The organism is Silvimonas soli, from assembly GCF_030035605.1.
GTDB lineage: Bacteria > Pseudomonadota > Gammaproteobacteria > Burkholderiales > Chitinibacteraceae > Silvimonas > Silvimonas soli.
Window position 1 is genome coordinate 2,996,812 of the sequence record NZ_CP106736.1, and the last position, 55,526, is coordinate 3,052,337.

Sequence of the window (55,526 nt, forward strand, 5' to 3'; positions counted from 1 at the left end):
ATTTGCTGCGGGCTAACGAGCAGGAAAAGGTGCTGCTGTTCCACCTTGCGTGCGAGGTCCATGAGTCGCTAGATGACATCTATGCGCGGGTCGATGATCTGGAGACACGGCAAAGTATTTCGTTATTGATGGATGTGCTGATTCAGCGAGCCAGGGAACTGGCACGACATCATTAGTCAGTCCCAAGCCGGGAGGGGAAGTGACCTGGCCAATGCGCCCAGCAGTTCCCGGCCTCAATTTCATCAACTGCAGTAAGGGCATGATGCAGCCCCCGCAACTTGCCCGACATATCCAACTGTTCAGCGGTGCAGAGTGGATAATCGACAACGCGCAAAGCTGGATCAATCCCCATAAATAAAGCGTGGCACGGTGTTCCCAGCCCGGCGGCGAGATGGATGGCCGCGCTGTCGACGCTAATCATCTGCCTGGCTCCTGCAATGACCGCCAGCAGTCGCGGGAGCGAGTCAGACCAGTCGCTCAGGTCGTGCCACCCGGGTAAATCCAGTGCCGCAAAGCCAGCCAGCGGAGCATATCCGCGCTCGATCAGTTCTTGCGCATATCGGCGCAGGACATCCGCGGGCATGGTGCGCAAAGCGGAGCTGGCGCGGTGGCAAAGTAGTGTATAGCCAAGCGGAAGCCATGCCGGCAGAGCGGGGCGGTCAATATCTTGCAGCCAATTGTTGCACCGCGTTTGGGCGGAGAGCGTTGCTGGGTCAAGGCCGAGGCTCATTGCAAAGAAGGCATGCATTGGCTGTGCATTAAAGGCCGGTCGATACATGAAATCTGCCAGATCAACCCATGTCGCCGCCCGGTCGTTTAGCGCTGATAGCGGTAGCGGCAGCGTTTGTGCGTTCACAAAGGCGCTGGCTAATGTGTAAATCTCGTCCACGTATCGGGGCGCATTCGGGCTGCGATGCAAGGTGATTTGCAAATGTGGATAGCTTTGCTTGAGGCCGTGCAATACGGCCAGTCCGATGACCGAGTCCCCCAAGGCAACACCCATGCCATTGAGAATGTGCAAGGACTGGGTGTTGGCATAGTTGATATGAACCGGTGCAATGTTGGCATTGTGTACTTGCAGCAAGTCAGCGAGCGGCGTGAATGCGCTGCGCGGGGAGGATAGATAGGGCAGGTCATACGGCAGCCAGACCAAGCCATCGCGATCAACGATGGCCTGGGCGCTTAATCTCTCGGGCGCATCAGCCATGTTTCTTGGAGACGGCCGGGCTGTAAGTGGTCGGCGTAATGTCCAGATACCCGACAAAGTCGCCGTTATCCCGCTGCAGCGCGATCATGCACGCGTCAAATGAGCCATGTAGAGGGAAAAAAGCCAGCTTTTGCTGTGTGGTCTGGTGGGCCTGCAGAAAGTCATCAAGCTTTTTCTGTTGTCCTTCTGGAAGCTTGGCGGGCAGGGCGAGGGCCGCTTGCACGATCTGTGGCCAATGCTGGTTGACCGGTTCCAGCCGGGTCATGAGTTCCGCCGGAAAGGCCTGATTGGTCATTTCGGCGACAAACATTGCTACACTTTCCTGGGTGTTTTGGGCAGGCCGCACTGCCATCAATGCCGGGCGTTGTGTGGCAGCATCACGCTGCTTTTCCAGCGCACCCCAGGTTTTACGATCTTTCGGGAGGTCCGCGACCCGCACTGTCTCAAAACCTCGATCAACAAAGATGGTGGCATAAGGGCGTTGGGTATAAAGCGTGATTACCCCGTAAATCAAGGCACCAATCTGTACCGCGGCAATGACGCCAACGTCCATACGCAGTTCACGCATGCTTTTGGTTTTGGAGAAAACAACCAGCGTCAGTAAAGGCCCCAGTATCAGATCTACCGAAGCGGTAATCCGCAGGCCTTGCCATAGGCCATTGATCTTGTAATACGGCCACGGGTAGCAAAAGTAGACCAAGGCACTAATGATGACCGTGAATACAACCACGCTGATGAGCAAATGAATTCCGGCTGCTTTTAAACGTCTGACCATGACTCTGGCCTCTCCTCTATAGAAATTGCGCAGCAGGAGATTACCGCAAGCGGGGCCAGGATTGAATGTATCTCAGGTGGAGTGCGTGTTAGCCGCGACATCTGGTGCCAAATCGGGCCGGATCAGGCATTTTGGCTTTTGGGTTGGTGCTAGAGAAGGCATAAAAAACGGCGCCAAATCGGCGCCGTTTTTCATCCTTGCGGAACTTGCTGCCTGGATTACTGATCCAGTACCAGCGTTTCGCCTGAAGCCCGCACGCGGTCGCCGGCAACAAATGCTGGTTTCTCTTTGTAGGTGTAGGTACGCGAGTTGCCGTCATCAAACTGCACATGAACTTGGTAATCGGTCTCGGTGCGGACATGCTTTTCAACGGTATTGCCCGCCAACGCGCCACCCACGGCACCCACTACAGTTGCCACGGTACGGCCACGACCATTACCTACCTGGTTACCTAGCAAACCACCTACCACACCACCCGCGACTGCACCACCACCCGAAGACTTCCCTTCCTGCGTCACCGTTTGCACGCTGGCTACGCGACCGCATACGGCACAAACCTGCTTGGCTGGCTGGGCCTGGTTGGATGCGTATTCCTGGCCCTGGTTATTGGAGGTGGCGCGTTGATTGGTGCTGTGCTTGGGTTTGGGGTGTGGGGTCGCTTCAGCAACCGGGGCGACCGCTGGCACTTGTGTTGCAACCAGTTGGGCCGGGATCGAGGCCTCAGGTGCGGATGCGACAGCAACCACCGCTGGCACGCTTGCCGCGAGTTGTTCGGCATCGGTTTTGGGTGCGCCAATCCAGCCAGCCATATGGGCAACGGCAACGCCGCATGCAATAACCACTGCGCCGGCAGCGGTCAGAATCAATGGGTGAAGTTTCTGTTGTTCAGACATGAGGTTGCTCCTTGAAACGTCCCTGCAGACGCGATGTCTTTGTTTTAATGTGGGCGGATTCTAGCTTTGAGTTGCGGGACGCACAGTGAGCGCGTCCACACCAGACCTGTTCTGGTTGCCACTCGATTGCAGCCGCAGCAAGCTTGTCATTGCAATATGACAGGATTGCTCCGGCAAAGTGCCTGTTGTGGGCGTTACGAAGTTTCTCCGGCTGTATCGCTATAGTCCATGTAATCTGCTTTGTCGGCCCGAATGCGTAATTTCAGTCCATACTTACATTCGCTTGCAGCAGGTTCTGGCGGCATCTATCGCCAGAGTTCCTACAATGACACCGTTGATCTCACTACTGCCTGGAATATGACCGACACCGCCGACAAAAAAGAGTCTAAACATACCTGGATCGAACCCGCGGTCGCGACTTGCGCAGTGGTTGGGCTCATGTTGATGTCCTATCAGATATTGGCGCCCTTTGTGGCCGCGCTGATCTGGGCGGGCATTTTAGTCTATGCCACATGGCAGCCCTACATGCTGCTGGTGCGACTGTGTCGCGGTAACCGCCTGTTGCCAGCGGTGGTGATGCTGCTGGTGTTCACTTTTGTGATCGTCGCCCCGATGTTGATGGCCGGGCTGGAACTCTCGGCCAATGTCGACCAGATATCCGGTTGGTTGGAAGGGCATATTCAGGCCGGTTTGCCCACGCTGCCGGACTGGGTGGTCCGCGTGCCGTGGGCTGGTTCGCACATTGATACATTCTGGCAGGGCATTGCCAGCGGTGATCCAGAAGTCATCAACCGCATCAAAGAATGGAGCAAGCCGCTTGGGGGATTTCTGCTCAAGATGGGCGCGGCGGTGGGCAGTGGTGTGCTGGTGCTGTTTTTGAGTCTGGCGTTTTCGTTTTTCTTTTATATCAGCGGCCATGAGTTGATTCACTGGCTGATGATCATCCTGCGCCGGATTGGCGGTCAGCGTGGCCAGGAATTGATGCTGATTGCCGGTGGCACGGTACGCGGCGTGGTGTACGGTTTTATCGGTACCGCCCTGGTACAAGGTGCGCTGGCCTGGTTTGGTTACTGGATTAGCGGTGTTCCCAACGCCGCGGCGTTTGGCTTGGTGTCATGCTTTTTGTCGCTTATGCCGGGCGGCCCCAGCTTGTTGGGTCTGCCAGTGGCACTGTGGCTGTATCACGAGGGCAGTACTACCTGGGCGATCTTCCTGGCGGTCTGGATGGTTGGCGTCGTCGGCATGGCGGATAACGTGGTCAAGCCCTTGCTGATCGGTAAAGAAAGCAACCTGCCATTTGTGCTGATCTTGATCGGCGTGATCGGTGGCGCGATGGCTTGGGGCGTGATGGGGGTGTTTCTGGGGCCGACTTTATTGGCGGTCAGCTACACTTTGCTGCACAACTGGGCGCGCTTCGATGTGGCCGATACCGTGCTTTCGCCGAAGGAAGTCAGCACCCCGGTGGTGGTCGCGCAAGAGGCTGCCGCCGATGCCGCAATTGAGTCAGTACCCGCTCAAGTACCGCTGGTTACGCCAGACCAGGACGCAACCACTGCCCGCTAGTTGCAGGCCTCCATCAACCGGCGCTGGCTTTCTGTTTCAGCCATGCCACAAAAGTAGCGACGGCTGGCCGCCATGGCGGGGCCTCTGGCGCCACAATCCAGTAGGCACCCGGCATGGGTACGGTCAAATCAAACAGCTTTACCAGTTTGCCCGATGCCAGTTCTGGTTGAATCAATGATGCCCGAGCCAGACCAATGCCCTGACCTTCAGCTGCAGCTTGCACCAGCAGGGCCGAATCGTTGAACACCATGCTGCCTTGGGGCTCAGAACCCGCAATGCCGGCGGCCTCAAACCAGCGCGCCCACGGCTCGGTGTCCGAACGCAGCAGCAAATAACGGGAGAGGTCCGCCGGACGGGCGGGTAAACCTCCCGCCAGATGCGGGCTGGCAACCACCACAAACTCGTCATCCATCAAATGCTCCAGGTACAAGCCTGGCCATTTGCCTTCACCGACCCGAATTCCCAGATCGATATCTTCTGCCGCCAGGTTTTCCCGGGTTTTGGTTGAACGTATCCACAACTCGATATGCGGATGCTGGCCAATAAATTCACCCAGCCGCGGCGTGAGCCACTTGGCCGCAAACGAAGGCAAGCAGGTAATGACCAGGCGCGGACGCTGCTGCTCTTGCGCAATCGCAGAAATCTCACTGGCAATAGCGCCAAACGCGCCATTCAACGTGCTCGCCAAGCGTTGCCCTTGTGGTGTCAGCACCACGCCACGTCCGTGGCGGGCAAAGAGCTTGAACCCCAGTTGCGATTCAAGTGCCTTGATCTGATGACTGATCGCCCCGTGAGTCACAAACAATTCGTCGGCTGCGCGTGCCAGATTGCCCAGCCTGGCGGCAGCCTCAAAGGCCCGTAACGCCGACAACGAGGGCAAGCGGCCGGGTGATTTTAATGGTGAATCCATTTCATCTATCCGTGCAAAAACAATCGATTGTCATATACCACTGCAAGCATAAAAATCCTTACATAGCAGCAACTAAAGGCTGCTCTGCCCTGAGTCAGGAGGATTGTGATGGTGAATCAATCTATCAGTATTTTGCTGGATTTGCACAACGCAGAAGTGATCGCAACCAGTGATCGCAGCGTGCGGATCATTAGCGGAAACGCGTGGTTGACCGATGCTTCTGGTCAGGACGTGCTGCTGGCGCAGGGCACTCATTATCAAGGTTGTGGGCTGACAGTGATCGAAGCGCTGGATGACGCCCGTATTGAATTCGGACCGGTGCGAACCAGTGCCACGACGTTAAGAAAATTTTTTCATGGAGTGTGACCGATGGACGACCAGTTTCAGTATTACTCGCGCAAGCTGCAATACGAGATCGATGCCGCTGACCTGATGCATATTCTTAAGACCAGTAAAAAAGTCGTGATTGTCGATGCTCGCTCTCCAGAGGCCTTTTTGAATGAGCACATCCCCGGCGCAATCAGTTTTCCTCATCGGCAAATGTACGAGCACACCACCGACGTGCTGGCGCGGGATGTCTTGTATGTGACGTATTGCGACGGAATCGGCTGCAACGCATCGACTAAGGGCGCACTACAACTGGCACGGCTGGGCTTTGAGGTGCGGGAGTTGATTGGTGGTCTGGACTGGTTTAAACGCGACGGCTATGCCACTGAAGGATTGCTGGCACCAACACAGCCCGTCGCTGAAGTGGTTTGCGCTTGCTAGATAGATGTCGCTCAGGGGCAGAAGCGGAACGGTTGATGAGGGTGGGGGACTGCAGGCGCAGTTCCCCACACTTATGTTTGTGGCTCGGGTTTATGAGTACCCCTCGCTACTTGGTAGCATCGGCACCTGCGCATGCCGTCCCGTGTATGGTTTATTGAAAGCTGCAAGATTCAGATGCTTTTCCGGTGATTGCTCCCTGCTGCATACTCCAATTCTGACGGCGGATTCAGTGCCTCGCTGATGGCCGCATCCTTGGCGCCGTAGCATGCTGTCTATTCGCTACTTCATAGCGTAGCCGCACAGGGCCGGGGTAAATTGCGGTTGTGCCAGAGCGGGTAACGAGCACTAACAACATCTACAAAAGGAAATCGCCATGACCAAACACTTCCTGATTGCAGCTATGGCTGCTGCGGCGCTCACGCTGGGTTCTGCCGCTAGTTACGCCGACGATGACCACAATGATCATCATCAGTCGCATGAGCAAGACCAACATCATGGCCACGATGACGATCACCACGATCAAGGTCATCACGATCAAGGCCACGCGCATCACGCACCGCCGCCCCAGCAAGACCGCCACTGGGCTTCCCGCGACGATTGGCGCCGCGCCCATGCCAAGCACCTGAAGGGCAAGTACTTCGATGACTGGCGCACGGGTTATCGCTATCAGCCTGGCCAGTATGTCTGGTACAACGGTCGCGCCTATGAGCCAGCGCGTCCGCTGAGCGAAGCCGAAGTGCGCATGACGCCAAATCTGGGCTCCGGAATCTGGCTGGATGTAACGGCGAGTATCCCGCTGAACTAAAACAGTTCAGCAGCAGTTGGCATTCATGAAAAATGGCAGCGCCAGTCCGGGCTGCCGTTTTCTATTGCTGGCGCGGGTTTCCACGATGTTTTATTGATTTTTAGTCTCGAAATGGCGAACGATAACCTGCGGTGCGGCTTTCGGATCTCGTAACAATGAGTACGAATTGTTAACTGCCTAACAGTGAGTCTGTCCGAACCCGGGCACGATGATTCCCATGGCAACACAGAACAAGGAGAACATCATGAAGACAGCACGCAAGCAACATTGGGCAACCCTGCTGGTCGCACTGGTTATGACCGGCAGTATGACTGCCGCTTTTGCTGACCACGACCACGGTGATGATCACTGGCACGATGACCATCATGACCAACGGCACGACGATCGCGACTGGCATCATGACAACGGGCACGGCCATGGTTATGGCCACGGGCACTGGGATCACGATGACAGCCGCTGGCATGAGCGGTGGCGTTGGGATGGCTGGCAGCAAGCGCATTACCATCATTTCAGCGACTGGCGCCCAGGCTACGTCTATCAGCCGGGTCAATGGGTCTGGTATCAGGGCCACGCCTATGAAGCCCGGGTTCCGGTCACTGCAACTGTGAATGTGGTGCCGATCCGTTCGCCGAATGCCTGGCTGGATATTTCGGCGTCCATCCCACTGAATTGAGTGTGATGTGTCGGAGATAAGTACGCAGGATGGATTAGATGTCGCCCGACAAAACATTCGCTCAATGAGCGTGAATGTACGGAGCGCCAGCTTCTGCTGTTGAGCATGCGTCCCCGTACTCCGCCCGGTACGCAAATGAAATACAAAAGGCCCGCCTGATCACTCAGACGGGCCTTTTGCTTGCGGGTGAAACACGGAGTTACTGGTTCAAGACCAGCTCCTCTGCATTAGTACACCACACTTACGCGCCTAACTTGGCCAGTTGTGCCGCCAGTTGCACCAGCTTGCCTTCCAGTTCAGCGACCTGCGCGCGGTCTTTTTCTACGAGATGCGCTGGCGCTTTGTCGACGTAGCCGGGCTTTTCCAGCTTGGCTTTCAACTTGCCCAAACCGTCTTCCGTCTTGGTGATTTCCTTGGTCAGGCGCGCGGTTTCTGCGGCCTTGTCCACTTCTACCTTCAGCATCAGACGGGTTGTACCTGCCACGGCAATCGGAGCGTCATCGACCGGCAAAGTGGCAACGATATGCACTTCGGACAACTTGCATAGCGGCACCAGATACGGCGCGAACTTCTGCAACGCAGCGCCACCTTCGAGGAACAACGGCGCTTTCTGTGCCGGTGACAGACCCATTTCGCCACGCAGGTTGCGGGCAGCAAAGGCGAGCGCCTTGAGTTCCTCAACATCGGCGTTGGCGGCAGCGTCAATCTTGCTTTCATCGGCAATCGGCCATGCGGCCACCATGATTGACTCAGTGGTTTTGCGACCGGCCAGCGGCGCAACGGTTTGCCACAACTCTTCGGTAATGAACGGCATGATCGGGTGGACCAGACGCAAGATCACTTCCAGCACGCGAATCAAGGTGCGGCGGGTAGCGCGTTGCTGGGCTTCGGTACCGTGTTGGGCCGAAACCTTGGCCAACTCGATATACCAGTCGCAGTATTCGTTCCAGACGAACTCGTAAATGGCTTGTGCGGCCAGATCGAAACGGAAGGTATCCAGCGCCAGGGTGACGTTTTTCTCGGCCTCTTGCAGCTTGCCGATAATCCAGCGATCGGCAAAACCGTAATCCAGTTCTGGCTCTTTGCCATCGACCAGGTCAAAGCCGCAATCCTTGCCTTCAACATTCATAAGCACGAAGCGGGTGGCATTCCACAACTTGTTGCAGAAGTTGCGATAACCTTCGCAGCGCTTCTGGTCAAAGTTGATGGAGCGACCCAGGCTGGCCAGACTGGCAAAGGTGAAGCGCAGCGCATCAACGCCATACGCCGGAATGCCATCCGGGAATTCTTTCTGGGTTTTGGCCGCCACTTGCGGGGCTTTTTCTGGCCGACGCAAACCGGTGGTACGTTTTTCCAGCAACGGTTCCAGCGCGATGCCGTCGATCAAATCCACCGGGTCCAGCACGTTGCCCTCGGACTTGGACATCTTCTTGCCTTCACCATCGCGCACCAGTCCGTGCACATACACATGCGTGAACGGCACCTTGCCGGTGAAATGCGTGGTCATCATGATCATCCGGGCAACCCAGAAGAAAATAATGTCGTAGCCGGTAACCAGCACGGAGGAGGGCAGGAACGCCTTCAGTTCATCCGTGTTGTTGGGCCAGCCCAGCGACGAAAACGGCACCTGGGCCGAACTGAACCAGGTATCCAGCACATCGTTATCGCGGGTTAACGGCTTGCCACCCGATTGCGCCAGTGCTTCGGCTTCGGTACGGGCCACATAGACCTTGCCATCGGCATCGTACCAGGCGGGGATCTGATGCCCCCACCACAGCTGGCGGCTGATACACCAGTCTTCAATGTTCTTCAGCCACGCCTGGTAAGTGTTGACCCAATCGCCCGGTACAAACTGCACCTGGCCATCGTCGACCACATCCAGCGCTTTTTGCGTGATGCTTTTGCCTGTGGCGTCCGGCTTGGTCATGGCGACAAACCATTGGTCCGTCAGCATCGGCTCAATGATCGTGCCGGTACGATCACCGCGCGGCACCATCAATTTGTGTTTCTTCACTTCAACCAGGAAGCCTTGGGCTTCCAGATCGGCAACGATTTGCTTGCGTGCGGCAAAGCGATCCATGCCCTGGTAAACGGCTGGCGCTTCTTCGTTGATTTTGGCATCCAGCGTCAGGATGGAAATCTGCGGCAGATTGTGGCGTTGACCCACGGCGTAATCGTTGAAGTCGTGCGCCGGGGTCACTTTGACCACGCCAGTGCCGAACTCTTTATCGACGTAATCATCAGCAATGATCGGCAGTTCGCGATCACACAGCGGCAGCTTCACCGTCTTGCCGATCAGATGCACGTAGCGCTCGTCTTCCGGGTGCACCATCACCGCCACGTCGCCCAGCATGGTTTCCGGGCGGGTGGTGGCGACGGTCAGGTGGGTCAGGCCGGTTTTGCTATCGGCTTCGACCAGCGGATAGCGGATGTGCCACAGATGGCCGTCTTCTTCTTCGCTCACGACTTCCAGGTTCGACACCGCCGTGCCCAGGACCGGGTCCCAGTTCACCAGACGTTTGCCCCGATAAATGAGGCCTTGTTCGTACAGCCGCACGAAGACTTCGGTCACCGTGCCGGACATTTTGTCGTCCATTGTGAAATATTCACGGCCCCAGTCTACGGACGCGCCCATGCGGCGCATCTGGCCCGTGATGGTGTCGCCCGATTGCTGCTTCCATTCCCACACTTTCTCAATAAACGCAGGGCGGCCAAGGTCATGGCGCGAGATACCTTGAGCATCCAGTTGGCGCTCTACCACGATCTGGGTAGCGATGCCGGCGTGGTCGGTGCCAGGCAGCCACAGGGTGTTATCGCCTTTCATGCGGTGATAGCGTGTCAAACCGTCCATAATGGTTTGATTGAAGGCGTGACCCATATGCAAAGTGCCGGTCACATTGGGCGGCGGCAACTGGATGCAGAACGAAGGCGCGTTCAGATCCATGCTCGGGCTGAAATAGTTGGCTGATTCCCAGCGCGGGTACCAACTGGCTTCAATGGCTGCCGGTTCAAAGCTCTTGGCGAGTTGTTCGAGTGCTGTGCTCATGTATGGGACCGGGTTGCGATGCAAAACCGGGAATTATACTGTTTTGGCAGCTATCCGGCTGAAACTGCAAGCAATTTGCCCGGGGCAAGCAGCAAACTTGCGGCAGTGCGGTGATGTCTGACGCAGTTTTAGGCCATATCGAGCTTGGATAAAGCAGGAAATGTCCCACAATGAAGTCTTGTTGCAACGCACTTTGGAGAAACCACCATGTCTGTGAATTCAAACGAAGAACAATTGATTGATGATCTGCAAACCGTGTTGACCGATACCGAAGAGCTGCTGCGCGATGCGGTAGGCGAGACCGGTGAAAAGGCGCGTCTGTTGCGCAGCAAGATCGCGGCCAACTTGCAAACCGCCAAGGCCAAACTGGGAGAGACCGAGCGACTGGTCTCCGAAAAAGCCAAAGAAGCCGCCAAGGTGACCGATGAATATGTTCACGATCATCCGTGGCAATCGATTGGTATCGCGGCAGGCGTGGGCTTTTTGCTCGGCATGCTGGTTTGCCGTCGTTAACCGGGCGGGAGCCGCATGAGTGAAGAACGTGACGCCCACGATGCACATCATCGTGGGTTGGCGCAGCGCCTGGCCTCCAGTCTGGTGGGCCTGGCGCATAACCACCTTTCCCTGCTGGGGCTGGAACTGGAAGAAGAGCGCGAGCGTCTTGTTCTGGTTGCCGCTCTGGTTCTGGTTGGCGCTGGCGTGGTCTGGCTGGGACTCGGGGTACTGTCGGTTGCTGTGGTGTGGTGGGTCAGCGAGCAATGGCGCTGGCTGGCCTTGCTGATCGTGGCCGCAGTTTATCTGTTGGGTGGGCTGGTTTGTCTGCGTTATGCCTGGCAAACCGTAACCAGTGCGCCCAAGCCTTTTGCCGCTACGCTGGAGCAATTGCGTAAAGACCGGGAGCAATTTTTGCCATGAGTACACTGACACGGCGCGAATTGCGGGAGCTACGCAAGACGACTTTGCAACTGCAGGCGGATGCTCACCGCATGCAACTGGCCCAGGATTGGGAAACCCTGAGGTCGCCCTTCAAAAAAGGCAAAGCCGCACGCGGGATACTGAGTGCTTTTACTGGCCCGGCTGGCTTCGTTGATGTAGCCACGGTGCTGCTGGCCCGTGGCCGTTTGTCGTGGATCGCCAAAGGCTTGCCGCTGGCTCTGACTGGCTGGCGCATAGCACGCGCGATACGTAAATGGCTGCACAAAGCCTGAATCACATGCCCTGAATGAATTGCGGCGGTGAGGTTGAGCTCACCGCCGACAATTGCTATGTCGTTAGCAAAATCAGCTTTGATCCGTGGCTGGATTAGCATTGCCATTGGTTAGCCCGCGCGTCTGCAGTTCTTCGCGTACCAACGCATCAATCCGTGGCGCTAGCCGTGCTTCCAGTTCCATGCCGACTTGATCAATCATGCGCGTGAGTGCTTCGCCGTACAGGGTCTGCATCATTTGCGCGAAGTGACGGCGGGTGAGTTGCTCGACCTCTGTCGAGATATCCACCGCCAGATGCGCCGCCACACTGGCCGTCATTTCGCTGATGGCTGCTTCGTTCATCCATGAAAGCGCTGCCACCGGCGGGGGTTCGGCCACTATGGCTGGTGTGGCTTCTTCCTGTTGAGCCTCAGCCAGCTCATTCAATAGTTCAGGCTCTGCAGAGTCCTCTTCGCGGAAAGCGTCCAGATCAAGTTCCAGCGGCGTTTCGGTATCGGCTTGCCAATCGACCGAAACGGCTGAGTTGTCGACTACTGGTGGCTCGTCCATTACATAGCCAACGCTGACCGACGCTGCCAGTGTTTCGGCGTCGTCTACAGGCGTTTCGTCGGTCCACCACGGCGCTACCGGCGACCAGTCTGGCGCATCGTTGTTGGCTGAGGCAGCGACTGGCAGTTCTGCTGCTGGCAACGCCTCTGCCACGGCTGCAAACGGATGGGCGAACTCGTTAACTTCATCGGCCTCTTCCCAATGCAAGGTGCTGCCTTGCGGTGAATCGAGCGGCGCTTGATCTTGATGGAACTCATCGACAAAGGTATCAACCGACGAGGCTTCGGTTGCCCAGTCAGGTTGGGTCTGGCTCGTTGCCGCAGCGGGGTTCGACTCGTCATTGGTCACATCGGCATCGGCATCGACCGGTGCCGCGTTCAGTTCCGCTTCAGGCTCTTCTGTCAGCGGCTCGATCTGCGGCGTGCTGCCCGGCCCGAAAGGTGCCCGCTCGCGTAACAGTGATTCCAGGTCCAGCAGGGGCAAGTCGAGAAATTCGGGGTCTTTCTTTGGTGTCTGGATTTCGACGTGAACGACTGGCACCGGTTCTATTTCAACTGGCTGTGGCGACAGGAAATCAGTCGGGTCGAACATCAGGCTGCTAGCCGGGGTCATGGCGACTTCAGTCAGCACCGGGATCGGGCCCTGATCTTCGGCGACGTCGGTCAGCACCGGCAGGATGTCTTCTTCTTTACCGCGGATATTGCCGCGGTGGCGCGCCAGCAACGCATCCATCTTGTTAAACAGCGGGTTTACGCTTTCTTCATTTTCTTGATCTATCGTCACGCTTGCGCTCCGCCTGCACGCTTGCGCGCCAGTTCCAGCATGTCTACGGCAACGGGGGTCATGCCCAATCCTTGCCAGGTACGCCAGCGCTCCCGAGCGGCAAGGCGCTCGTTTTCATCTTGCGAGACTATTTCAATAATACGTTCGTGTTCGGCGAAACCGTCTGGCACTTGGCCGGTCCAGTTGAACAACACGTTGCGCGAGGGCAGCAATGCCGGGCGAAAATCAACGACGACAGGCGTTTGCGCTGCGATGTCTTCGTTCGCCCGGCAATGCGGCACAAAGCTGGTATGCGGTGTATCCCACAATACCCGGTCCAGCCGCAGAGCCTCGGCCTCGCTGGCGGCGAGTACCGAGATGCTGAGGTTTTGCGCCACGGCCTTGCCCACGAGCTGGGCTAGCGCCTGCTCGCGGTTTTTCACGTTGAAATAAAAAGTGATCTGGGCCATGGCTACTTTGGGCTGGGTAACAAGCGGGCTATCTTACCGCATCGGGCCTTATTTCTTTTTCGCGGTTTTAGCGGCGCGCTGGTTGAGGAATTCCACCAGCATTGGCACCGGACGACCCGTGGCACCCTTGGCCGCACCAGACTTCCATGCAGTACCGGCGATATCGAGGTGAGCCCAGTTCACGTCTTTGACGAAACGTGACAAGAACACCGCTGCGGTAATCGAGCCACCCGGACGGCCGCCGATATTGGCCATATCCGCAAAGTTGGACTTCAGTTGTTCTTGATAGTCGTCCCACAACGGCATACGCCATGCTTTGTCGCCGGAAGTGCCAGCTGCTGCCAACAGTTGCTCTGCCAGTTTTTCGTCATTGGCGTACAAGCCTGTCGCGATATGGCCCAGGGCGATCACGCAAGCACCAGTCAGCGTGGCGATATCGATGATGGTTTCCGGTTCGTACTTCGCGGCGTATGTCAGCGCGTCGCACAGTACCAGACGGCCTTCAGCATCGGTGTTCAGCACTTCAATGGTCTGGCCGGACATGCTGGTGAGAATGTCACCTGGCTTGTACGCATTGCCAGCTGGCATGTTTTCGCAAGTAGCGATCACACCCACCAGGTTGATAGGCAGCTTCAGTTCAGTCACGGCCTTGAATACGCCCAGCACGGTGGCAGCACCGCACATGTCGTATTTCATTTCGTCCATGCTGTCGCCCGGCTTGAGCGAGATACCGCCCGAGTCAAACGTAATGCCTTTACCAACCAGCACCACTGGCTTGCCCTTGCCGCCTTTGTATTCCAGGGTAATCAGCTTGGGCGGTTCGATTGAACCCTTGGCCACGGCCAGGAATGAACCCATGCCGAGCTTTTCCATGTCGGCAGCTTCGAGCACGTCCACTTTGATTTTGGCTGCTTTGCCCAGCGCTTGCGCCTGGGTTGCCAGATAGGTCGGAGTGCAAACGTTGCCCGGGGCATTGCCCAGATCACGGGTGAAGTTCACGCCATGACCAATGGCCAGACCTTGTTGCAGGCCAGCTTGGGCCGCATCCTGGTCGGCTTTTTTGCTCACGGTAATGTTTACATTGGTGAGCGTCGCCACAGGTTCTTTTTTGGATTTGAACTGATCAAACCGGTAGCCTTCGAAAACAAACGCTTGCGCGACGATGGCGGCAGCGGTTTCGATACCCAGGGTTTTGCCTGCAACCAGCAACAGGTGAACACCGGTGCTGGTCGCCTTGCCCGCGATCACTGCTTTGGCAGCGGCGCTGGCTGCAAGGCGCAAGGAAGCTACATCAGCGGTTTCGCCGGTCTGCACCAAAACCACGCGGCGCAATTTGCCGTCCAGCGTCACGTGCGTGCTCAAAATGGAGCCCGCTTTCTCGCCCGGTTCACCGTTGGCAACCAGCGCGGACAACACGCCCGAGGTGGCCGAATCGAGCTTTGACAGGCCTTGTGCCAGCTTTTTGCCAGCGACGGGCAGCACCAGTGTCTCAGCGGTGTCTTTTTCGGGGGGGGTGAGATTAATGATATATTCCATGGTGTGGACCTCCGTTGCGCTGATATGTGCAACTTATCTATTGTTGGTGTGAGCCCTTTTGGGGCTTGAGTTTGTGGTGGACCGCCGCATTTGCATGCAAAATGCATGAAAAACGCGGATGGTCCGGTTCCAGGCTCGCGTGATTATTTCCTGTCCCCCCTTATAAGTCAAAAACGCATGCTTTTTCGCAAGACCCTGATTCAGGAAATGACGTGGGTAGCCATGGCGGTGTTCGCCGTGTTGCTGCTGCTTGTCATGACCACACAGGTCGTGCGCTTGCTGGGCCAGGCCGCCATTGGCGCGCTGGCCTCGTCTGCGGTCTGGGCCATGATGGGCTTCGCCGCAGTGCGCTACCTGCCTATTCTCATGTCGCTCATGTTGTTCGTTTCCGTGCTGGCGACCATGACGCGCCTGTGGCGTGACAACGAGATGGTGATCTGGTTCGCCAGCGGCCGCTCCATTCGCAATTTCATTGCGCCGGTGCTGGAGTTTGCGCTACCGGTGGTGGTGCTGATTGCCGTGCTGTCGACCGTGGTGTCGCCATGGGCGCTGAAAAAAGGCAATGAGTTCCGCGAGAAATCCATGTCGCGCCAGGAAGTGACACAGGTCGCGCCCGGCGTTTTCCGCGAATCCCCTTCGGCCGATCGCGTCTATTTCGTCGAGAACTTTACCAATCAGACCAACGCTGGCAACAACGTCTTTGTGCAGATGAAGAAAGATGGCCGCATCTCCATCATCATGTCTGAGCGTGGCGGCATGTTTCTGGATAAGCACGATGAACGCTGGCTGTGGCTAGGCAAAGGCCGCTCCTATCAAGGTGAGCCCGGCAAGATTGCCTATGACACAGTGACGTTCGATCACGCCCAATTGCGTATTGAAACCACAGATCGACCTGTTTCCAGCCCGACCACTCAGGCTACTGCAACCATGCAATTGCTGGGCAGCGATAACCCCGAGAAACGCGCAGAAATGGCCTGGCGTATCGCTTTGCCGTTATCGGCCTTGATTCTGACGTTGGGGGCTATTCCTCTGGCGTTCTTTAATCCACGCGGCGGCCGGGCACTCAACCTGGTGGTGGCGGTGTTCGTGTACTTCGTTTACTACAGCATGGTCAATATCATGCAGGCCTGGATTGCTGGCGGCAAAGTGCCGCTCTGGCTCAACATGTGGCCGCTACATATTCTCGCTGCGGGGCTGGTGGTTGGCCTGTATTTCTGGCGCAGCAAAAGCCGGAGCGTGTCATGAAAATTCTGGCACGTTATCTGTTCCGTCAATTGACGGTATTCATTCTGTTCACCCTGGCAGGCTTGCTGGCGCTGTACAATTTTTTCGATTTGATTGGCGAACTGGGCGATCTGGGCAAGGGCGGTTATCAGCTCTCCGACGCGTTGCTGTATGTGCTTTTGCAAACGCCTTCCAATGCCTACAACCTGTTGCCGATTGCCGTGCTGATTGGCGGGATTTTCGCCTTGTCGACGCTCGCCGGGAATGCTGAGCTGACCGTGATGCGTGCGGCCGGGGTGTCGGTCAAACGTTTATTGAGCTGGCTGCTGACCATTGGCGTGTTGTATGGCGCGGTGACGTTGCTGCTGGGCGAATATGTTGCGCCGGTAGCCAAGCAAGCGGCTAACCAACACCGATTGGCTGCGACCAAGGCCATGCTGGTGGGTGAATTCCGCTCTGGCGTCTGGGTGAAGGATGGTCACCAGATTGTGAACATCGCCGAAATGCTGCCCGATCTCACCATTCTGGGCATCCGCATTTACGAATTCGGCGACAAGATGGTGCTGAACCGCATTCTTGAAGGCACCACCGGCAAGTACAAAGGCAACGGTGAATGGCAACTGCAGGATTCCGCCGAAACCCGCTTTGCGCCGAATGAAGGCGGGGTGAGCATGACCAAGGCGGCGGCGGGCAACTGGGCCACGTCGATCACGCCGGAAATGCTGGCGGTGTTGCTGGTCGAGCCATCGCAGATGTCGGGTCGCGCCTTGTATAGTTATATCGATCACTTGCGCCGCAACAACCAGAAAACTTCACGCTATGAGCTCGCCTTGTGGGGCAAGCTCTTTTACCCGCTGGCCTGTTTGTCGATGATCGTGATTGCCTTGCCGTTTGCGCAGACGCAGCGGCGCAGTGGCAATGTGGGCGTGCGCTTGTTCGCCGGGATCATCGTCGGGATGTCGTTCCACTTTCTGAACCAGGTTGTGGTTTATCTGGGTGAATTGCGCAGCTGGCCACCACCGCTGGTGGTGTCGATTCCGACTTTGTTCTTCCTGTTTATCGCCATTGTGATGTTGTGGCGACAAGAGCGGCGTTAAGCGCCGGTCGTTCAGAGTTATCCGATGGTATTTGCCGTCGGATTTGCTAGCATCGCTGCCACTTTCGATCACTGTTTATTACTGGAATCGCTATGCATGTATTGCTGACAGGCGGGGCGGGCTACATCGGCTCGCACACCTATATCGAATTGCTCGCTGCCGGTTTTACCCCAGTCATTTTCGATAATTTCTGCAACGCCAAGCCTGAAGTACTCAACCGGCTGGAGACCATCACCGGCAAGCCGGTGGAATGGGTCAACGCCGATATCCGCGATCGCAAAGCGCTGGATGAGGCCTTCAATCGCTGGCCGATTGGTGCAGTTATCCATTTTGCTGGTCTGAAAGCCGTGGGCGAATCAGTCCAGAAGCCGCTGGCCTACTACGATAATAACGTGGTCGGAACGGTACGTTTGCTGGAAGCCATGAGCGCCGCCAATGTCAAACAGCTGGTGTTCTCCTCGTCGGCCACCGTTTATGGTGACCCGCATGCGGTGCCTATCAATGAAGATTTTCCGCTATCCGCGACCAATCCATACGGTCGCTCCAAGCTGATGATCGAAGACATGCTGCGCGATCTGTTCCGCTCGGATTCCTCCTGGCATCTGGCCTTGCTGCGTTATTTCAACCCTGTCGGCGCGCATGAATCCGGCTTGATCGGCGAAGACCCGCAAGGCATTCCGAACAACCTGATGCCATTTGTGGCGCAGGTGGCAGTGGGTAAGCGCGACAAACTGTCGGTGTATGGACATGACTATCCGACGCCAGATGGCACCGGCGTACGTGATTACATACACGTGGTTGATCTGGCCAAGGGTCACGTCAAAGCGCTGCAAAAACTGGCGCAAGGCTCTGGTACGGTAACGGTGAATCTGGGTACTGGCCTGGGGTATTCGGTGCTGGACATGATCAAGGCGTTTGAAGTGGCCAGCGGTAAATCCGTGCCATACCAACTGGTTGATCGTCGCCCCGGCGATATCGCGGCTTGCTACGCAGACCCGGCGCTGGCGCGCAGCGAGTTGGGCTGGCAGGCCGAGAAAACGCTGGAAGACATGTGCCGCGATTCGTGGCGCTGGCAAAGCGGCAATCCCAACGGCTTCGCTTGAAAGACGTAAAACGGTTACAGCCATACTTGCGTTGATCAAATACAATTGTGTGTGTTTACAGACAACCCGCGTTAGCTAGCGCGGGTTGTTGCTTATTAGCCTTGCAGATCAACGGCACCCAGAAAAACCATGTATTCAGCGACTTTCATTTTCAGGAAAAAACAGTACGACGCCGAGTTCGAGCGCCTTGATGCGTCGATCATGGCCGCCGCACAGTCCATCCCTGAATTTGCCGGACAAGACACTTGGGAAAACGCCGCCCAGGAGCTCACCTGCGTGGTGTATTACTGGCATTCGCTGGCAGGTTTGCAAGCGCTGATGCAGCACCCGGACCATATTACCGCCAAGCAAAACTACCAGACCTGGTACAAGGGCTATCACGTGGTGATCGCCGAAGTCTTGCGCACTTATGGCGACGATACGATCGACCATCCCACGCGCAAGATCGGCCACGCCGGAGCCGCGCCCTGATGGATCGCAAGCTCGCGGGAAATATTGTCGCGCTTTACGTGGTGAAGGGATTGCAGTACCTGATCTCCTTCGTCACCTTTCCGTTTCTGACCCACGTGCTGCAGGCGCAGTCGTTCGGTGCGATGAACTACGCTGCATCGGTGATCCAGTACGGCATCTTGTTTACCGATTTTGGTTTTGATCTGTCCGCCACCCGCGAAATCGCCGTGGCGCGCGAGGATCCGGCACGGATTGCCGCTATTTTCTGGCGGACCATGGTCGCCAAATCGTGCCTCATGCTGGTGTCGCTGGTGTTGCTCACGGCGGCGATCATGCTGGTGCCGGACTGGCGCATGTTGGCGCCGGTGTTTTTGTTTTCGCTGGCCAATATCGTGGCGTCGGTGTGTTTCCCGACCTGGTATTTCCAGGGCATGGAAGAATTGCGGGCCGCTTCAGTCATCAGCGTGATTGCCCGTGCCTTGTTGCTGGGTTTCTTGCTGCTGCTGGTGCGTAGTCCCGACGACGTTGGCCTGGCGGTGGTATTACAAGCCGCGCCGATGATCCTGGCAGGCGCATTCTGGTGGATCACCCAGTGGGGACTACAGCGCCCGGCCTGGGTGCGACCCAGCCAGGCGGATGTCAAAGTCTCGCTGCGGGCTAGCTGGCCATTTTTTCTTTCTGCGTTATCGACCAGCCTGTACACCACTGCCACCACCACACTGGTCGGTCTGTACAGTGGTGTACTGCAGGTGGGCTACTTCTCTGCCGCCAACAAACTGCTGGTTAATGTACAAGGTCTGATCGCCTTGCTGGTGCAGGCAACTTATCCGCGCATTGCCCAACTCGCCCATCACAACAAACCAGCGGCGGTATCGATGATCCGCAAAGCCACTTTGTTACAAGGCTCGGCCGGGCTGGTACTGACCTTGATCCTGCTGATCGGCGCACCGTGGCTGATGCCGTTTCTGGCGGGCAAAGACCTGGCCGCTGCCGCGCCGGTCATGATGTGGCTGGCGCCAATTGTGCTGCTCAGCGCCTTTAGCTACGTATTCGGCATGCAGTCGTTACTACCGTTTGGTGAAGAACGTTATTTCAGCCGCGTATTGATTGTGGCTGGCGTCATTAACGTGCTGGGATTGTTGATCCTGCTGCCGGGCCACGGGGCGGTGCGTGCTGCACAAGTGGTGCTGGCTGTTGAAACATATATCGTCGTCGCTTTCTGGTGGCGTGCCCGCAAGGTTCTGAAGGAGGCTGCTGCCGTATGATCACGCCTGCCGTCAGCATTGTTTTGCCGTGCTACAACAGCGCGCCGTATTTACAGGAAACGCTGGATTCCTTATCCGCGCAGACCTTTACCGATTTTGAATGTCTGGCGATTGATGATGGTTCCACCGACCAAACGCTGGCGATCCTGCAAGCGCATGCGTTTCGCGATCCGCGTTTCCAGATCATCACCCGCGAAAATCGCGGTTTGATCGCCACGCTCAATGAAGGCATCGCCGCTGCGCGCGGAGCATGGATGGCGCGCATGGATGCCGATGACCTGGCTGAGCCCGAACGTCTGCAAATCCAGCTCGCCACCCTGGAACAAACGGGTGCTGACGTGTGCGGCACCTGGGTGCAGTTCTTTGGCGAGCGTTCCGGCATCTGGCAGACCCCGCTGGACGATGCCTCGATCAAATTGCAGTTGCTGTTCAACGTCGCTTTTGCCCACCCCAGCGTAGTGGCCCGCACCAGCTTGCTGCGGGAGGTCCCCTATGACGCTGGCGCAGTTCACGCGGAGGACTACGCCTTGTGGTGCGCACTGGCGACGCGTGGTGCACATTTTGTGAACGTCGCGCAGCCGCTGTTACGCTATCGCTGCCACGCCGGGCAGATCACCCAGACCAAACGGGATGCCTTGCGCCAAACGGCCCAACGCATCCGCGCCGCTTATGCTCTTGTTTTGCTGCCTGCCGCGTTGCAAGCGCGTGCGGTCCAGTTTGCCGAATACGCCGAGCCGGGCCGTACCTTGTTGCCGGACGACTTTGCGGCTTACGCCGATATGCTCTTGGCGATCCATCAAGCGCATCCGGTGGGCGCTGCAGTGCTGGCCGAGGCATGGATCGAAGCATGGCAGCGCACGCAGCCTGCGGCCCAAACCTTGCCGGTGGTCGGGCGCTTGCGGGCGGCTTTACCGTTCGCGCTGGAGCGCAGCGGGTTTTATCGGAAACAATGGATCAAACACCGGCTGGGACAGGGAGTGTTGCAGGCGTTGCAGCGACTCACCGGTAAAGGAAGCCGATGAAAATCACATTCTTCTTGCGCGGCTTGGGTCTGGGCGGAGTGGAACGTTGTGCCGCGCTGGTAGGCGAAGGGCTGGCGGCACGCGGTTTTCAGGTCACTCTGGTCACGCTGGGCGACGCCACCAATCTGTGGCAAGAGCGTACGCGCACGGTGCGGGTGGTGGATTTGTCCCAAGCCTGGCATCCCAAAAAACCGTGGACCTGGCTGGCGGGTTGGCGCGCTGCGCGCAAGCTGGCAACTGAGGCCGATGTGGTGGTTGCCGCCACCTTCCTGATGCCGCTATACATGGCCTGGCTGGCCACGCGCGGGCTGGGCAAACGGCTGGTGGCTTGGGTGCATGGCCCGCTGGCAAACGTGGATGCCGCCGCGCATATGAACCCGGTCCATCGCTTTGCTTGCCAGAATATTTATCGGCGCATTGAGAACATTGTTTTTGTCTCCGGCCACGCTCGGCAATCACTGGGTAAATGGCTTGATGAACCGGTCAAACCAGGCTGGCAAGTTATTCCCAATTTTGTCGAAGACGTCGAGCCGCGGCCACCGCGCTATCCCGGCAACCCGCTGCGCTTGCTGTTTGTGGGCCGTATTGATGTCGAAAAGCAGCCTGACTTGTGGCTGGATACGCTGGCGGCTTTGGTCGAACGCAATCAGCTGGCCCGGCTGACGGTGCTGGGTGACGGCCCGTTGCGTGGGGCATTGCAGGCGCAGGCGGAAAAGCGCGGTCTGGCGGGTTTGATCGAATTTATGGGCACGCGCCATGACGTCGCCGACTTCATGCGTCGCGCAGATTTTTTGCTGCTGACATCCTGGTTTGAAGGCTGCCCGCTGGTGGTGCTGGAAGCCATGAAAGCTGGCCTGCCGGTGGTCACAACCAATGCCGGTGGCGTGGTCGAACTGTTTGGTGAGCAGGCGCACGAATATGTGACCGAAGCGGCCACCGGCGTGGCGCTGGCCGAACTGATTCTGGCGCAAGTTCCCAAGCACCCGGCGCTGGCGGCGCAACTGCGCTTGCGCTCGCATGACTACGACAAGCAACTGCTGCTGGAACGCTGGTCCGCGCTGTTTAACGGCACGCCAAGTAAATCGCAGTTGATAAAAACTGAACTGGAGCAACACCGGTGACGATTTCACACAACCGGGTCGCGCTGCTGATTCCGCATTTCAATAATCCACAAGGTATGGTGGAATCGCTGGCATCGGTCGGCGCTGACGAACAGGTTGACGCCTGGGTAGTCGATGACGGCAGTGTGCGGCAACAACTGGATGAAGCCGCCTGCCGTGCTGCATGGCAAGCGCAAGGCAGCTTGAATTTTGTGTATCTGCCGCAGAATCAGGGGATCGAGTTTGCACTGAATGCGGGCCTGGCCGCGTTGATGAATGCCGGTGGTTATGAGTACATCGCCCGGCTGGATTGTGGCGATCTGAATATGCCTGATCGCTGCTCGCGGCAAGCGGCCTATATGGATGCCCACCCAGATGTTTATCTGCTGGGCAGCGCGGTAGTGTTTTTTGATGAAACCGGCGATCGCTTCACGCTCAACCAGCCACAAACGCACGAACAGATCGTGCGGCAAATGCATGTCGATAATGCGTTTACGCACCCTGCGGTTATGTTCCGCGTAGCCGGAGTGCGCGAGTTGGGCGCATACCCAGTGGCCTGCAAGGCCGCCGAAGATTTCGCTTATTTCTGGAAATTTGTAGCGCGTTATCGCACTGCAAATCTGCCCGAAATATTGGTCCGGACTGAATACACCACGGCGGGGATTTCGTTATCGCGCCGCCGCCGGCAGCAGTGGTCGCGTTTTAAAGTATTGCTGCGCCATGTGGATTGCGCGCCCCGCTCCTGGTTAATGTTGCTCAAGCCGCTGGTGTGGCTGGTGGTGCCGTTTGGTGTGGCGCGCAAGGTCAAACAATGGCTGGGCGTGCGTAGCTGGTCATAGGCGGACTGGATTGATTGGCATTCGCCGTATGCCGACTGAACAAATTGTGCCCACAGCACTCGTAAAGAACCCAGGTTAAAAGACCGAACAGATTTATCAGAACATGGCCGAAACCCAAAACCGACTCATTTGCCTGATTCCGCATTACAACAACCCGACCGGGCTGGTGAGTTCGCTCGCTTCATTTGGTGCTACCGAACAAGTTGATGTGCTGGTCGTTGATGATGGCAGCGCGCGTGCACCGATAGACGAGCGGGCCGCTCGGGATGCTTTTTCCGCCCAGGGCGTGCTGCGCTTTTTGTTTCTGCCGAAAAACCGCGGCATTGAGTATGCGCTCAATAGCGGCTTGGGCTGGATCGAATCACGCGGTTATGAACTGATCGCCCGGCTTGATTGCGGTGATACCAATGTCGCCGACCGCTTTGCTCGGCAGGTCGCGTTTCTGGATGCGCATCCCGATGTGATGCTGCTGGGCGGCGCCGCCAGCATGGTTGATCCGCAGGGCGTTGAGCAATTTGTGCTGCGCCATCCAACTGCTTATGCGGATATCCAGAAAGCCATGCATCTGAACTCGGCCTTCATCCATCCGGCAGTGATGTTTCGTACCGCTGCGCTGGCCAGCACCGGTCACTATCCGCTTGATGCGCCAGCGGCTGAAGATTACGCCTTGTTCTGGACGTTCACCCGGCAGTTTCCGGTTGCCAATCTGGCCGATGTACTGATCCGCTATGAACTTGATCCGGGCGGTATTTCGCTTTCGAAACGCAATCGGCAGTTGAAGTCACGGCTGGCGCTGCAATGGCGTTACAAAGACGGCAGCCTGGCCGCATGGAAGGGGCTGGTGCGCAGCGTGCTGCTCTTGTTACTGCCATACGGCCTGGTTTTCAAAATCAAGGCACGCTTGCGGCAAGGGAAGGCTGCATGAGCCATATCGTCCATGTGGTCGAGTCGTTCGGGGCCGGTACACTTTCGATGGTGACCGCCATTGCCAACCGCCAGCGTGCGGATGGCTTGCGGGTCACCATCATCCACAGCGTTCGTGAGGAAACGCCGGATAACTGGCGCGAGCTGTTTGCCGAAGGCATTGCGCTGATCCAGCTGCCCATGACGCGTTCGATTTCCCCTGTTGCCGATTTTCGCGCAGGGCGTCTGTTGCATGGCACGCTCAAAACACTGGCGCCGGATGTGGTGCATCTGCATTCCAGCAAAGCCGGCGCGCTGGGGCGGATTCTGAGCATGATTTATCGCGGCCCCAAGTGGTTCTTCTCGCCCCATGGCTTGTCGTTTTTGCAGCGGGCCGAAGGGCGCTTGAAGAATTCGATTTTCTTGTTGATTGAAAAACTGCTGGCGGGTGCGCCGGTGACGTTTGTTGCGTGCTCGCCTGGCGAGGCCGGTGAAATCCGTACGCATCTATCCAAAAACGTGGTCGAAGTGCACAACGCCGTCGATATCGATGCCGTGCCGCTGGCATTGGGCAACGAAGGCGTGGTGCGCATAGGCACGGTTGGCCGCGTTACGCTGGCACGCAATCCGGAACTGTTTGCTGAAATCGCCGCCGCGCTGAGTCAACCCGGCGAGATCGAATTTGTATGGATTGGCGGTGGGGATGAATCCGGTGAAACCGCCCTCAAGCAAGCGGGTGTCAAACTCACTGGCTGGGTTGATCGCAAAGCTGCGTTGCAACATATGGCCGGGCTGGATATCTACATTCAGACCTCGCGCTGGGAAGGCATGCCGGTGGCGGTACTCGAAGCCATGGCCGCAGGCTTGCCGGTGGTGGCAACCGACGTGATCGGTAACCGCGATCTGGTGCGAGACGGCATCAATGGCTACCTGGGGCATACTGCCGCCGATTTCACCGCCCGCTTGGCGTTGCTCGCGCAAGACCGCCACGCTCGCGTTGAACTGGGTCAACGAGCCCGTCACTTCGTACAGGACTATTACTCGCTGGATGTCATGATGGCGGCGCTGTACGCCGCGTATGGCATTCACCCGACAGCAGAACCGGAGACGCCGAAACCTTATGTCGCTTAAACACGAAGGCCCTGAGCGCGCCAAAATCTGGCTGGCGCTGGCCGACTTTGCCGCGCTGGCGATTGCTTTTGCCGTAGCCATGTTGCTGCTGTGGCTGTTCCGCTATCAACGTATCAGCGCCAGTTTTGATTTGTGGTGGATGTGGGAAGGGCGCCAACAAGGCATGGCGTTTTTGCTGCTGGCGCTGTTAACGGTGGCCAACTTCTGGTGGCGTGGTCATTACAGCTTGCGCCTGCCGTTCTGGGATCAACTGCTGGATATCCTGCGCGCCTTGCTGCTGGCCGGTTTGCTCAATGGCATGCTGGTGTTGCTGGGCAAGTTCACCGTGTCGCGGTTCTTGTGGCCGGTGTCGTGGGGCGTGGCGCTGGTGTTGCTGCCGTGGCTGCGCAGCGCGGCCAAAGGCTGGCTGCTCAAGCTCAATATCTGGCAAATGCCAACGGTGATCGTCGGTACCGGCGAGAATGCGCTGGCGGCGTATCGGGCCATGAAAAGCGAACGTCAGTTGGGGTTCCGGATTGAAGCGTTTCTGGCCGTAGGCAAAGACGCGCCAGATAGCGTTGAGGTCAATGGCGCGCTTCTGCCAGTGATCTCCATTCCGTGTGATGGCTTGACCGCATGGCTGGATGCCAACGCCCGCCCGCACGTGGTGGTAGCGGTGGATGAAGAAGAACTCAAAGCCTTGGCCAACCAGATTGAACAGCTGACGCTGCGCTACAAAGACATCCACATCATTCCGCCGATCGCCGGTCTGCCATTGTTTGGTGTGGTGCCGTATCACTTTTTCAGCCATGAAGTATTGTTGCTGCGGGTGCGTAATAACCTGACCGTGCGCACGCTGATGTGGATGAAGCGGATTTTTGACCTGACCGGGGCAATTTTCGGACTCATCGTGCTCTCGCCGATCCTGCTTTACATGATGCTGCAGGTGAAACGTCAGGGCGGGCCGGGCAGCGTGTTCTTTGGTCATGTGCGCATAGGCATGAACGGCAAACCGTTCAAATGCTGGAAATTTCGCACCATGGTGCATAACAGTCAGGAAGTGCTGGAGCATTTGCTGGCGACCGACCCGCAAGCGCGGGCCGAATGGGACAAAGACTTCAAGCTCAAGAACGATCCGCGTATTACCCGCATTGGGCACTTTCTGCGTCGCACCAGCCTGGACGAAATTCCGCAATTGTGGAATGTAATCAAAGGCCAGATGAGTCTGGTTGGACCACGCCCGATCATCGACGAAGAACTGGCCCGCTATGGCGACAAAGTGGACTTCTATCTGGAAGCGCGCCCTGGCTTGACTGGTCTGTGGCAGGTGTCGGGTCGCAACGACACCACCTATGATGAACGCGTGGCGCTGGACGCCTGGTATGTTAAAAACTGGAATCTCTGGTACGACATCGCCATCATCTGCAAAACCATACGCAGTGTGACTGGCGGGCACGGCGCGTATTGAGGCTTGAGGCGTAGGGACTTTCCCGCGCCCCGGCGTTTGGCAGATAGCCCGGTCTGGCTGCAGCAAGCTATACTCGCCAACAGCAATTCAAACGAACGTTTTAATATTCCGTGGGGAGTCACCATGACCACTTTGGCCGAGCAATTCAAAACCGCGCAAGAAGAAGTTGTCCAACTGAACGACGCGCCGGATGTACAAACCAAGCTCAAGCTGTACGCGCTGTACAAGCAAGCGACCGATGGCAATGTCAACGGCGATCGACCTTCAGCCATTAACTTTGTAGCGCAGGCCAAATACGACGCCTGGGCCAAACTGCAAGGCTTGTCGAACGATGAGGCCATGACGCAGTACGTGGCGTTGGTGGAAGAACTCAAAAAGAACGACAGCTAAGCAAAAAGCAGTTGGAGAAAAGGCCGGTCAGTTACCGGCCTTTTTGTTGGGTTTGATTTCCCGTTCTGATTGTTTCCGTCTGCTCAACCGTGAGCACAGCGGAACCCACTCGATAAGGATGCGGCTAGCCAATGACTAAATCCATTGCCGAATATTCGGGGCTTGAATTGTTGCAAGCCATGGCCCGGGGCGAATTGCCTGCGCCTTCCATTACCGTAACCATGCCGATGTCGTTGCTGGAAGCGGACGCTGGTGTTGTGCGTTTTGCGGCCAAAGCGGATGAGCGCCATCTGAATCCACTGGGCGGGGTCCATGGTGGCTTTGCCGCAACGGTGCTCGATTCTGTCACCGGTTGCGCGGTGCATACCATGCTGGAGGCTGGCGTTGGCTACGGCACGGTTGATCTGAATGTGAAAATGCTCAAGCCAATCCCGCGGGACGTGCCATTGGTGGCCGAAGGCAAGGTGCTGCATATCTCCCGCACCTTGGGCGTGGCTGAGGGCAGTATCCGCAATGCGGAAGGAACGCTGCTGGCACATGCCACGGCGACCTGCATGATTCTGCGTCACTGAAACGGAGCGGATTCATCCAGAACAAAAAGAGCAGCCACAATGGACTGCTCTTTTTGTTTTTACCTCTGCAGTTCTCCCGATAACTCCTGGCGAGAATTCCGGGTAGCAAGGATTGACCAAATGAGCCTTCAGATCTCATTGCACCTGCTGCCGGGTCTTGTACATCGAGAACAACACGCCAGCCAGCAACAGACCAAACGTCACGGTCAAAGACAGCACCGACGGCACTTTGATGCCGGCATAAACCAGCCCGATTTTCACGCCAATGAAGATCAAGACCAGCGCCAGCGCGTACTTCAGGTATTCGAATCGATGCACCATGCTGGCGAGCGCAAAGTACAAGGCGCGCAAGCCAAGAATGGCGAAAATGTTCGAGGTGTAAACCACAAACGGATCTTGGGTAATGGCAAAGATCGCCGGAATGCTATCCACCGCGAAAATCAGATCCGCGCCTTCGACCATCAGTAAAGCCAGCAGCAACGGCGTGCCCCAGCGGCCAGCCGCCATGCCATGCTTCTCGCCGCGGATCACAAAATGATTGCCTTGCAGTGTGGGCGTCAGGCGCAAATGGGTTTTGAGATACCGAAACAACTTGCTGTCTTGCAGCGTGTGTTCTTTTTCTTTGGCAAACAGCATTTTGAAGCCGGTGAACACCAGAAACAGGCCAAAGAACAGCAACAGCCATGCAAATTCATGCACCAGCGCCGCGCCCAGACCAATCATGATTGCGCGCATGACCAGCGCGCCCAGAATCCCCCAGAACAGCACGCGATGCTGATAAACGCGCGGAATCGCCAGGCTGGTAAAGATCATGGAAATGATGAACACGTTGTCCATCGATAATGATTTCTCCACCAGAAACCCGGTGTAGAAATCCATGCCGTCGCGGGCCCCGCGCGAATACCAGACCCAGCCGCCAAATGCCAAGCCAGCGCAAATGTAGAATGCGGACAGCTTCAGGCTCTCGGCAATCGAGATTTCCTTGTCTTTTTTGTGCAGCACGCCCAGATCAAACACCAACAAGGCGATGACTACGACGGCAAAAACACCCCAGCTAAATAGATCAGACACGTAAAAGGCTCCGGGTACGGTTGGCTTGCTGTATTGTTTTAATGATCATTTCATAACTGCTGCCAGTTTGACTGAAGCAGCTAACAACAGATACTTGCCAGACACAATAGTTCCATGCTGATTGATAGTCATTGCCACCTTGATGCCCCCGAGTTCGACGCAGATCGCGACGCTGTGGTCGAGCGCTCACGCCTGGCCGGTGTAAAGCGCTGGGTTGTTCCAGCTGTAACAGCGGATACGTTCGCCACCACCAAAGCCATGCTGCGTTATGCCGGGGTCGCGCCTGCCTATGGTTTGCACCCGATATATGTGGCAGAACACCGGGATGAACATCTGGTACAACTCGCGCAATGGTTGCAAGCCGAACAACCTGTTGCCGTGGGTGAGATCGGTCTGGACTTCTTTGTAGAAGGTCTGGATGCAGTGCGCCAGGTGCAAATGTTTGAGGCACAGCTCAAACTGGCGCGGGATTTCGACTTGCCAGTGATTGTGCATATCCGCCGCTCGCAAGATCAGGCCCTTAAGTATCTGCGCAAATGGAAAGTGCGCGGCGGCATTGCACATGCTTTCAATGGCAGTAGCCAACAGGCCGATGAGTTTATCAAGCTGGGTTTCAAGCTTGGTTTTGGTGGAGCGATGACGTATTCAGGCTCGCAGCGTATCCGTAAACTCGCTGCCGAATTACCGCTTGAGGCCATCGTGCTGGAGACGGACTCGCCTGATATCCCGCCTTCCTGGCTGGATCGGGGACGCAACGAACCTTTACATATGTTGGCCTGCGCGCAAGTTCTGGCTGACCTGCGCGGCGATACCGTGGAAAATATAGCCTCGGTAACCGTGGCCAATACCCTGGCCGTCTTGCCGCGCCTTGCTGGTTGAGCAGTTCTCCGTATCCGGTTATGAGCTTCAGCCTGGTTTTTATGGATTTTTGAATAAGGCGTTGCGTGCACTGCGCTGCACCCGCCTGTAACGGGATTTGCTATGTCTTGGTCTTTACGCCTGGCGCATCATGCCGATTTGCCGGTGATCGTCGATATCTACAACAGCACCGTCGCCTCGCGCGAAGTCACCGCTGATACTGAACCCGTCAGTGTGGCCAGTCGCGAAGACTGGTTTGCCGCACACCAGAAAGCCACGCGGCCATTGTGGGTAGTGCAGGATGAACAAGGCGCGGTTGCGGGCTGGATGAGCTTTTCATCCTTTTACGGCCGCCCGGCCTATGACGGCACGATTGAGGTGAGTATCTATCTGGCCGAAGCGGCGCGCGGCAAGGGATTGGGGAGCTGGCTATTGCAACAAGCCATGGTGATCTCACCTTCGCTCGGCGTCAAAACCATCCTTGGTTTCATCTTTGGTCACAACCAGCCCAGCCTCGGTTTGTTCCGCAAGTTTGGCTTTACCGAATGGGCCAATCTGCCACGCATCGCCGTGCTGGATGAGGTTGAGCGGGACCTGATCATCCTCGGCCTGCGCTTGCCTGAATCGGCCTGATTCCTGGCTCGGTGCATACGAAAAGAGCCATCCAGACCGGATGGCTCTTTGTTTATGGCCCTTGGCAACTACCGCGTCAGCTTATACGCCCAAACCAAGCCGGACTTCATCCAGTGTCGCCGCAACGATATTGCGAGCGCGTTCAGTGCCATCGCGCAAAATGCCCAGCACTTGCTCTGGATCGCGGGCAAGCGCATTGCGGCGCTCGCGAATTGGCTCCAGGAATTGCTGCACACATTCCTCCAGATGATGGCGGATCACCGCGTCGCTCAAGCCGCCACGACGGTATTTGGATTTCAGGTCATCCAGAAAATGGATGTCGGTTTCGAAAGCGTCCAGGAAGAAGAACACTTCGTTGTGATCGACATCGCCTGGCGCTTTGCTGCCGGGCCGGTTTGGGTCTGTCGCTAGTGCGTGGATCGCCGCGCTGATGGCGTCCGGGTTGGCGGCCAGTGGCATGGCGTGGGCTGCCGAGTTGACCGCTACACGATTACGGGCGGTGGCGGCCATGACGGGTGCGGCTTCAACCAGAATTTGTGTACCGGCGCGTTCGTTCACTGCACGTACCAGCTGATTTCCGCGTTCGACCATGATCGCTTGTTGCGGGTCGGTGGTCGGAACCAGCCGGGCTTTCAAGGCGGTGATATCGGCAATGCCGTGGTTGGCGATCACGGTGCTCTGGCTACCCAGAATGTCCGCGCCAAAGCGGGCGTAGCACGCAGTCAGCTCATGCAGTTCTGGCACCTGGGATTGCACAAACAGCGTGCTGCGGGCCGGATCAATCCCGATAGCCAGGTAATCCATCGCCACGTCGATCACGTTGCTTGCATTGGCGTCGGTATCAGCCAGCATCAAAAACTGGCGATGCTTGTCCTGGTAATTGAGGCGATGCCGCAAGGTGCGCACGTAATGACCGAGACCAAGCGGGCCGGTGGCTTTATCGCCAGTCAACAGAATCTGGTTCGGTGGGATTACGGTCATGATCGAGTGCTCCTGCGGATTGTGTTCCGCTTTGGGTGAAGCGCCGATTCAGGGGGAGGGGGAGTTCCAGAAACACCAAAGCCGCCTGAATCGGCGGCTTCGTATAGTCAAAATGATACGCGTGGCCGCCAGTTAGAAGCGATACCACCAATAAAAGCTAGCAACAGAAGGGTGCTGGATTTGCGTATTCATGCTTTTTACTATGCCCTGGATCAAAAATGCTTGTAAAGAAATATTTTTCAGGCTGCGGTGTGAGAAATACCGCACACCGGGCAGGCCGGGTCCTTTTTGTAGCGCATCTCGCGCCATGCCATATTGCGCACATCCAGCAGCAGCAAGCGCCCAATTAGCGGTTTGCCGACGCCGGTAATGAGTTTGAGTGCTTCTGCCGCCTGCGCCGTGCCGATCATGCCGGTCAGCGGTGAGAACACGCCAAATGTGGCGCACGGGCTGTCGCTGGCGTCGCCTTCTTCGCCAAACAGGCAGTGATAACACGGGTTGGTGGCGTCGCGTGCATCAAAGGTGGTGAGCTGACCATCAAAGCTCACGGCGGCCCCTGAGACCAGTGGCACCCGCGCAGCGACGCAAGCGCGGTTCACTGCATGGCGGGTGGCAAAATTGTCGCAGCAATCGAGCACCAGGTCCGCCCCCCGTACGAGTTCTAGCAGTCGCTCGCCGGCCAGCCGCTCACCAAGTGGCGTGATGTGAATTTCGGAGTTGATGGCAGCCAGCGTTTGCGCGGCAGATTGGGCCTTGTTCCAGCCAATGCGATCCTGGCTGTGGATGATCTGCCGCTGCAGGTTGGTCAGGTCAACCTCATCAGCATCGGCAATGGTGAGCGAGCCCACGCCAGCGGCGGCCAGATAAAGGGCTGCGGGCGCACCCAGACCACCGGCGCCCACAACAAGTACCTTGGCGGCACTGATCTTTGCCTGGCCTTCCACGCCAATCTCATCCAGCAAAATATGGCGGCTGTAGCGCAGCAACTGGTTGTCGTTCAGGTCAGGCACTGCTGCGATGTTTATGGACTGGGTCATAGGGTATGGATCAATGAAAACGGGGCCAAAGCCCCGTTCGATGTGCGGTCGGGATCAGTGTGATCCCCAATGCAATTGCCGGTTACAGATAGCGCCGCAGTTCTTCAGGCGTATCGTCATGGTCGCCATGCAAGTGGTGTTCCCACGCCTTGACGAATACTTCACGGCTCTTGGTGGGATGCTCGGGGATTTGCGTATTATCGCGCTGAACGTCTTCCGTGTAATGGATCAAAGCCCGCTTGATCTTTTGCAGAATACTGCCGTCCAGATGAAATCCGCCGCTTTGCAACCAGGTTTCCAGCTCCAGTAGCGTATGTTCCAGCACATCGTAGTGAACGGTAACGCGACGTTCGCTTTCGTGCGGCTGCACCACTACGCCGGGGATGCGGCCAAGCAGGCGAGCCGCCTGCACTGCCTGATCTGTGGGCAGGACGTGAAACACGATGTCATGTGTTTTCTGGCGTTCGGGTGGCGTGTGGACGGACGTCATGGCAAAACTTCCCGTTACTGGCGTCGATGGCTTTAGCTTAGGCGCTTTGGCGCAATTTTGCATCGCTGAACTTGCAAACGGCATAGGCCAATACAACACCGCCAAAGAAAAACCCCGCACATGGCGGGGTTTTTGGGGCAGGACGCGAACCGTTTACTTTGCTGCAACCGGTGCCGAAGCAGCCGGTGCGACTGGCGCGCCCTTGTTTTGCAACAGTTGCTGCACCTTCAACACGTTCAGAGCCTGTTGCACCTGGTAGTCGTTCTTCGAAACTAGTTGGCGTGGGCCTTCGCTATCGGCTTCGCTGGCGGTCAGTGCCTGTGGTTTGATTACAGGTGCTGCGTTCAGCTTGATCGCTGGCGTGGTGTCCTTGTCTTTGGGCTTGGGTTTGCCGGCATCTTTATCTGTCGGATTGTCCAGATGGTGCTCAAGATCGGATTCGTGCACTTCCAGACCGCTGAAGTCGCCACGACCGGCCACTGTGGCTTCTGCCACTTCGATATCCGGCGTAATGCCCTTGGCCTGGATGGAGCGGCCATTTGGCGTGAAGTAACGTGCGGTTGTGATCTTCAGTGCCGAGGTAGCGTCAATCGGCAGCACGGTTTGCACCGAACCCTTACCGAACGATTGCGTACCCAGGACCAACGCCCGTTTGTGGTCTTGCAACGCGCCGGAGACGATTTCCGAAGCCGATGCCGTACCGCCGTTCACCAGTACCACGATCGGCACTGTTTTCACGTCCTTGGGCAGATCTTTGAAGTAATCGCTCTTGGCATCATCGCGCTGATAGTTGGAGCGATCAGCAGTCAGGCGCACTTTGGAGTCCGGTGTACGGCCTTCGGTGTAAACCACCAGATCCCCTTGCGGCAAGAACGCGGCAGACACACCCACGGCGGAATTCAGCAAGCCGCCGGGGTTGTTACGCAGATCCAGCACCAGACCCTTGAGCGGACCCTTGTTTTGCTTGTACAGATCGCCCAGCGCAGTGGCCAGGTTCTCGGTTGTGCGTTCCTGGAACTGGGTAATGCGGATATAGCCGTAGCCTGGTTCAGTCAGTACCGACTTCACGCTTTGCACTTTGACGATGGCGCGCTTGAGCGGCAGGATCAGAGGCTTGGTTTCGCCTTTGCGCAACAGCGTCAGCGTGACGGTGGAGCCCGCCTTGCCACGCATTTTGCTGACGGCGTCATTGAGCGACATGCCCTGAACCTGGGTGTCATCGATCTTGACGATGTAGTCGCCTGGCTTCACACCCGCCTTGAAGGCTGGAGTGTCTTCGATCGGCGAAACCACGCGGACCAGGCCGTCTTCCATATTCACTTCAAGACCCAGACCGCCAAACTCGCCTTGCGTGCTGACTTGCAAATCTTTGAAGGCGTCTGCATCCAGGTAGTCCGAATGCGGATCAAGACCCGAAACCATGCCCTTGATGGCGTTGTCGATCAGTTTTTTGTCACTGACCGGTTCGACGTAACTTTGTTTGATCAGGCCAAACACCGTGGAAAACGCGCGCAGTTCATCCACTGGCAGTGGATTGGCGCTGGCATCTTTGTCTGCCACCGCAGTGAACGACAAGCTCAGCGCGACCCCAAGGCCAATGCCGGCAAGTACGAGTGCAATTTTCTGCATTTTGCTGGCCGGCTTGTGGGCCGGTTTCTTCAGGCTGGGCATTCAATAGCTCCAAATAACGGGTGTTTGTGTCATGTTAACGGCTATCCGGCCCAGGAGAGCGGATCCAGCGGTTTTCCGTGCTGGCGGATTTCAAAGTATACGCCCGAATCCCCCATGCCACCGCTGTTGCCACTTGTAGCAATGGTGTCGCCTGCGTTGACGGTATCACCAACCCGTTTCAGCAGACTTTCGTTGGCTGCATAGATGCTCATATAGCCGCCACCGTGATCAATAATCATCATGTTGCCAAAGCCACGCAGCCAGTCGGCAAAAACCACCCGACCGGTAGCGACCGCCTTAACCGGCAGGCCACTGGCTGCCCGGATAAACACGCCTTTCCAGGTCGCGCCTTCTGCGCGTTGTGTGCCAAACCGGCCGATTACGTCGCCCTTGAGTGGCAGCCGTAAACGCCCCTTGAGCGCAGCGAACTGCTGACCAGACAGGCTGGCATCCGGCTCTACTGTGTTCTGGCGGGTGACCTTGTCCTGCGCTGGCGCGGTATCCGGGGCTGGCGTTGGGTTGACTTGTGCGGTTGTATCACTGTTGACGTTATTGGCTGGTTGAGCCTGATTCTTGTTTTTCGCCGCATTGGCAGCCTGTTTACGGCGCGCTGCTTCTTCACGCGCCAGACGCTGGGCTTCGGCCTTTTTGCGAGCTGCTTCCTGTTGCGCCCGCTTTAATTCTTGTTGCTTGATGATGGCATCCAGCCGGGCAATCAGCGTAGTCATGCGCTTTTCATCGGCCTGCAATTTGCCGATCTGGTTACGCTGGCTATTGATCTGCTGGGAAAGGCTGCTCAACACCTGCTGCTTTTCTTGCTGATCGTTGAGTAACTCGGCCTTTTGGGCGGCTTTTTGCCGGGCAAGTTCCTGCAGTTCGTCGTTTTTCTCGCGAATCCGGTCAGAAACTTCGTTGAGCTGATCGAGTTGCTGCTGTAACTGCTGCGCCAGTTGTTGTTGCGCGGCAGTCAGATAGCGGTAGTAGGTCAACTCGCGACTGGTTTGATTGGGATCTTGCTGATTGAGCACCAGCCGCCAGGCTTCCAGTTCGCGGGTGCGATAGCGGCTGTTGAGCAGGCCAGCCAGACGCTTCTGGCTATCGCGAATGCTGTTGCGGGTGTTGCCAATGTCGATTTCCATTTGCGCCAATTGCGCGCTGGTGAGCTGGCGCTGGCTGGAAAGATCATTCAGGACCCGATTGGCGTCGGAAATGGCTTTTTCCGACTGCTGCAAAGCATCTGCTGCATCTTTGCGGTGGGATTCGTTGTTAGCCAGATCGTGCTTGAGCTGATCGATCTGGCCACGCAAATCCTGCAACTCACTCTGTTTTTCCTGCTTGTCCTGTTTCGGGGCAGGGCTGACAGTAGATACGGCAGGCGCCGCCGAAGCCAGAGTGGCTGCGGCGGCAAAAAAGAAACCTGCGAGTATCAAGCTGCGGCTCGGCACGAGTCGGATTTAGTCAGGCTATAGAGTCAGTTGCAGTGGGTCAGGCGAAAGTCACCAGCGATTTGCCGGTCATGTCTACCGGTTGCGGCAGGCCCATGATAGCCAGCAAAGTCGGCGCGATGTCTTTCAGTGCGTATTCACCACGTGGCGCCATGGTTGCCGGACGACCAACGTAGATGAAAGGTACCACGTCGGTGGTGTGCTGGGTATGTGGCTGGTGCACACGGTGGTCGTACATCACTTCGCAGTTGCCGTGGTCGGCAGTAATGACTACTTCGCCACCCGCTTTGAGCATGGCCTCAACACACTGGCCGACACAGGCATCCAGCGTTTCTACCGCCTTCACTGCCGCATCAAACACACCGGTGTGACCGACCATATCGCCGTTGGCCAGATTGCAGATAATCGCTGCGTACTGGCCGGATTCGATGGCCTCGACAATCTTGTCAGTCACTTGAGGTGCGGACATTTCCGGTTGCAGATCATAAGTGGCGACTTTGGGCGACGGCACCAGGATGCGGTCTTCGCCCGGGAATTCTTTTTCTTCGCCACCTGAGAAGAAATACGTCACGTGCGGGTATTTTTCAGTCTCGGCAATGCGCAGTTGTTTCAGACCCAACTGGCCGACGTATTCGCCAAAGCTGTTGGAAACCTTGGGCTTTTCATAGGCCACCGGGAAGGAATACGCCTCGGCATACATCGTGGCGGTGCAGAAGTATCCCCAGTTGATCTGGCGCGCGCGGGCGAAGCCGTCAAAGGCTGGATCAGTCAGCGCCACGGCGATTTCACGCGCACGGTCAGCGCGGAAATTCATGAACACCACCACATCGCCATCTTCCGCGCGGGTTGGCGCGCCAATGCTGGTGGCTTTGACGAACTCATCGTTCTCGTCACGGTCGTAAGCGGCTTGCAGGCCATCGAGTGCCGTTGCTGCGTGGTACAAGCCCTTGCCCTCAACGATTACGTTCCAGGCTTCAACCACACGTTCCCAACGCTTGTCGCGATCCATTGCCCAGTAGCGGCCAGTGATCGAGACGATGCGCGCGCTACCAGCTGCATCACAGACTTGTTGCAGTTTTTCCAGGTAAGCTACGCCGCTGCGTGGTGGCGTATCACGGCCATCCAGGAACGCGTGAACGTGAATCTGTTTGACGCCAGCTGCTGCGGCATCGGTGATCAGAGCGTGGATGTGCGACTCGTGGCTATGCACGCCGCCATCAGAGACCAGGCCCAGAATGTGTAGTGTTTTGTGTTCATGCCTGGCGATTTCGATCGCTTGCGCGAATACTGGGTTCAGGCCCAGTTTGCCGTTGGCGACATCGCAGTCGATACGACTGATATCTTGCTGCAGTACGCGACCAGCACCGATATTCAAGTGACCGACTTCGGAGTTGCCGAATTGGCCTGCTGGCAAACCGACAAATTGCTCGGATGCATTGATGGTGGTCCAGGGGTATTGGGCCAGCAGACGGTCAATATTGGGTTTCTTTGCGGCAGCAATCGCGTTGTCTTGTGTTTCTTCGCGATAGCCAAAGCCGTCAAGAATAAGAAGAAGAACCGGTTTTACCTTACTGGGTGTGGCGGCGTTCATTCTGCAGCAAAAGCCTTATCGTAAATTGCAAATGCCTCGTAGTCGGGCGTTGCGGTAGGGTTCCAAAGGTGGTTAGATATTCTATCCTATTGGAATTACTTTGCTGCGTAAGTATTCCGGCACTGCGTAATCGTATCAACCCGCAATTTCATACTGGCGGCTGTGCTGCCAAAGAACCGAGGACAATGGATAACCCTAACACCTTGATGACCGACGAGCATATCGATCAGGCTTCCCGCGCCATGAAGGCGATGTCACATCCGTTGCGGTTGAAAATTCTCTGTGTGCTGGGCGAAGGCGAAGTCAGCGTGCAGGAAATTGTCGATCAGGTTGGCACCACGCAATCGAATATTTCCCAGCATCTGGCGCTGATGCGTGAAAAAGGCGTTTTGCGCACGCGTAAAGACGCCAATCGCGTGTTCTATCGCGTTGGTGATATCCGGACGCTGGAAGTGATTGCCATGCTGCGGGACGTGTTTTGCGGATTTTCTGGCTGAGATATGCCAAATGCACACCAGTGACTGAATGAAGCAAATGAAGCCGCGCTTGCAATGCAAGGCGGCTTCATATTGGGGCTTGATACTATTTCATCTGTTAATTCTTTTTGCTGCCCAGCAGACCATCCAGGGTCTTTTTCATCGCGTCCGGCTTTACCCGTCCCAAGTCTTTGACTGTGATTTTACCTTGCGGATCAATCACGACGGTGAACGGCAGCGCACCCTGTACATTGCCTAGTTTTGACATTAACTCCAGCGCGTCACCGTCACCCAGCAAAGTCGGATAAGTGACCTGATACTGCTTGGTGAATTGCGTCACCGGGGCGATCTCGTCAATTGCCACGCCAACAAACTGCACCTTGTTGCCATAGGCTTTGTGCAGCTTCACCAGATCTGGCGTTTCTTCCCGGCAAGGCCCGCACCATGGCGCCCAGAAGTTGATCACCATCGGTTTGCCACTCCACTGCGAGAGCTTTTGCGGCTTGCCCTGCAGGTCTTTCAGCGAGGTATCCAGCGGTGAGTCGGCCCAGGCTGCGCTGGCCAGCAGCGACAGGGACAATGCAACGGCGCCGAGTACGCGCCCGGTTCTCAGGATTGTCATTGTGGATTGTTTCCTTGAGCGAGTTCTCGCAACAGGGCAGCAAAATCGGTCGCTTTGGGTTCGCCCACTTCACGATGCCGTTGCAACTGGCCTTGCTGGTTATAGAACAGCATGGCCGGCGGTCCGTACAGGCCGAATTGTTTCAGCAACGCGGCATCATCGGCGGTGTTTTTGGTGACATCAGCACGTAGCAGCACAAACTTGCCCAACTCGGCTTTGACTGCCGGGTCTGGCAACACGTTACGTTCAAACTCGATACATGAGACGCACCAGTCGGCGTAGAAATCGAGCATGACCGGCTTGCCATGCGCTGCGGCAACCGCAGCATCCAGTTCGGCTATCGAACTCACATTCTGGAAGTCGCCATTGGCGGATTTGAGCCAAAGCGGATGGCTGATCCAGACTGCAGTGGCCAACAGAATGACGCCAAAGACGCGCTTCACGTTGCGCATCGCGTTACCCGACAGCCGCGGCAAAACGGTGGCACCAAATGCGCCGATGAGCAGCAATGGCACGCCAGTGCCCAGTCCCAACGCATACAGCGCACCGCCACCCAGACCGATATCGCCCGTTTTGGCCATATACGCCAACGCGCCAAACAGCGGCGGGGCCATGCAGGCGCCGACCAGTAGTGCGGACAAAATACCCATCACAAACACAGGACCGAGCTTGCCGCCGGGCATGCGGTTGGCAAAGTTGTTCACTTTGCTCTGAAAGCCGCCGGGCATTTGCAGGTTAAACAAGCCGAACATCGACAGCGCCATCACCACAAAAAACAGTGTCAGGACGATCACAGTGACGGATGACTGCAATTGCACGGTAAGCAGCGTGCCCGTGCTCGCCGCAGCGATACCAACCACCGTATAGGTCAGCGCCAGACCTTGCACGTAAACAAAGGTCAGCCCGAATGCTTTCCAGCGCCCTTGCGACTGGCCGATCACAATGCCAGAGACAATCGGCAGCAGCGGATACATACAGGCGGTCAGCGATAACCCGATTCCGGCCAGGAAGAACAGCCCGACCGTGGCGGCCAGGCTAGCGCGAAAAAAACCGCCAGGTCCTCCGTCATCCGCTGCTCCCGAATTGGCTGCAAGGGCAGTGCTGCCAGTGGCCGCGCCAAACAATTGGTTTAACTGATTTGGCTGGCCGGGTTTGTCCATGTGCGAGGCATTGTCCGCGGCCGTAGTCAGCTTGACGGTTTGCGGCGGGTAACACACGCCTACTTCGGCGCAGCCTTGCATGCGCACCGTCAGTTGCGGACTGGCGGGCCAGGGTTTGTCGCTAACCAGTCGCACGTCCAGATTGTGCGGATAAATCTCCACCTTGCCGAAATTGGGGTCGTTCTTTTGTTTGCCTTGCGGGAAAGCGGTCGTGAACGCCTGGTCTGGCTGGCTGGTGATTTTGATGCGGTCACGGTACAGGTAGTAACCCTCTGCCACGGCAAAGTGGACATTCAGGGTATTAGCATCCACGCTTTCGACCGAAGCGCGAAAAGCCTGGGTGGGGGGCAGCAAATCTTTTTCGTCTACCGCATGTGCGGGGCTGGCCAAGGCAATCAGGCCGAGCGCCGCCAGCATGACGGTTGAGACAAATCGGGCAAACAGCGAACGCCGCACGTTACTTCTCCAGTGTTTCGGTGACCAGCCACGCCATATACAGCGGGTGGACGGCTTGGGCCGGCAAGGCAATGATTTCCGGCACGTCATAAGGGTGGTGCTCCGCCAGCCACGATTGCAGCGCGGGATAGCGGTCGCTGGTGGTTTTTATCAATAAAGGAACTTCTGCGGTTGTTTCGATTCTTTCTTCCCAGCGGTAGACTGACTGGATTTGCGGCAGCAGGTTCACACAAGCTGCCAGGCGCGCAGTAATAATCCCGTCGGCCAGCATTTCTGCAACGCGCTGATCGGGGCAATTACAAAGCACCACTACCGCTTTATTCATCGATTGTTTTCCATCCGGATCGCTACATGCCTTATTTTCTACTCGCGCTACTGGCCTGGCCAGTGCTCGAAATCGTCGTCATGATCATGGCCGCCAAAGCCTTTGGCGTTGGCTTGCTGATTGCATGGCTGGTGATTGCCGCCATTGTCGGCGGGCTGATGTTACGCCATCACAAACTCGCTGTTGCGATGTCGTTGTTCTCCGACATGCGTCAGGGACGAATTACCACCGGGTCGTTGTTCTGGGTGGCGCGTTATTATATTTCCGCGATCTTGCTGCTGCTACCGGGGTTGATTGGTGACGTTGTGGCGTTGGTACTGCTGTTGCCATGGGGCGGAAAAACACCTACGGCTGGTGCGCCGCAGGACGAAGGCATCATTGAAGGGGATTTTCGCCGCATTGAGCCACGTTCGGACCCAAACCGGCAGATTGATCGTTAATCGCCGCACCAGCTTTAGCCAGGTGTTAGCAAAGACGCGGGGTCGATTGGACTGTTTTCAACGATCACCGTCTTGCGCCGGCTGGCCGCCCCCGCTTTCAGGCTGACCTGGCGTAGCGGCACAGCAAAGGTTTGCGCAATAAACGCCAGCAAGGCCGCGTTGGCCTTGCCGTCCACCGGTGGGGCGGCCAGGCGGATTTTCAGCGCTTCGCCATACAATCCGGCAATTTCCGTCTGTTTTGCGCCCGGCTGGATATGCAGATGCAGCACCAGCCGGATTTCTTGCATTTCAAACCAGCTCACGCTGCGATACGCACATTCTGCAAGATGATCGGTTCCAGCCCGGCGACCACCACATTCAGCAGCAATTGAATGATCAAAATGAGGATCAGCGGGGTGATGTCGATCCCGCCAATGGTGGGAATCATGCGCCGCAAAGGTCGCAGGAACGGCCCGGTAATGCCTTCCAGAATCGGCATCAGCGGGTTATAGGGCGAAATCCACGACATCAGCGCTTGCCCGATGGTTGCGGCGAACAACAGATACAGCGACATCTTCACCAATTCCAGCACGGCTGCCAGCAGCAGGGCGACGATGGACAGCGGCGAGCCAAAGATGAATGGCCACGGCGTGATCGCCAGTAGCAGCAGGTGCATCAGGAACGCGCAAATCCACGCCAGCAGCACGCTGGCCATGTCCAGATTGCGCCAGGATGGGATTACCCGTCGCACTGGCAGCACGATCCAGTTGGTCGTAGCCAGCACAAACTGCCCGATCGGGTGCTTGAACGAGACTCGCCCCGCTTGTAGATAAAACCGGGTCAACAACAACAGTATGAAAAACTCCGCAATATTGCGGACCAGAAACTCGAGCGTGCTCGATAGCATGGCAACGCCTCCGTTCAGAGTTCGGAATCCCGACCGAGTTCATCACCCAGCTCACGCGAACGCGCGGCTGCCGCTTGGGTGGCGGCGATAATCGTCGCGCGCACCTGGCTGTTTTCCATCGCATTGATGGCTCGTTCGGTCGTGCCACCCTTGGAGGTGACTTTGACGCGCAAGGTGGCGACGTCATCTTCGCTTTGCGCTGCCAGCTTCATGGCTCCGGCGACTGTCTCATAAGCCAGCTCGCGTGCTACTTCAGGGGCGAACCCTTGTGCACGGGCGGCTGCCTGCAGCGACTCGATAAAATAAAACACATAAGCCGGACCACTGCCGGAAATGGCGGTAATGCCATCCATTTCACTTTCTTCTTTCAGCCACACCACTTTACCTATCGAAGTCAGGATGGTTTCGGTGGCCGCGCGATCTTCACTTGAGACGCCTGCGGTGGCGTAGACGCCAGAGATGCCCGCCTGCACCAGCGCCGGAGTATTGGGCATGACGCGAACAATGCGGCTGTAACCGCCTAGCCAGCGTGAAATGGTTTCGGCACGCACGCCAGCGGCAATGGAAACGACCAGTGCGTTCCCGAGCCGCGGTAACGCAGCCTGAGCAACCTGGCGCAATTGCTGTGGTTTGACTGCGAAGATCACCACATCGCTGACGGGGAGATCCTCTTCCGGGGCGGAGGCAGTCACCTTGTATTGGGTGACCAGTTGTTCGCGCTTGATCAGTTCCGGATCAACCACGTGCAACTGATCTGCCGGGAAGCCCTGCCTGACCAGGCCGCCGATCATGGCTCCAGCCATGTTGCCGCCACCGATAAAGGTAATCTTCATGTGTCTTGGTATCCCGTTGACTGAGCTTTGAATTGTTGGTGTGGTCACCGGCGTCGGGCGCCATGGTGGTCCAGTCGCCTGCGATTATGCCGTCATTTTGTTCGGGCGGGCGCCAAATAATGCGGTGCCGATTCGTACCAGCGTTGCCCCGTGCGCCACTGCGACTTCCAGGTCGGATGACATGCCCATGGACAAGGTATCCAGCGCATAGCCTTGTTCATTAAGTTGAGCCTGCAACTGGTGTAGCTGCTCGAACTGGGCCGCCAGCGCTGCCTCATCGCGGGTTGGCTCGGGGATGCACATCAAACCACGCAAGTTCAAATTGGGTAGCGCCGCCACGTGCCGGGCCAGTTCCAGCGTTTCTTCGGGGGCCACGCCCGATTTGCTCGCCTCTCCCGAGACATTGACCTGGATACAGACATTCAGTCGCGGCAGTTGGTTCGGCCGCTGTTGTGATAGCCGTTCGGCAATAATCAGCCGGTCGATGGCGTGCACCCAGTGCGCACTGGCCGCAACGCTGCGGGTTTTGTTGCGCTGTAATGGGCCGATGAAATGCCATTCCAGATCAGCCAAGTCAGCCAGCGCCGCGACTTTGTCGGTGAATTCCTGAACATAATTTTCGCCAAACGCGCGCTGACCCGCCGCATAAAAACTGCGGATATCTTCGGTTGGAAAGGTTTTGCTCACAGCAAGCAAGCCCACAGTCGCCGGATCGCGGCTGGCAAATTGCGCGGCGGCATCGATGCGCGCCCGGATGTGAGCCAGAGTGAGGGTGAAGTGATCGGTCATGAGCCAGCCAGATAAAAATGCAAACGCAAGGGCAGCGCGCACGGCGCGACTGCGGCGGCAAAGACGAACACGTCTTGACCGTAACACGGCATTATAAGTTTATTTACTGGCGTGAGTTTGCAGCGGCGTGCGCTTTAGCGGGGACGGACGGATGCGTCTGGCTCTGGCGTGGAGTCAGTGCGGTCGGCGCGGATCACGGCAAACACCACGGCGGACACAAACAGCGCGCCGGTGAGTAGCGCAGCAATGATCCAGCCTTGTTGAATGGCCGTAATACCAAGAAAGCCGAGGATCGCGACGATGAAGTCCAGCAATCCGGCGATGAAGTTATCCATAAGTAAGCACTCTAGTTCACGACGGCCATCCCGCAATCAATCTGCGATTCTGGCTGACTAAAGGCGCGTGCCTGGTGGTGGCACTTTGTCCGGTTAATTGCCTTGTAGCCCGCAATGAGGCAAACGAGGGCTCCGTCCGTAAGCGCACGTTTGCGCCCTGTCGGACAACACTTTGAACTGTCATCAAGTGCAAGTAGATAGTTGTCTTTTGGACACGTAACGCACACGCGCTGGTTACGTGGTATTTGACCGCAGTTAGAATCCCTGACGATATGCAATAGTTGCAACGCATACTGCGCTCATTTGCACTTGTCATGAAACAAAGCCGGTGCGCCACAGCGCCGGGAAATTACCGGAGCCCCGCGCCCTCATGGAAATATCAGAACTGCTCGCGTTCGCCGTTAAAAACAAAGCGTCGGACTTGCACCTCTCCAGTGGCTTGCCTCCCATGATCCGCGTCCACGGTGACGTGCGCCGCATCAACTTGCCGCCGCTGGAACACAAAGACGTGCATGACATGGTGTACGACATCATGAACGACGGGCAGCGCAAGATTTACGAAGACACACTGGAATGTGACTTCTCGTTCGAGATTCCCAATCTGGCGCGTTTCCGGGTCAATGCTTTTGTGCAAAACCGCGGTGCGGGTGCGGTGTTCCGGACCATTCCGTCCAAAGTGCTGACGCTGGAAGAACTGAACACCCCCAAGATTTTCCGCGATATTTCCGAAAACCCGCGTGGCCTGGTGTTGGTAACCGGCCCAACCGGCTCGGGTAAGTCCACCACGCTGGCGGCGATGGTGAACTACATCAACGAGAACGAATATGGTCACATCCTGACCATTGAAGATCCGATTGAATTTGTGCACCAGTCCAAGAAATGCCTGATCAACCAGCGTGAAGTCGGCCCGCATACGCTGAGCTTCTCCAACGCGCTGCGTTCAGCGCTGCGGGAAGATCCGGACGTGGTGCTGGTGGGCGAAATGCGTGACCTGGAAACCATCCGCCTGGCGCTGACCGCGGCGGAAACCGGTCACCTGGTGTTTGGCACATTGCACACCAGTTCTGCAGCCAAAACGATTGACCGGGTGGTCGATGTTTTCCCGGCAGCAGAAAAAGAAATGGTGCGGGCGATGTTGTCTGAATCGCTGCGCGCGGTGATCTCGCAAACACTGCTGAAAACCAAAGACGGCCAGTCCCGGGTGGCTGCGCACGAAATCATGATCGGTATTCCGGCGATTCGTAACTTGATCCGTGAAAACAAGATTGCGCAGATGTATTCGTCGATTCAGACCGGTCAGCAATTTGGTATGCAAACGCTGGATCAATCGCTGCAGAACCTGGTTCAGCGCAATATCTGTTCGGTGGCAGAGGCGCGCACCAAGGCGGCTATTCCGGATAACTTCAAGGGTTGATCGGAAGATTGGCGTCCGATTAGGTGGCAGGTCGTCGCGTTTGTCTGTTTTTCACAACCAAAGCGGCCTGCCAGCGAAATAGTCGTAGCTAAATCGAATATCCGGCAGCTATTAATCAAGCTATAGATACACTCAGGCGGATATCAGGAGCCTGGCGACTTATCGGGCGTCAGGCAAACCAGCATCAGCCGCACAGAAGATCAGATACCCATGGAAAAAGAACAAGCAGCCAAGTTCATGCAGGATCTCTTGCGCCATATGCGGGCCAAGGGTGCATCGGACTTGTTTATTACGGTTGATTTTCCACCGGCAATGAAGGTGGATGGCCGGGTTACGCCGGTTTCCAATCAGGTTCTTTCTTCGCAGCACACCAAAGAACTGGCGCGCGCGATCATGAATGACCGGCAGGCAGAAGAATTCGAAGCCACGCATGAATGTAATTTTGCGATCAGCCCGGGCACGCTCGGGCGTTATCGGGTTAATGCGTTCATGCAGCAAGGTCGCGTGGGCATGGTCTTGCGGACCATCAATTCGCATATCCCCAAGCTGGATGAACTCGGCCTGCCCATGGTCTTGCACGATATCGCCATGGCCAAGCGCGGTCTGGTGATCTTTGTTGGCGGTACCGGTTCAGGTAAATCGACCTCGCTGGCCGCGATGATTGGTGAGCGTAACGAGAAAGCCTACGATCACATCATTACCATCGAAGACCCGATTGAATACGTGCACGAGCATAAAAATTGTATCGTCACGCAACGCGAAGTAGGGGTTGATACAGACTCTTGGGGCTCGGCGCTGAAGAATACTTTGCGTCAGGCGCCTGACGTGATTCTGATCGGGGAAATCCGTGATCGTGAAACCATGGATTACGCCATTGCTTTTGCCGAAACCGGTCACTTGTGTATGGCTACTTTGCATGCCAACTCCTCCAATCAGGCATTGGACCGGATTATCAACTTCTTCCCGGAAGAACGCCGTTCGCAATTGCTGATGGATTTGTCGTTAAATCTGAAGGCATTTGTATCGCAACGTCTTGTTCCGCACCGCTCCGGCCAGGGACGCGTAGCTGCAGTTGAGGTTATGCTTAATTCACCGCTGATTTCTGAACTGATCTTCAAGGGCGAAGTGCACGAGATCAAGGAAATCATGAAGAAGTCGCGCGAATTGGGGATGCAGACCTTTGACCAGTCTTTGTTTGATCTTTATGAAGCGGGCCTGATTACCTACGAAGATGCATTACGTAATGCCGATTCGGTCAACGATTTGCGACTTAGCATCAAGTTGCAAGGTGCAGAAGCCAAACATAAAGATGTGCTTTCCGGAATCGACCATCTGGATATCGTATAAAATATGCCACTTGTTTACCGAAAGCGACCACTGATCCCCGGATGAAGAAACGCCCAGCTCACACTTTGCACCTTACTTCGCTGATCGCTGCGGGGATGGCCCTGGGCGCGGCGCCCGCATATTCCGCTGCGCTGGGGGCGATCCAGGTCAGATCGGCGCTGGGAGAAAAACTGGACGCGGTCATTCAGGTGGTGACCGCGCCCGGTGAAGAGTTGAGCAGCAGTTGTTTTCGGCTTGGCTCGGCGCAAAGTGAAGATGGCAACACAGTGGTGCGCGGTGCGCGGTTGACCTTTGAGGCCGTGAGTGACGGCGTGGGGCGCTTGCGCATCCAGACGGCTGATACCGTCATGGAACCCGTCATCAAGTTGCCGGTGCAGGTCAAATGCCCGGCCGATGATGCCCGAGATTTTCAGCGCGAATACACCCTGCTGCTGGACCCGCGTGAATACAAAAGCCCGGTGCAGACCGCTGCTGACACGACCAGCGTACCCAAAGCATCTATGGCCTTGCCGGGGACCACGCGCCGTAAAACACCGCAGGCGGGATCGGAGTGGACCGTGCGTTCCGGTGACACCGTTGAATCGATTGCCAGCAGTTACTACCCCAAAGATGGCGCGGGTCGCCGTCAATTCATCGACCAGATGTATGCGCTGAACCCGGATTTGCCATTAGGTTATCGGGTGCCGCTGGCAGAAAATACGCAGGTTGCTTTACCCAAACCTCGCGCTGCACATGTGGCGGCGTCGTCGGCAGAGGCCAAGCCTGCTAAAACCGCCAAACTGAACAACGCCAGTGATCGTGCGGTGTTGCGACTGGATGATTCACCGCCAGATATGGCGCAGCCCTCATCCGCCCCATCGCCAGGTGTCGCGCAGGTGGCCTCACAAGTCGCTGCTGAAGATCAGCAACTGGCACAGTTGAAGATCCAGATTGCCCAGTTGCAGCAAGAGTTGGCCGATGTGCGTCAACAAGCACAAAACCAGGCGCTGGCGCAAGCCAAAGCGCGGGTGCGAACTGCTCCGGCGCCATTAACACCGCAGGTCACGGTTGCTCCGGCAGCGCAAACCGGTGGCACAGGTTGGGGCTGGTTGCTGTTCCCGCTGGTCCTGTTGCTCGTGCTTATTCCGGGTGTTTACACGTGGCGGCGCTGGAAAAAGCGCCAAGCTGAGGCGCAGGCGGCTGAAGATCAGTTTCCCTTCCAGTTCGCTACCCTGGAAAGGCCGACCGAGCACTCGGTAACCACGCCATTGCGTGCTGCGTCGCCGGCACCGGCCAGAGGCCCGGTGGATGCGCCCAAAGACCTCGCGCACAACATTGCGCAGATCGCCAACGATTGGCAGAACTCCACCATGGACGTGGTGCAGCCGGGCAATGTTTCGGAAGAAGCCCAACTGTTGCTCGACCACGGTTTACTGCAGCAGGCAATCAACCTGCTGACCCAGGAAATTGAACAGCACCCTGGCATTCCGGCTTTGTGGATGAAGCTTTTCTCCATCTATAGCCAGCACCACATGAAGTCTGAGTTCAAGGATCGTGCGCTCGAATTCAAGCACAGCATCCAGGACGAAGCGCTGTGGCGCCAAGTGCAGGTGATGGGATGCGACATCGATCCGGAAAACCCCTTGTATCAGGCCAGCGCAGAGCAGGCAGGGCGCACGCCGGATTACCGCAAAGAGTCCGCACTCAAGCAAACGGTCGGTGGCGATTTACCTGACCACGAGCCAGAGGCCAAGGCTGATCCAGACATGTTGTTTGCATCAGCCATGCGTGAGCAAGCCGGGCTGGGTAGTGATGAGTGGTCTTTGGCCGAGCATAACGAAGCTTTGCCCGGTAACCCGCTGGCGGGCCATACGCCATTTGATCCTCGTTCGGTCGAGGTCGAGGAAATCAAAAACACTCCAGTGTTTGCCAACGATCTGGAGTTTGATCTGGATGCCTTGCCACCGCTGGAAAGCAAAACCGCTAGCAGCCCCGCGGCCCCCGCTCCGGCAGCGATAGCCGCCGCAGATTTCCGCTCGGAAGACCCGGCTATGCAGCAAATTGCTGCCATGCTGCAACAGGGGCAGCAGTCCGAGGCCACTCGCGCATTGGAAAAAATGCTCTACGCCGGTGATGGTGACCAACGCCAGTTGGCATTGCACTGGCTGGAAAAGCTGCAGAGCACTTTCGACAAGTAATTGGCCAGCCAGTTAGCTTGGGTCTGAACGGGGCGTTGATTACAACGTGCCGTTCATGACTTCGGTACACCGTTCGGCCAGCAACTCCTCCCCCAGAAAGTCCAGAAAATGGCGCACCGCAGGTACCAGCCCGCGGCGTGAAGGGAATACCGCGTGCGCGTACCCGGTGGCAGAGGTCCAGTCTGGCAGCACTGGCACCAGCGTGCCCGCAGTCAGCTCTGGTCGGCACAAATACTCCGGCAGGATGACCGCGCCGACGCCACCGACGGCTGCGTATTTCAGCGTCACCATGTCATCGGCCACATAACGCGGATAGTGCGTTACCTGCTGCTTTACGCCGCCTGGGCCCACCAGTGACCACGTCGCCCGGCCATCGGTGGCGGACATGGCTAGCGTGTCCAGCCAACCCAGTTCATCCGGATGAGAAGGTTGTCCTTGCCGTGCCAACTGCGCCGGGCTCGCGAGCAGCACTGCGTTGGTGGTGCCAAATTGCTTGATCACCAATGAAGCGGAGTCTTGCAGAGTAGGACGCACGCGCAGGGCCACATCAATGCCTTCTTCCAGCAAATCGATCACCCGGTTGGTTACGATCATGTTCAGTTTGACCTGCGGGTAACGCATCATGAATTGCGGGATGATCTCGCCCACCACGGTTTGGGCCAGCGTCACCGGGCAGGCCACTTTGATAGTGCCACGCGGCGCGGATTGAACATGTTCGACCACTTCTGTCGCCGCGCGAGCTTCGTCCCGAATGGCCACGCAGTGGCGAAAGTACAATTCGCCGATTTCCGTCACCGCGAGCTTGCGCGTGGTGCGCTGTAACAGACGCACGCCTAGATGTGCTTCCAGTTCTGCTACCCGCCGCGACAGGCGTGATTTCGGGATGCCCAAAGCGCGGCTGGCGCTGGAGAACCCGCCTGCTTCAACGACTTCGGCAAAGAACAGCATGTCGTTCAGATCTTGCATGGCGTTTGTCCGGTTCAATTGTCCTGCAAATAGGACAATCTATCGCATTTTTGCCGACTTATCACTCACTAAGTCCGCCGGTAGAGTAGCGGTCATGTTGAAAGACCAACCGGCCTTACCCGGTTACTTCAAAGACCAAGGAGAAACACATGAAGCTGCTGCATATTGATTCGAGCGTTCTGGCCGACAACTCGGTATCCCGCAAACTGACCGCACGCATTGCCAAGGAATGGCAAGCTGCCCGTCCTGGCACTCAAGTGCAATATCTGGATCTGGCAACTGCAGAGCCGGCTCACTTGTCCGGCGAAGCACTGGGCGCCCGTTTTGTGCCTGCTGAATCGCATACAGAACTACAAAAACGCGAAACCGCCTACACTGAAGATCTGCTGCAACAGTTCCTGGGTGCAGATGTGATCGTGGTTGGCGCACCGATGTACAACTTCTCGATTCCTAGCCAGCTGAAGGCCTGGATCGACCGCATCGCTGTAGCGGGCCGCACCTTCAAGTACGGCGAAAACGGCCCGGTTGGCCTGGCTGGCGGCAAGACTGTGGTGGTGGTTTCCACTCGCGGTGGTGTGTATTCGACCTCCGAAGCCATGCGCGCTCTGGACCATCAAGAAAGCTACCTGACCACCGTGTTTGGTTTCCTCGGTATTACCGATGTGCGTTTTGTGCGTGCTGAAGGTACTTCGATGGGCGATGCGAAGAAAGCCGAAGCAGTGGCTGGCGCAGAAGCCGAAATCGCGGCACTTACCGCCTGATTTGCGGCACACTGAGGTTCAAACGCCCGGCCTGCTGGCTGGGCGTTTTTCATTTTAAAGAGGCCTGGCCATGAAAGCGCCATCCGGTTGTTCCACGCAAGCCACACCTGCCATGCTGCATTTTAGCGAGCGGGCACCGGCGACGGTGCTTGTACCAACCGATGCGCAAACGGCGCTGGTCTATATGTTCGAGAACTCTTCCGCTTGCCTGGCTATCAGTGGCTTGCCTGCAGGTACCGAACATTTGCTGCCCGGCGAATGGCTGTGCCTACCGGTCGTTCCGGGCACAGTGCTCAACTTGGCGGCGGGTGGTGAGCTTAAACAGCACGGGTTCTTGCACTTTACCCATCGGGCGGTAGCGCGCCGGACACACCAATGCAAGTGTGAGATTCCGGTGAATATCGGCCCGGGTTGGCGTTTGCGCAGCCTGGGCGCACCAGACGGTCCGCAGATGCTGGATGTGTTTATGGAAACCGGCAGTGTAATCACTTTGCCCGACGCCGACGCCCAGGTACCTGCGATGGGCGCGGCAGAAATTCATGTGCTCAGCGGCGAGCTTATGTACGGTGGTCATTTATTGTGTGCCGGACAACAAGCCGTGCTGCCTGCGGGAGTGGCACAGATACTGGCCACCAATCGCAGTCAGTATCTGCTGCTGCAAAATATCTGATGGCGTTGCGATAGCCGGATCTAGCTCAGGCGCGCACCCAGCCGCGGCGGATCAGCGGTGCAAACAGCGTTCGGTACAACCGCGTTAGCCAATGCAACACGGGTTGTACCACCCAGCCGCCATAACGCGTGCTCAGCCACGCACTGAACAGGGCGACCACCGCCGCGCCGATCATGTCGAAGGGGTAATGCACCCCGACATAGACTCGTGCCCAGGCAATCAGCAATCCGGTCAGTGATAAAGCAATGCCGGTGCGGTGCCAAGGCTTATGCCAATACAGTGTGAAAGCTGCGGCCCACCACGCGGTCATGTGGTTGCTGGGAAACGAAGAACTGCTGGAATGCGCGACCAGGTTGTGGCCCAGGCCAATGGCAAATGGCCGTGGATGCTGCCAGCCCAGCGCAATCAGCCAGTTGATCAGCAGGCCAATAAGCATCGCCGCGACGGCCTGCAACAGTATTTCGCGGGTGGCGTTGTCGCCGCGTAGCCAGCCAGCAGCTAATCCCAGTGGTACCAGCAAGACCAGATATTCCGCGCAAAAGATACCCAGCAACAACATGCCGTGGCTGGGGTTGGCTGGCGCATTGATCAGCAAAAACAGAGCGTTGTTGAGTTGTTCCATGACTAAAGACCACAAGGCATGCACTACCGATGTGAGTGGATCGATAGCGGGAGTGAGGCGAAGAAGAAGGGCACAAGCCATTCTGCGAGCCGCGCATCATGCCGCAAAAAGTGGAATGCCTCAGTCAGAGAAGTCGCAGAATCAGCTGGCCTGTGAATTAATTACCCCGCGCGCCTGGGTGGGGCGGCAGAGGGTTTGGTATCGGATAAAAAAGACCCGCAATTGCGGGTCTTTTGATCTGGCTATCTGGCGGACCGCATTTAACAACACAGCCTGCCGGAGCGGGGGCTTAACGAATACCAGGCGCCATGCCTGCGGCGCCAAACTCCTGGTAACGTGCTTCGCATACCGCCCGCATTGCCGCGATGGCGGGCTTGAGATAAGCCCGTGGGTCAAAATCCGCAGGGTTGGTGGCAAAGTGTTTACGAATCGCCCCGGTCATCGCCAGACGAAGATCGGTGTCGATATTGATCTTGCGCACACCGAATTTGATGGCGCGCTGGATTTCTGCCACCGGCACGCCCCAGGTCGGTTTGAGCGTACCGCCAAATTCGCGCAGTTCAGCCAGCAATTCCTGCGGCACGCTGGACGAGCCATGCATGACCAGGTGAGTGTGCGGAATGGCGGCGTGGATTGCCTTGATGCGATCAATGGCCAGCACATCACCAGTGGGCGGGCGGGTGAATTTGTAGGCACCATGGCTGGTGCCGATGGCGATGGCCAGCGCGTCAACACCAGTGGCCTCAACAAACGCTTTGGCTTGAGCCGGGTCGGTCAGCATTTCGTCATGCGAGAGTTGGCGATTGGCACCGACGCCATCTTCTTCCTCGCCCATGCCGGTTTCCAGGCTGCCAAGACAACCCAGTTCACCCTCTACCGATACGCCTTTCTGATGCGCCAGATGCACCACTTCGCGCGTCACCGTCGTGTTGTAGTGGTAGTCGGATGGCGTTTTGCCGTCATCCAGCAACGATCCATCCATCATCACGCTGGAGAACCCCAGCTTTACCGCGCTCATGCACACCGCCAGGCTGGTGCCGTGGTCCTGGTGCATCACCACCGGCAATGCTGGATATGTGCCCACGGCAGCTTCGATCAGATGCTTGATGAATAGCTCACCGGCATACTTGCGAGCGCCGGAACTGGCTTGCAGAATCACCGGGCTTTGCGTGGCGTTGGCTGCCTGCAAAATGGCGTGAATCTGCTCCAGGTTGTTTACGTTGAAAGCGGGCACGCCATAATTGTGTTCTGCAGCGTGATCCAGCACTTTGCGAAGCGATACGAGCGGCATGACGACTCTCCAGCAGATTGTTGCGTTGCATCACAATCTAGTCTGTCGCAGCGATAAAGCCCAATCGGGATATTCGGCATTCGGGAAAGCCCTGAAACCAATGGTCAGCCAGAATCAAAATTTTGAAAGCCAGTATCGCCAATTGCGCGCTATCATGCAGGCCGATGCTGAGCTGATGAAAATGTTGCAAAGTGTGCGGGAGTGCGGGCTGGCGTCGTGGTGCATCGCTGCGGGCGCAATCCGTAGCCGCGTCTGGAACACCTTGCACGGCCAGACCATCCAGCCGTCGCAGGCGGATGTCGATGTGTGCTTTTTTGAGCCGGACGCAGCAGAGCAACTGGAACAGCAGATACGACAGTCGTTAGGCGGACGCATGCCGGGCGTGAACTGGGAGGTGGTGAATCAGGCGCACGCGCATCGCTGGAATGGTTTGCCTGCGTGTGCGTCGCTGAGTGCGGCACTGGCTAGCTGGCCGGAAACAGCGACCGCAGTTGGGGTCTGGCTGGATGCGGCGGGTCAGTTGCAGATTATTGCGCCGCTGGGGCTGGAAGATTTATTTGCGTTGCGAGTGCGGCGTAACCCGGCATTTGCTGATGCCCTGGCGTATCAGCGGCGAGTTAGCAAGAAAAACTGGCTGCAGCAATGGCCGCGCCTGACTCAGGTCGATTGACGCAAGTCAGGCGGCAATGCGTTAGGTTTATTGCGCTTTGGGGATGTTCCAGCAACCGGCTTTCTGCATCTCGTTACTGATTGCTTGCAGGCGGCTCTTGCGGCCAGAACTGATGGTGCCGGTGGCCGGATCAATCGGATTCTTTTGCAACTGATTGCGCTCGTTGCCCAAAGCCATGCACTTCTGTTTGAGCGCGGCAGTGGCGCTGGCATCGTGGGCGGCAGGCGCTGAACCGATCACGGATTGGGGCAAGGTCAGATTGAGCGGCTTGGCGGCGTCCTCGGCCCAGGCGGACATCACGCTAACGCACACCGTGGCACAAGCAAGAAGGCGGACAAGCTGCATAAAAAACTCCCTGTAGATCGATCTGGTCAAATATGAACGGTTGGTTCTGGCATAGCGCCAGCAGGCGCCCTGATTGGGCATCTATGACAAGAGTTTAGCTGCTTCTCGCCAGATCAGAGACATGCGCACGTAAAAAAGCCGGGCTAACCCGGCTTTTTTGCAATTGATTGGCAGATCTGGCAAGGATCGGCGCAATTAACCGTTGTAACGTGTTTCCAGAATCTCGACGGCTGGCAGGACTTTGCCTTCCAGGAACTCCAGGAATGCGCCGCCGCCGGTGGAAATGTAGCTCACCTTGTCGGTGATGCCGTATTTCGCTACAGCGGCCAGGGTATCACCGCCACCGGCGATGGAGAACGCGGACGAGTCAGCAATCGCACGGGCGATGGTTTCGGTGCCTTTGCCAAACTGGTCGAACTCAAACACGCCGACCGGACCGTTCCAGACGATGGTGCCCGCGTTTTTGAGGATGGCGGCCAGTTGTGCTGCGGAATCCGGGCCGATATCAAAAATCATGTCGTCGGCTTGCACGTCGGCCAGTTGACGCGTGATCGCTGGTTCATTGGCATCAAACTTCTTGCCGATGACCACATCGGTCGGCAGCGGCACTTCGCCACCGCGCGCGCGCAGTTTGTTGATCACAGTGGTGGCGTTGCTAACCAGATCAGCCTCCGCCAGCGATTTACCAATCTGTTTGCCTTCAGCCAGCAAGAAGGTGTTGGCGATGCCGCCGCCGACAACCAGTTGGTCAACCTTGTCCGCCAGCGATTCCAGAATGGTCAGCTTGGTGGAAACCTTGGAACCTGCCACGATGGCCACCAGTGGGCGGGCCGGGTGGGCCAGCGCTTTGCCCAGGGCATCCAGTTCACCTGCCATCAGAATACCGGCGCAAGCAGCAGGAGCGAACTTGGCCACGGCGTGGGTGGAAGCTTCGGCGCGGTGCGCAGTACCGAATGCATCGTTCACGAATACATCACACAGCGCGGCGTATTTCTTGCCCAGGTCGTCGCTGTTTTTCTTTTCGCCGACGTTGCAGCGCACGTTCTGCAACAGCACCAGTTCGCCCGCTTTGACTTGATAGCCTTCCCACTGATCCAGCACTTTCACTTCACGGCCCAGCAACTCGCCCATGCGTGCAGCTACCCCGGCCAGGCTGTCTTCAGGTTTGAACTCGCCTTCGGTCGGGCGGCCCAGGTGGCTCATCACAATCACGCCAGCGCCAGCCTTCAGGGCGGCTTCAATGGTGGGCAGAGATGCACGGATACGGGTGTCATCACCGATTACGCCGTCTTTGACCGGGACATTCAGGTCGGCACGAATCAGCACTTTCTTGCCGGACAGGTCCAGCTCGGTCATTTTGCGATACGCCATGATGCGATTCCTCGAAGGTTGCAGTTGGTAGGTCAGATGGGCATTGAAAACCTGGCTTTGCCCGGCTTGCCGAGGCACGCGGTGT

The 55,526-nt window shown here is 57.1% G+C and carries 60 protein-coding genes (1 of these 60 running past the window's edge); 32 read left to right on the top strand and 28 right to left on the bottom strand.

Annotated elements, in window-relative coordinates:
• On the top strand, positions 1–176 hold the 3' portion of the coding sequence (locus N7220_RS13690) for a hypothetical protein (protein WP_283148084.1). 121 nt of this gene lie to the left of the window's left edge; 176 of the gene's 297 nt are visible here — the last part of the coding sequence; its start codon lies off the left edge, out of view; the stop codon is at positions 174–176.
• Here N7220_RS13690 and N7220_RS13695 read toward each other — a convergent pair.
• The 3 genes from N7220_RS13695 to N7220_RS13705 all read right to left on the bottom strand — a co-directional run bounded on the left by N7220_RS13695 (position 173) and on the right by N7220_RS13705 (position 2,875).
• Complete coding sequence (locus tag N7220_RS13695) at positions 173–1,207, bottom strand: glycosyltransferase family 9 protein (protein ID WP_283148085.1); 1,035 nt, start codon at positions 1,205–1,207, stop codon at positions 173–175. The genes N7220_RS13690 and N7220_RS13695 overlap by 4 nt on opposite strands.
• Complete coding sequence (locus N7220_RS13700; protein WP_283148086.1) at positions 1,200–1,982, bottom strand: hypothetical protein; 783 nt, start codon at positions 1,980–1,982, stop codon at positions 1,200–1,202. The genes N7220_RS13695 and N7220_RS13700 overlap by 8 nt, the downstream gene beginning before the upstream one ends.
• Before the next feature lie 218 nt (positions 1,983–2,200).
• Positions 2,201–2,875 carry an outer membrane lipoprotein gene (locus N7220_RS13705; protein WP_283148087.1) on the bottom strand — a complete coding sequence of 225 codons (675 nt, stop codon included), beginning with the start codon at positions 2,873–2,875 and terminating at the stop codon, positions 2,201–2,203.
• 357 nt (positions 2,876–3,232) lie between these two features.
• Here N7220_RS13705 and N7220_RS13710 point away from each other — a divergent pair, with 357 nt between their 5' ends.
• A complete protein-coding gene (locus N7220_RS13710; protein ID WP_283148088.1) occupies positions 3,233–4,438 on the top strand; it encodes an AI-2E family transporter in 1,206 nt (401 codons plus the stop codon).
• 13 nt (positions 4,439–4,451) lie between these two features.
• Here N7220_RS13710 and gcvA read toward each other — a convergent pair whose 3' ends face one another.
• Entirely contained in the window at positions 4,452–5,348 is an 897-nt protein-coding gene (gene gcvA, locus N7220_RS13715) for a transcriptional regulator GcvA (protein WP_283148089.1), read from the bottom strand.
• A 108-nt stretch (positions 5,349–5,456) separates the two neighbouring features.
• Here gcvA and N7220_RS13720 point away from each other — a divergent pair, with 108 nt between their 5' ends.
• From N7220_RS13720 to N7220_RS13735, 4 genes are all read left to right on the top strand, one after another.
• Positions 5,457–5,714, top strand: a complete 258-nt coding sequence (locus N7220_RS13720; RefSeq protein WP_283148090.1) for a hypothetical protein — start codon at positions 5,457–5,459, stop codon at positions 5,712–5,714.
• A gap of 3 nt (positions 5,715–5,717) precedes the next feature.
• Positions 5,718–6,116 carry a rhodanese-like domain-containing protein gene (locus tag N7220_RS13725; protein ID WP_283148091.1) on the top strand — a complete coding sequence of 133 codons (399 nt, stop codon included), beginning with the start codon at positions 5,718–5,720 and terminating at the stop codon, positions 6,114–6,116.
• A 373-nt stretch (positions 6,117–6,489) separates the two neighbouring features.
• Positions 6,490–6,921 (top strand): hypothetical protein, encoded by a 432-nt coding sequence (locus N7220_RS13730; RefSeq protein WP_283148092.1) that lies wholly within the window; start codon positions 6,490–6,492, stop codon positions 6,919–6,921.
• Positions 6,922–7,165: 244 nt separating this feature from the next.
• Positions 7,166–7,594, top strand: coding sequence for a hypothetical protein (locus N7220_RS13735; RefSeq protein ID WP_283148093.1), 429 nt, complete (start codon positions 7,166–7,168; stop codon positions 7,592–7,594).
• A 241-nt stretch (positions 7,595–7,835) separates the two neighbouring features.
• Here N7220_RS13735 and N7220_RS13740 read toward each other — a convergent pair whose 3' ends face one another.
• Positions 7,836–10,640, bottom strand: coding sequence for a valine--tRNA ligase (locus N7220_RS13740; RefSeq protein WP_283148094.1), 2,805 nt, complete (start codon positions 10,638–10,640; stop codon positions 7,836–7,838).
• Between the two features lie 207 nt (positions 10,641–10,847).
• Between N7220_RS13740 and N7220_RS13745 the strand changes: the two genes are divergently transcribed.
• From N7220_RS13745 to N7220_RS13755, 3 genes are read left to right on the top strand one after another with little or no spacing between them, the layout of a single operon-like run.
• Positions 10,848–11,153 (top strand): ElaB/YgaM/YqjD family protein, encoded by a 306-nt coding sequence (locus tag N7220_RS13745; RefSeq protein WP_283148095.1) that lies wholly within the window; start codon positions 10,848–10,850, stop codon positions 11,151–11,153.
• 15 nt (positions 11,154–11,168) lie between these two features.
• Positions 11,169–11,555, top strand: coding sequence for a phage holin family protein (locus N7220_RS13750; protein WP_283148096.1), 387 nt, complete (start codon positions 11,169–11,171; stop codon positions 11,553–11,555).
• Positions 11,552–11,848 carry a hypothetical protein gene (locus N7220_RS13755; protein WP_283148097.1) on the top strand — a complete coding sequence of 99 codons (297 nt, stop codon included), beginning with the start codon at positions 11,552–11,554 and terminating at the stop codon, positions 11,846–11,848. Before N7220_RS13750 ends, N7220_RS13755 begins: the two co-directional genes overlap by 4 nt.
• Positions 11,849–11,920: 72 nt before the next feature.
• Here the strand turns inward: N7220_RS13755 and N7220_RS13760 are convergent, their stop codons facing one another.
• From N7220_RS13760 to N7220_RS13770, 3 genes are read right to left on the bottom strand one after another with little or no spacing between them, the layout of a single operon-like run.
• The gene (locus tag N7220_RS13760) at positions 11,921–13,180 is read right to left on the bottom strand and encodes a hypothetical protein (protein WP_283148098.1); all 1,260 of its coding nucleotides are present in this window, start codon (positions 13,178–13,180) and stop codon (positions 11,921–11,923) included.
• Entirely contained in the window at positions 13,177–13,629 is a 453-nt protein-coding gene (locus tag N7220_RS13765) for a DNA polymerase III subunit chi (protein WP_283148099.1), read from the bottom strand. The genes N7220_RS13760 and N7220_RS13765 overlap by 4 nt, the downstream gene beginning before the upstream one ends.
• A 48-nt stretch (positions 13,630–13,677) precedes the next feature.
• Positions 13,678–15,165, bottom strand: coding sequence for a leucyl aminopeptidase (locus N7220_RS13770; RefSeq protein WP_283148100.1), 1,488 nt, complete (start codon positions 15,163–15,165; stop codon positions 13,678–13,680).
• A 177-nt stretch (positions 15,166–15,342) separates the two neighbouring features.
• Here N7220_RS13770 and lptF point away from each other — a divergent pair, with 177 nt between their 5' ends.
• From lptF to N7220_RS13835, 13 genes are all read left to right on the top strand, one after another.
• The gene (gene lptF, locus N7220_RS13775) at positions 15,343–16,410 is read left to right on the top strand and encodes an LPS export ABC transporter permease LptF (protein WP_283148101.1); all 1,068 of its coding nucleotides are present in this window, start codon (positions 15,343–15,345) and stop codon (positions 16,408–16,410) included.
• Positions 16,407–17,486: an LPS export ABC transporter permease LptG gene (lptG, locus tag N7220_RS13780; protein ID WP_283148102.1), complete on the top strand. Its 1,080-nt coding sequence runs from the start codon at positions 16,407–16,409 to the stop codon at positions 17,484–17,486. Before lptF ends, lptG begins: the two co-directional genes overlap by 4 nt.
• A gap of 92 nt (positions 17,487–17,578) precedes the next feature.
• Complete coding sequence (gene galE / locus N7220_RS13785; RefSeq protein WP_283148103.1) at positions 17,579–18,589, top strand: UDP-glucose 4-epimerase GalE; 1,011 nt, start codon at positions 17,579–17,581, stop codon at positions 18,587–18,589.
• 129 nt (positions 18,590–18,718) lie between these two features.
• Positions 18,719–19,060: an antibiotic biosynthesis monooxygenase family protein gene (locus N7220_RS13790; protein ID WP_283148104.1), complete on the top strand. Its 342-nt coding sequence runs from the start codon at positions 18,719–18,721 to the stop codon at positions 19,058–19,060.
• A complete protein-coding gene (locus tag N7220_RS13795) occupies positions 19,060–20,304 on the top strand; it encodes a flippase (RefSeq protein ID WP_283148105.1) in 1,245 nt (414 codons plus the stop codon). The genes N7220_RS13790 and N7220_RS13795 overlap by 1 nt, the downstream gene beginning before the upstream one ends.
• The gene (locus tag N7220_RS13800; protein ID WP_283148106.1) at positions 20,301–21,326 is read left to right on the top strand and encodes a glycosyltransferase family 2 protein; all 1,026 of its coding nucleotides are present in this window, start codon (positions 20,301–20,303) and stop codon (positions 21,324–21,326) included. The genes N7220_RS13795 and N7220_RS13800 overlap by 4 nt, the downstream gene beginning before the upstream one ends.
• Positions 21,323–22,447 carry a glycosyltransferase gene (locus N7220_RS13805; RefSeq protein WP_283148107.1) on the top strand — a complete coding sequence of 375 codons (1,125 nt, stop codon included), beginning with the start codon at positions 21,323–21,325 and terminating at the stop codon, positions 22,445–22,447. Before N7220_RS13800 ends, N7220_RS13805 begins: the two co-directional genes overlap by 4 nt.
• A complete protein-coding gene (locus N7220_RS13810; protein WP_283148108.1) occupies positions 22,444–23,265 on the top strand; it encodes a glycosyltransferase in 822 nt (273 codons plus the stop codon). The genes N7220_RS13805 and N7220_RS13810 overlap by 4 nt, the downstream gene beginning before the upstream one ends.
• Before the next feature lie 103 nt (positions 23,266–23,368).
• Positions 23,369–24,190 (top strand): glycosyltransferase, encoded by an 822-nt coding sequence (locus N7220_RS13815; protein WP_283148109.1) that lies wholly within the window; start codon positions 23,369–23,371, stop codon positions 24,188–24,190.
• Positions 24,187–25,299 (top strand): glycosyltransferase, encoded by a 1,113-nt coding sequence (locus N7220_RS13820; RefSeq protein ID WP_283148110.1) that lies wholly within the window; start codon positions 24,187–24,189, stop codon positions 25,297–25,299. Before N7220_RS13815 ends, N7220_RS13820 begins: the two co-directional genes overlap by 4 nt.
• On the top strand, positions 25,289–26,746 hold the full coding sequence (wbaP, locus tag N7220_RS13825; protein WP_283148111.1) for an undecaprenyl-phosphate galactose phosphotransferase WbaP: 1,458 nt from the start codon (positions 25,289–25,291) through the stop codon (positions 26,744–26,746). Before N7220_RS13820 ends, wbaP begins: the two co-directional genes overlap by 11 nt.
• Before the next feature lie 123 nt (positions 26,747–26,869).
• Positions 26,870–27,136, top strand: a complete 267-nt coding sequence (locus tag N7220_RS13830; RefSeq protein ID WP_283148112.1) for an acyl-CoA-binding protein — start codon at positions 26,870–26,872, stop codon at positions 27,134–27,136.
• A gap of 131 nt (positions 27,137–27,267) precedes the next feature.
• The gene (locus tag N7220_RS13835; RefSeq protein WP_283148113.1) at positions 27,268–27,708 is read left to right on the top strand and encodes a PaaI family thioesterase; all 441 of its coding nucleotides are present in this window, start codon (positions 27,268–27,270) and stop codon (positions 27,706–27,708) included.
• A gap of 135 nt (positions 27,709–27,843) precedes the next feature.
• On the opposite strand, the gene N7220_RS13840 is transcribed toward N7220_RS13835, so the two are convergent.
• Positions 27,844–28,779, bottom strand: a complete 936-nt coding sequence (locus N7220_RS13840; protein WP_283148114.1) for a TerC family protein — start codon at positions 28,777–28,779, stop codon at positions 27,844–27,846.
• 114 nt (positions 28,780–28,893) lie between these two features.
• Here N7220_RS13840 and N7220_RS13845 point away from each other — a divergent pair, with 114 nt between their 5' ends.
• Together N7220_RS13845 and N7220_RS13850 are read left to right on the top strand one after the other, a co-directional pair.
• Complete coding sequence (locus tag N7220_RS13845) at positions 28,894–29,658, top strand: TatD family hydrolase (protein ID WP_283148115.1); 765 nt, start codon at positions 28,894–28,896, stop codon at positions 29,656–29,658.
• Positions 29,659–29,760: 102 nt separating this feature from the next.
• A complete protein-coding gene (locus N7220_RS13850) occupies positions 29,761–30,270 on the top strand; it encodes a GNAT family N-acetyltransferase (RefSeq protein WP_283148116.1) in 510 nt (169 codons plus the stop codon).
• 81 nt (positions 30,271–30,351) lie between these two features.
• Here N7220_RS13850 and N7220_RS13855 read toward each other — a convergent pair whose 3' ends face one another.
• From N7220_RS13855 to gpmI, 6 genes are all read right to left on the bottom strand, one after another.
• Entirely contained in the window at positions 30,352–31,251 is a 900-nt protein-coding gene (locus N7220_RS13855; RefSeq protein WP_283148117.1) for a tryptophan--tRNA ligase, read from the bottom strand.
• Between the two features lie 239 nt (positions 31,252–31,490).
• Complete coding sequence (locus N7220_RS13860) at positions 31,491–32,288, bottom strand: HesA/MoeB/ThiF family protein (RefSeq protein WP_283148118.1); 798 nt, start codon at positions 32,286–32,288, stop codon at positions 31,491–31,493.
• A gap of 82 nt (positions 32,289–32,370) precedes the next feature.
• On the bottom strand, positions 32,371–32,778 hold the full coding sequence (locus tag N7220_RS13865; protein ID WP_283148119.1) for a hypothetical protein: 408 nt from the start codon (positions 32,776–32,778) through the stop codon (positions 32,371–32,373).
• Between the two features lie 153 nt (positions 32,779–32,931).
• Entirely contained in the window at positions 32,932–34,449 is a 1,518-nt protein-coding gene (locus tag N7220_RS13870) for a S41 family peptidase (RefSeq protein ID WP_283148120.1), read from the bottom strand.
• Between the two features lie 41 nt (positions 34,450–34,490).
• Positions 34,491–35,879, bottom strand: coding sequence for a murein hydrolase activator EnvC family protein (locus N7220_RS13875; protein WP_283148121.1), 1,389 nt, complete (start codon positions 35,877–35,879; stop codon positions 34,491–34,493).
• A gap of 55 nt (positions 35,880–35,934) precedes the next feature.
• Complete coding sequence (gene gpmI, locus N7220_RS13880) at positions 35,935–37,485, bottom strand: 2,3-bisphosphoglycerate-independent phosphoglycerate mutase (RefSeq protein WP_283148122.1); 1,551 nt, start codon at positions 37,483–37,485, stop codon at positions 35,935–35,937.
• A 185-nt stretch (positions 37,486–37,670) separates the two neighbouring features.
• Between gpmI and N7220_RS13885 the strand changes: the two genes are divergently transcribed.
• Positions 37,671–37,982, top strand: coding sequence for an ArsR/SmtB family transcription factor (locus N7220_RS13885; protein ID WP_283148123.1), 312 nt, complete (start codon positions 37,671–37,673; stop codon positions 37,980–37,982).
• A gap of 97 nt (positions 37,983–38,079) precedes the next feature.
• Here the strand turns inward: N7220_RS13885 and N7220_RS13890 are convergent, their stop codons facing one another.
• The 3 genes from N7220_RS13890 to cutA are packed head-to-tail and all read right to left on the bottom strand — an operon-like array spanning position 38,080 to position 40,524.
• On the bottom strand, positions 38,080–38,583 hold the full coding sequence (locus N7220_RS13890; protein ID WP_283148124.1) for a TlpA family protein disulfide reductase: 504 nt from the start codon (positions 38,581–38,583) through the stop codon (positions 38,080–38,082).
• Positions 38,580–40,199, bottom strand: a complete 1,620-nt coding sequence (gene dsbD / locus N7220_RS13895) for a protein-disulfide reductase DsbD (protein WP_283148125.1) — start codon at positions 40,197–40,199, stop codon at positions 38,580–38,582. Before dsbD ends, N7220_RS13890 begins: the two co-directional genes overlap by 4 nt.
• A gap of 1 nt (position 40,200) precedes the next feature.
• A complete protein-coding gene (gene cutA, locus N7220_RS13900; RefSeq protein WP_283148126.1) occupies positions 40,201–40,524 on the bottom strand; it encodes a divalent-cation tolerance protein CutA in 324 nt (107 codons plus the stop codon).
• Between the two features lie 26 nt (positions 40,525–40,550).
• On the opposite strand from cutA, the gene N7220_RS13905 reads away from it, so the two are divergent.
• Positions 40,551–40,964 carry an FxsA family protein gene (locus tag N7220_RS13905; RefSeq protein WP_283148127.1) on the top strand — a complete coding sequence of 138 codons (414 nt, stop codon included), beginning with the start codon at positions 40,551–40,553 and terminating at the stop codon, positions 40,962–40,964.
• Positions 40,965–40,978: 14 nt separating this feature from the next.
• Here the strand turns inward: N7220_RS13905 and N7220_RS13910 are convergent, their stop codons facing one another.
• The 5 genes from N7220_RS13910 to N7220_RS13930 all read right to left on the bottom strand — a co-directional run bounded on the left by N7220_RS13910 (position 40,979) and on the right by N7220_RS13930 (position 43,807).
• Positions 40,979–41,251: a DUF167 domain-containing protein gene (locus N7220_RS13910; protein ID WP_483409575.1), complete on the bottom strand. Its 273-nt coding sequence runs from the start codon at positions 41,249–41,251 to the stop codon at positions 40,979–40,981.
• Positions 41,252–41,262: 11 nt separating this feature from the next.
• Positions 41,263–41,850: a YggT family protein gene (locus N7220_RS13915; protein WP_283148129.1), complete on the bottom strand. Its 588-nt coding sequence runs from the start codon at positions 41,848–41,850 to the stop codon at positions 41,263–41,265.
• 14 nt (positions 41,851–41,864) lie between these two features.
• A complete protein-coding gene (proC, locus tag N7220_RS13920; RefSeq protein ID WP_283148130.1) occupies positions 41,865–42,683 on the bottom strand; it encodes a pyrroline-5-carboxylate reductase in 819 nt (272 codons plus the stop codon).
• A gap of 84 nt (positions 42,684–42,767) precedes the next feature.
• Positions 42,768–43,472, bottom strand: a complete 705-nt coding sequence (locus N7220_RS13925; protein WP_283148131.1) for a YggS family pyridoxal phosphate-dependent enzyme — start codon at positions 43,470–43,472, stop codon at positions 42,768–42,770.
• Between the two features lie 134 nt (positions 43,473–43,606).
• Entirely contained in the window at positions 43,607–43,807 is a 201-nt protein-coding gene (locus N7220_RS13930; protein WP_283148132.1) for a hypothetical protein, read from the bottom strand.
• Between the two features lie 370 nt (positions 43,808–44,177).
• On the opposite strand from N7220_RS13930, the gene N7220_RS13935 reads away from it, so the two are divergent.
• The 3 genes from N7220_RS13935 (at position 44,178) to N7220_RS13945 (ending at position 48,745) form a co-directional block, all read left to right on the top strand.
• Positions 44,178–45,221: a type IV pilus twitching motility protein PilT gene (locus N7220_RS13935; protein ID WP_283148133.1), complete on the top strand. Its 1,044-nt coding sequence runs from the start codon at positions 44,178–44,180 to the stop codon at positions 45,219–45,221.
• 210 nt (positions 45,222–45,431) lie between these two features.
• Positions 45,432–46,568, top strand: a complete 1,137-nt coding sequence (locus tag N7220_RS13940) for a PilT/PilU family type 4a pilus ATPase (protein WP_283148134.1) — start codon at positions 45,432–45,434, stop codon at positions 46,566–46,568.
• 41 nt (positions 46,569–46,609) lie between these two features.
• Complete coding sequence (locus N7220_RS13945; protein WP_283148135.1) at positions 46,610–48,745, top strand: type IV pilus assembly protein FimV; 2,136 nt, start codon at positions 46,610–46,612, stop codon at positions 48,743–48,745.
• A gap of 39 nt (positions 48,746–48,784) precedes the next feature.
• Here the strand turns inward: N7220_RS13945 and N7220_RS13950 are convergent, their stop codons facing one another.
• Complete coding sequence (locus N7220_RS13950) at positions 48,785–49,711, bottom strand: LysR substrate-binding domain-containing protein (protein WP_283148136.1); 927 nt, start codon at positions 49,709–49,711, stop codon at positions 48,785–48,787.
• Between the two features lie 149 nt (positions 49,712–49,860).
• Between N7220_RS13950 and N7220_RS13955 the strand changes: the two genes are divergently transcribed.
• Together N7220_RS13955 and N7220_RS13960 are read left to right on the top strand one after the other, a co-directional pair.
• Positions 49,861–50,472 (top strand): FMN-dependent NADH-azoreductase, encoded by a 612-nt coding sequence (locus N7220_RS13955; RefSeq protein ID WP_283148137.1) that lies wholly within the window; start codon positions 49,861–49,863, stop codon positions 50,470–50,472.
• A 70-nt stretch (positions 50,473–50,542) separates the two neighbouring features.
• Positions 50,543–51,142: a cupin domain-containing protein gene (locus N7220_RS13960; protein ID WP_283148138.1), complete on the top strand. Its 600-nt coding sequence runs from the start codon at positions 50,543–50,545 to the stop codon at positions 51,140–51,142.
• A gap of 25 nt (positions 51,143–51,167) precedes the next feature.
• Here N7220_RS13960 and N7220_RS13965 read toward each other — a convergent pair whose 3' ends face one another.
• Positions 51,168–51,764 carry a phosphatase PAP2 family protein gene (locus N7220_RS13965; RefSeq protein WP_283148139.1) on the bottom strand — a complete coding sequence of 199 codons (597 nt, stop codon included), beginning with the start codon at positions 51,762–51,764 and terminating at the stop codon, positions 51,168–51,170.
• Between the two features lie 289 nt (positions 51,765–52,053).
• A complete protein-coding gene (gene fba / locus N7220_RS13970) occupies positions 52,054–53,055 on the bottom strand; it encodes a class II fructose-bisphosphate aldolase (protein ID WP_283148140.1) in 1,002 nt (333 codons plus the stop codon).
• Between fba and N7220_RS13975 the strand changes: the two genes are divergently transcribed.
• Positions 53,054–53,725 (top strand): nucleotidyltransferase family protein, encoded by a 672-nt coding sequence (locus N7220_RS13975; RefSeq protein ID WP_283148141.1) that lies wholly within the window; start codon positions 53,054–53,056, stop codon positions 53,723–53,725. The genes fba and N7220_RS13975 overlap by 2 nt on opposite strands.
• A gap of 27 nt (positions 53,726–53,752) precedes the next feature.
• On the opposite strand, the gene N7220_RS13980 is transcribed toward N7220_RS13975, so the two are convergent.
• Together N7220_RS13980 and N7220_RS13985 are read right to left on the bottom strand one after the other, a co-directional pair.
• Positions 53,753–54,070 carry a hypothetical protein gene (locus N7220_RS13980; RefSeq protein ID WP_283148142.1) on the bottom strand — a complete coding sequence of 106 codons (318 nt, stop codon included), beginning with the start codon at positions 54,068–54,070 and terminating at the stop codon, positions 53,753–53,755.
• Between the two features lie 195 nt (positions 54,071–54,265).
• Positions 54,266–55,441 carry a phosphoglycerate kinase gene (locus N7220_RS13985; protein WP_283148143.1) on the bottom strand — a complete coding sequence of 392 codons (1,176 nt, stop codon included), beginning with the start codon at positions 55,439–55,441 and terminating at the stop codon, positions 54,266–54,268.
• Positions 55,442–55,526 lie beyond the last annotated feature (85 nt).

Bases quoted from the DNA above. Each gene is read 5' to 3' on its own strand.
- N7220_RS13695 (WP_283148085.1), bottom strand. From the start codon at position 1,207: ATGGCTGATGCGCCCGAGAGATTAAGCGCCCAGGCCATCGTTGATCGC.
- N7220_RS13700 (WP_283148086.1), bottom strand. From the start codon at position 1,982: ATGGTCAGACGTTTAAAAGCAGCCGGAATTCATTTGCTCATCAGCGTG.
- N7220_RS13705 (WP_283148087.1), bottom strand. From the start codon at position 2,875: ATGTCTGAACAACAGAAACTTCACCCATTGATTCTGACCGCTGCCGGC.
- N7220_RS13710 (WP_283148088.1), top strand. From the start codon at position 3,233: ATGACCGACACCGCCGACAAAAAAGAGTCTAAACATACCTGGATCGAA.
- gcvA (WP_283148089.1), bottom strand. From the start codon at position 5,348: ATGGATTCACCATTAAAATCACCCGGCCGCTTGCCCTCGTTGTCGGCG.
- N7220_RS13720 (WP_283148090.1), top strand. From the start codon at position 5,457: ATGGTGAATCAATCTATCAGTATTTTGCTGGATTTGCACAACGCAGAA.
- N7220_RS13725 (WP_283148091.1), top strand. From the start codon at position 5,718: ATGGACGACCAGTTTCAGTATTACTCGCGCAAGCTGCAATACGAGATC.
- N7220_RS13730 (WP_283148092.1), top strand. From the start codon at position 6,490: ATGACCAAACACTTCCTGATTGCAGCTATGGCTGCTGCGGCGCTCACG.
- N7220_RS13735 (WP_283148093.1), top strand. From the start codon at position 7,166: ATGAAGACAGCACGCAAGCAACATTGGGCAACCCTGCTGGTCGCACTG.
- N7220_RS13740 (WP_283148094.1), bottom strand. From the start codon at position 10,640: ATGAGCACAGCACTCGAACAACTCGCCAAGAGCTTTGAACCGGCAGCC.
- N7220_RS13745 (WP_283148095.1), top strand. From the start codon at position 10,848: ATGTCTGTGAATTCAAACGAAGAACAATTGATTGATGATCTGCAAACC.
- N7220_RS13750 (WP_283148096.1), top strand. From the start codon at position 11,169: ATGAGTGAAGAACGTGACGCCCACGATGCACATCATCGTGGGTTGGCG.
- N7220_RS13755 (WP_283148097.1), top strand. From the start codon at position 11,552: ATGAGTACACTGACACGGCGCGAATTGCGGGAGCTACGCAAGACGACT.
- N7220_RS13765 (WP_283148099.1), bottom strand. From the start codon at position 13,629: ATGGCCCAGATCACTTTTTATTTCAACGTGAAAAACCGCGAGCAGGCG.
- N7220_RS13770 (WP_283148100.1), bottom strand. From the start codon at position 15,165: ATGGAATATATCATTAATCTCACCCCCCCCGAAAAAGACACCGCTGAG.
- lptF (WP_283148101.1), top strand. From the start codon at position 15,343: ATGCTTTTTCGCAAGACCCTGATTCAGGAAATGACGTGGGTAGCCATG.
- lptG (WP_283148102.1), top strand. From the start codon at position 16,407: ATGAAAATTCTGGCACGTTATCTGTTCCGTCAATTGACGGTATTCATT.
- galE (WP_283148103.1), top strand. From the start codon at position 17,579: ATGCATGTATTGCTGACAGGCGGGGCGGGCTACATCGGCTCGCACACC.
- N7220_RS13790 (WP_283148104.1), top strand. From the start codon at position 18,719: ATGTATTCAGCGACTTTCATTTTCAGGAAAAAACAGTACGACGCCGAG.
- N7220_RS13795 (WP_283148105.1), top strand. From the start codon at position 19,060: ATGGATCGCAAGCTCGCGGGAAATATTGTCGCGCTTTACGTGGTGAAG.
- N7220_RS13800 (WP_283148106.1), top strand. From the start codon at position 20,301: ATGATCACGCCTGCCGTCAGCATTGTTTTGCCGTGCTACAACAGCGCG.
- N7220_RS13805 (WP_283148107.1), top strand. From the start codon at position 21,323: ATGAAAATCACATTCTTCTTGCGCGGCTTGGGTCTGGGCGGAGTGGAA.
- N7220_RS13815 (WP_283148109.1), top strand. From the start codon at position 23,369: ATGGCCGAAACCCAAAACCGACTCATTTGCCTGATTCCGCATTACAAC.
- N7220_RS13820 (WP_283148110.1), top strand. From the start codon at position 24,187: ATGAGCCATATCGTCCATGTGGTCGAGTCGTTCGGGGCCGGTACACTT.
- wbaP (WP_283148111.1), top strand. From the start codon at position 25,289: ATGTCGCTTAAACACGAAGGCCCTGAGCGCGCCAAAATCTGGCTGGCG.
- N7220_RS13830 (WP_283148112.1), top strand. From the start codon at position 26,870: ATGACCACTTTGGCCGAGCAATTCAAAACCGCGCAAGAAGAAGTTGTC.
- N7220_RS13835 (WP_283148113.1), top strand. From the start codon at position 27,268: ATGACTAAATCCATTGCCGAATATTCGGGGCTTGAATTGTTGCAAGCC.
- N7220_RS13845 (WP_283148115.1), top strand. From the start codon at position 28,894: ATGCTGATTGATAGTCATTGCCACCTTGATGCCCCCGAGTTCGACGCA.
- N7220_RS13850 (WP_283148116.1), top strand. From the start codon at position 29,761: ATGTCTTGGTCTTTACGCCTGGCGCATCATGCCGATTTGCCGGTGATC.
- N7220_RS13855 (WP_283148117.1), bottom strand. From the start codon at position 31,251: ATGACCGTAATCCCACCGAACCAGATTCTGTTGACTGGCGATAAAGCC.
- N7220_RS13860 (WP_283148118.1), bottom strand. From the start codon at position 32,288: ATGACCCAGTCCATAAACATCGCAGCAGTGCCTGACCTGAACGACAAC.
- N7220_RS13865 (WP_283148119.1), bottom strand. From the start codon at position 32,778: ATGACGTCCGTCCACACGCCACCCGAACGCCAGAAAACACATGACATC.
- N7220_RS13870 (WP_283148120.1), bottom strand. From the start codon at position 34,449: ATGCCCAGCCTGAAGAAACCGGCCCACAAGCCGGCCAGCAAAATGCAG.
- gpmI (WP_283148122.1), bottom strand. From the start codon at position 37,485: ATGAACGCCGCCACACCCAGTAAGGTAAAACCGGTTCTTCTTCTTATT.
- N7220_RS13885 (WP_283148123.1), top strand. From the start codon at position 37,671: ATGGATAACCCTAACACCTTGATGACCGACGAGCATATCGATCAGGCT.
- N7220_RS13890 (WP_283148124.1), bottom strand. From the start codon at position 38,583: ATGACAATCCTGAGAACCGGGCGCGTACTCGGCGCCGTTGCATTGTCC.
- cutA (WP_283148126.1), bottom strand. From the start codon at position 40,524: ATGAATAAAGCGGTAGTGGTGCTTTGTAATTGCCCCGATCAGCGCGTT.
- N7220_RS13905 (WP_283148127.1), top strand. From the start codon at position 40,551: ATGCCTTATTTTCTACTCGCGCTACTGGCCTGGCCAGTGCTCGAAATC.
- N7220_RS13910 (WP_483409575.1), bottom strand. From the start codon at position 41,251: ATGCAAGAAATCCGGCTGGTGCTGCATCTGCATATCCAGCCGGGCGCA.
- N7220_RS13915 (WP_283148129.1), bottom strand. From the start codon at position 41,850: ATGCTATCGAGCACGCTCGAGTTTCTGGTCCGCAATATTGCGGAGTTT.
- proC (WP_283148130.1), bottom strand. From the start codon at position 42,683: ATGAAGATTACCTTTATCGGTGGCGGCAACATGGCTGGAGCCATGATC.
- N7220_RS13925 (WP_283148131.1), bottom strand. From the start codon at position 43,472: ATGACCGATCACTTCACCCTCACTCTGGCTCACATCCGGGCGCGCATC.
- N7220_RS13930 (WP_283148132.1), bottom strand. From the start codon at position 43,807: ATGGATAACTTCATCGCCGGATTGCTGGACTTCATCGTCGCGATCCTC.
- N7220_RS13935 (WP_283148133.1), top strand. From the start codon at position 44,178: ATGGAAATATCAGAACTGCTCGCGTTCGCCGTTAAAAACAAAGCGTCG.
- N7220_RS13940 (WP_283148134.1), top strand. From the start codon at position 45,432: ATGGAAAAAGAACAAGCAGCCAAGTTCATGCAGGATCTCTTGCGCCAT.
- N7220_RS13945 (WP_283148135.1), top strand. From the start codon at position 46,610: ATGAAGAAACGCCCAGCTCACACTTTGCACCTTACTTCGCTGATCGCT.
- N7220_RS13950 (WP_283148136.1), bottom strand. From the start codon at position 49,711: ATGCAAGATCTGAACGACATGCTGTTCTTTGCCGAAGTCGTTGAAGCA.
- N7220_RS13955 (WP_283148137.1), top strand. From the start codon at position 49,861: ATGAAGCTGCTGCATATTGATTCGAGCGTTCTGGCCGACAACTCGGTA.
- N7220_RS13960 (WP_283148138.1), top strand. From the start codon at position 50,543: ATGAAAGCGCCATCCGGTTGTTCCACGCAAGCCACACCTGCCATGCTG.
- N7220_RS13965 (WP_283148139.1), bottom strand. From the start codon at position 51,764: ATGGAACAACTCAACAACGCTCTGTTTTTGCTGATCAATGCGCCAGCC.
- N7220_RS13975 (WP_283148141.1), top strand. From the start codon at position 53,054: ATGACGACTCTCCAGCAGATTGTTGCGTTGCATCACAATCTAGTCTGT.
- fba (WP_283148140.1), bottom strand. From the start codon at position 53,055: ATGCCGCTCGTATCGCTTCGCAAAGTGCTGGATCACGCTGCAGAACAC.
- N7220_RS13980 (WP_283148142.1), bottom strand. From the start codon at position 54,070: ATGCAGCTTGTCCGCCTTCTTGCTTGTGCCACGGTGTGCGTTAGCGTG.
- N7220_RS13985 (WP_283148143.1), bottom strand. From the start codon at position 55,441: ATGGCGTATCGCAAAATGACCGAGCTGGACCTGTCCGGCAAGAAAGTG.